Source organism: Ferrovibrio sp. (assembly GCF_025869515.1).
Lineage (GTDB): Bacteria > Pseudomonadota > Alphaproteobacteria > Ferrovibrionales > Ferrovibrionaceae > Ferrovibrio.
Map to the genome: position 1 here is coordinate 1 of NZ_JAOZVR010000086.1, position 52,302 is coordinate 52,302.

General features: G+C 63.3%; 45 protein-coding genes and 1 tRNA gene. 30 read left to right on the forward strand and 16 right to left on the reverse strand.

The features are described 5' to 3' along the window. The 3 genes from OJJ21_RS13850 to OJJ21_RS13860 all read right to left on the reverse strand — a co-directional run. A partial coding sequence (locus OJJ21_RS13850) for an RNA polymerase sigma factor region1.1 domain-containing protein (protein ID WP_297687168.1) occupies window positions 1-1,504 on the reverse strand: 1,504 nt, incomplete at its 3' end. A gap of 70 nt (window positions 1,505-1,574) precedes the next feature. Beyond that, the gene (dnaG, locus tag OJJ21_RS13855) at window positions 1,575-3,413 is read right to left on the reverse strand and encodes a DNA primase (RefSeq protein ID WP_297687169.1); all 1,839 of its coding nucleotides are present in this window, start codon (window positions 3,411-3,413) and stop codon (window positions 1,575-1,577) included. Window positions 3,414-3,473: 60 nt separating this feature from the next. Further along, window positions 3,474-3,932, reverse strand: a complete 459-nt coding sequence (locus OJJ21_RS13860) for a GatB/YqeY domain-containing protein (RefSeq protein ID WP_297687170.1) — start codon at window positions 3,930-3,932, stop codon at window positions 3,474-3,476. 290 nt (window positions 3,933-4,222) lie between these two features. On the opposite strand from OJJ21_RS13860, the gene carA reads away from it, so the two are divergent. Genes carA through OJJ21_RS13885 form a run of 5 tightly spaced genes read left to right on the forward strand, consistent with a single transcriptional unit; the run spans window position 4,223 to window position 10,731 of the window. Further along, window positions 4,223-5,398 (forward strand): glutamine-hydrolyzing carbamoyl-phosphate synthase small subunit, encoded by a 1,176-nt coding sequence (gene carA, locus OJJ21_RS13865; RefSeq protein WP_297687171.1) that lies wholly within the window; start codon window positions 4,223-4,225, stop codon window positions 5,396-5,398. 27 nt (window positions 5,399-5,425) lie between these two features. Further along, a complete protein-coding gene (carB, locus tag OJJ21_RS13870; RefSeq protein WP_297687172.1) occupies window positions 5,426-8,659 on the forward strand; it encodes a carbamoyl-phosphate synthase large subunit in 3,234 nt (1,077 codons plus the stop codon). Between the two features lie 21 nt (window positions 8,660-8,680). Then, window positions 8,681-9,154, forward strand: a complete 474-nt coding sequence (gene greA, locus OJJ21_RS13875; protein ID WP_297687211.1) for a transcription elongation factor GreA — start codon at window positions 8,681-8,683, stop codon at window positions 9,152-9,154. Window positions 9,155-9,176: 22 nt separating this feature from the next. Further along, a complete protein-coding gene (locus OJJ21_RS13880; RefSeq protein ID WP_297687173.1) occupies window positions 9,177-10,028 on the forward strand; it encodes an alpha/beta hydrolase in 852 nt (283 codons plus the stop codon). Window positions 10,029-10,038: 10 nt separating this feature from the next. Continuing rightward, a complete protein-coding gene (locus OJJ21_RS13885; RefSeq protein WP_297687212.1) occupies window positions 10,039-10,731 on the forward strand; it encodes a response regulator transcription factor in 693 nt (230 codons plus the stop codon). A gap of 32 nt (window positions 10,732-10,763) precedes the next feature. Here OJJ21_RS13885 and OJJ21_RS13890 read toward each other — a convergent pair whose 3' ends face one another. Beyond that, window positions 10,764-11,609: an enoyl-CoA hydratase-related protein gene (locus OJJ21_RS13890; protein WP_366092990.1), complete on the reverse strand. Its 846-nt coding sequence runs from the start codon at window positions 11,607-11,609 to the stop codon at window positions 10,764-10,766. A gap of 32 nt (window positions 11,610-11,641) precedes the next feature. Here OJJ21_RS13890 and OJJ21_RS13895 point away from each other — a divergent pair, with 32 nt between their 5' ends. Beyond that, complete coding sequence (locus tag OJJ21_RS13895; protein WP_297687175.1) at window positions 11,642-12,475, forward strand: MBL fold metallo-hydrolase; 834 nt, start codon at window positions 11,642-11,644, stop codon at window positions 12,473-12,475. Further along, window positions 12,475-13,323: a class I SAM-dependent methyltransferase gene (locus OJJ21_RS13900; RefSeq protein ID WP_297687176.1), complete on the forward strand. Its 849-nt coding sequence runs from the start codon at window positions 12,475-12,477 to the stop codon at window positions 13,321-13,323. The genes OJJ21_RS13895 and OJJ21_RS13900 overlap by 1 nt, the downstream gene beginning before the upstream one ends. A gap of 9 nt (window positions 13,324-13,332) precedes the next feature. Here the strand turns inward: OJJ21_RS13900 and OJJ21_RS13905 are convergent, their stop codons facing one another. Genes OJJ21_RS13905 through OJJ21_RS13955 form a run of 11 tightly spaced genes read right to left on the reverse strand, consistent with a single transcriptional unit; the run spans window position 13,333 to window position 26,048 of the window. Then, entirely contained in the window at window positions 13,333-14,508 is a 1,176-nt protein-coding gene (locus OJJ21_RS13905; RefSeq protein ID WP_297687177.1) for an ABC transporter permease, read from the reverse strand. 1 nt (window position 14,509) lies between these two features. Continuing rightward, on the reverse strand, window positions 14,510-15,535 hold the full coding sequence (locus tag OJJ21_RS13910) for an ABC transporter permease (RefSeq protein ID WP_297687178.1): 1,026 nt from the start codon (window positions 15,533-15,535) through the stop codon (window positions 14,510-14,512). Window positions 15,536-15,546: 11 nt separating this feature from the next. Beyond that, window positions 15,547-17,463: an ABC transporter substrate-binding protein gene (locus tag OJJ21_RS13915; RefSeq protein ID WP_297687179.1), complete on the reverse strand. Its 1,917-nt coding sequence runs from the start codon at window positions 17,461-17,463 to the stop codon at window positions 15,547-15,549. Next, entirely contained in the window at window positions 17,460-19,352 is a 1,893-nt protein-coding gene (locus OJJ21_RS13920) for an ABC transporter ATP-binding protein (protein WP_297687180.1), read from the reverse strand. The genes OJJ21_RS13915 and OJJ21_RS13920 overlap by 4 nt, the downstream gene beginning before the upstream one ends. After that, window positions 19,349-19,876, reverse strand: a complete 528-nt coding sequence (locus OJJ21_RS13925) for a hypothetical protein (RefSeq protein ID WP_297687181.1) — start codon at window positions 19,874-19,876, stop codon at window positions 19,349-19,351. Before OJJ21_RS13925 ends, OJJ21_RS13920 begins: the two co-directional genes overlap by 4 nt. Then, a complete protein-coding gene (locus OJJ21_RS13930; RefSeq protein ID WP_297687182.1) occupies window positions 19,873-20,685 on the reverse strand; it encodes a polysaccharide deacetylase family protein in 813 nt (270 codons plus the stop codon). The genes OJJ21_RS13925 and OJJ21_RS13930 overlap by 4 nt, the downstream gene beginning before the upstream one ends. Further along, window positions 20,682-21,839: a glycosyltransferase gene (locus OJJ21_RS13935; RefSeq protein WP_297687183.1), complete on the reverse strand. Its 1,158-nt coding sequence runs from the start codon at window positions 21,837-21,839 to the stop codon at window positions 20,682-20,684. The genes OJJ21_RS13930 and OJJ21_RS13935 overlap by 4 nt, the downstream gene beginning before the upstream one ends. A gap of 2 nt (window positions 21,840-21,841) precedes the next feature. Continuing rightward, complete coding sequence (locus OJJ21_RS13940; RefSeq protein ID WP_297687184.1) at window positions 21,842-22,417, reverse strand: histidine phosphatase family protein; 576 nt, start codon at window positions 22,415-22,417, stop codon at window positions 21,842-21,844. Then, window positions 22,414-23,553, reverse strand: coding sequence for a glycosyltransferase family 4 protein (locus OJJ21_RS13945; RefSeq protein WP_297687185.1), 1,140 nt, complete (start codon window positions 23,551-23,553; stop codon window positions 22,414-22,416). The genes OJJ21_RS13940 and OJJ21_RS13945 overlap by 4 nt, the downstream gene beginning before the upstream one ends. 12 nt (window positions 23,554-23,565) lie before the next feature. Next, complete coding sequence (locus OJJ21_RS13950; protein WP_297687186.1) at window positions 23,566-24,804, reverse strand: glycosyltransferase; 1,239 nt, start codon at window positions 24,802-24,804, stop codon at window positions 23,566-23,568. A gap of 20 nt (window positions 24,805-24,824) precedes the next feature. Further along, window positions 24,825-26,048, reverse strand: a complete 1,224-nt coding sequence (locus OJJ21_RS13955; protein ID WP_297687187.1) for a glycosyltransferase — start codon at window positions 26,046-26,048, stop codon at window positions 24,825-24,827. Window positions 26,049-26,250: 202 nt separating this feature from the next. Here OJJ21_RS13955 and OJJ21_RS13960 point away from each other — a divergent pair, with 202 nt between their 5' ends. From OJJ21_RS13960 to OJJ21_RS13985, 6 genes are all read left to right on the forward strand, one after another. After that, window positions 26,251-28,905, forward strand: coding sequence for an ABC transporter ATP-binding protein (locus OJJ21_RS13960; RefSeq protein ID WP_297687188.1), 2,655 nt, complete (start codon window positions 26,251-26,253; stop codon window positions 28,903-28,905). A gap of 26 nt (window positions 28,906-28,931) precedes the next feature. After that, window positions 28,932-29,387 (forward strand): Crp/Fnr family transcriptional regulator, encoded by a 456-nt coding sequence (locus tag OJJ21_RS13965; RefSeq protein ID WP_297687189.1) that lies wholly within the window; start codon window positions 28,932-28,934, stop codon window positions 29,385-29,387. Between the two features lie 22 nt (window positions 29,388-29,409). Further along, window positions 29,410-29,898 carry a class I SAM-dependent methyltransferase gene (locus OJJ21_RS13970; protein ID WP_297687190.1) on the forward strand — a complete coding sequence of 163 codons (489 nt, stop codon included), beginning with the start codon at window positions 29,410-29,412 and terminating at the stop codon, window positions 29,896-29,898. 82 nt (window positions 29,899-29,980) lie between these two features. Then, a complete protein-coding gene (locus OJJ21_RS13975; RefSeq protein ID WP_297687191.1) occupies window positions 29,981-32,107 on the forward strand; it encodes an NAD(P)-binding protein in 2,127 nt (708 codons plus the stop codon). A gap of 4 nt (window positions 32,108-32,111) precedes the next feature. After that, window positions 32,112-33,143, forward strand: a complete 1,032-nt coding sequence (locus tag OJJ21_RS13980) for a P1 family peptidase (RefSeq protein ID WP_297687192.1) — start codon at window positions 32,112-32,114, stop codon at window positions 33,141-33,143. An 11-nt stretch (window positions 33,144-33,154) separates the two neighbouring features. Further along, a complete protein-coding gene (locus tag OJJ21_RS13985) occupies window positions 33,155-34,645 on the forward strand; it encodes an ABC transporter substrate-binding protein (RefSeq protein WP_297687193.1) in 1,491 nt (496 codons plus the stop codon). Window positions 34,646-34,717: 72 nt separating this feature from the next. Here the strand turns inward: OJJ21_RS13985 and OJJ21_RS13990 are convergent, their stop codons facing one another. Next, window positions 34,718-35,836: a hypothetical protein gene (locus OJJ21_RS13990; protein WP_297687194.1), complete on the reverse strand. Its 1,119-nt coding sequence runs from the start codon at window positions 35,834-35,836 to the stop codon at window positions 34,718-34,720. Window positions 35,837-36,168: 332 nt separating this feature from the next. Between OJJ21_RS13990 and OJJ21_RS13995 the strand changes: the two genes are divergently transcribed. From OJJ21_RS13995 to OJJ21_RS14075, 17 genes are all read left to right on the forward strand, one after another. After that, window positions 36,169-36,245 (forward strand) — tRNA-Arg (locus OJJ21_RS13995). A 627-nt stretch (window positions 36,246-36,872) separates the two neighbouring features. Further along, window positions 36,873-37,619, forward strand: a complete 747-nt coding sequence (locus tag OJJ21_RS14000) for an IclR family transcriptional regulator (protein WP_297687195.1) — start codon at window positions 36,873-36,875, stop codon at window positions 37,617-37,619. Window positions 37,620-37,696: 77 nt separating this feature from the next. Continuing rightward, the gene (gene dctP, locus OJJ21_RS14005; protein ID WP_297687196.1) at window positions 37,697-38,722 is read left to right on the forward strand and encodes a TRAP transporter substrate-binding protein DctP; all 1,026 of its coding nucleotides are present in this window, start codon (window positions 37,697-37,699) and stop codon (window positions 38,720-38,722) included. Next, the gene (gene dctP / locus OJJ21_RS14010; protein WP_297687197.1) at window positions 38,719-39,744 is read left to right on the forward strand and encodes a TRAP transporter substrate-binding protein DctP; all 1,026 of its coding nucleotides are present in this window, start codon (window positions 38,719-38,721) and stop codon (window positions 39,742-39,744) included. The genes dctP (OJJ21_RS14005) and dctP (OJJ21_RS14010) overlap by 4 nt, the downstream gene beginning before the upstream one ends. After that, window positions 39,745-40,956: a CoA transferase gene (locus tag OJJ21_RS14015; protein ID WP_297687198.1), complete on the forward strand. Its 1,212-nt coding sequence runs from the start codon at window positions 39,745-39,747 to the stop codon at window positions 40,954-40,956. It abuts the gene before it with no gap. A gap of 17 nt (window positions 40,957-40,973) precedes the next feature. Further along, window positions 40,974-42,140, forward strand: a complete 1,167-nt coding sequence (locus OJJ21_RS14020) for an acyl-CoA dehydrogenase family protein (protein WP_297687199.1) — start codon at window positions 40,974-40,976, stop codon at window positions 42,138-42,140. Between the two features lie 6 nt (window positions 42,141-42,146). Then, on the forward strand, window positions 42,147-43,415 hold the full coding sequence (locus OJJ21_RS14025; RefSeq protein WP_297687200.1) for an acetyl-CoA hydrolase/transferase C-terminal domain-containing protein: 1,269 nt from the start codon (window positions 42,147-42,149) through the stop codon (window positions 43,413-43,415). 13 nt (window positions 43,416-43,428) lie between these two features. Next, window positions 43,429-43,881, forward strand: coding sequence for an acyl dehydratase (locus OJJ21_RS14030; RefSeq protein ID WP_297687201.1), 453 nt, complete (start codon window positions 43,429-43,431; stop codon window positions 43,879-43,881). A gap of 7 nt (window positions 43,882-43,888) precedes the next feature. Next, on the forward strand, window positions 43,889-44,998 hold the full coding sequence (locus tag OJJ21_RS14035; protein WP_297687202.1) for a CaiB/BaiF CoA-transferase family protein: 1,110 nt from the start codon (window positions 43,889-43,891) through the stop codon (window positions 44,996-44,998). A gap of 19 nt (window positions 44,999-45,017) precedes the next feature. After that, entirely contained in the window at window positions 45,018-45,470 is a 453-nt protein-coding gene (locus OJJ21_RS14040) for a MaoC family dehydratase (protein WP_297687203.1), read from the forward strand. A 3-nt stretch (window positions 45,471-45,473) separates the two neighbouring features. Then, entirely contained in the window at window positions 45,474-46,334 is an 861-nt protein-coding gene (locus OJJ21_RS14045) for a CoA ester lyase (protein WP_297687204.1), read from the forward strand. Between the two features lie 24 nt (window positions 46,335-46,358). After that, the gene (locus OJJ21_RS14050) at window positions 46,359-46,922 is read left to right on the forward strand and encodes a TRAP transporter small permease (protein ID WP_297687205.1); all 564 of its coding nucleotides are present in this window, start codon (window positions 46,359-46,361) and stop codon (window positions 46,920-46,922) included. Continuing rightward, window positions 46,919-48,202 (forward strand): TRAP transporter large permease subunit, encoded by a 1,284-nt coding sequence (locus tag OJJ21_RS14055; protein WP_297687206.1) that lies wholly within the window; start codon window positions 46,919-46,921, stop codon window positions 48,200-48,202. Before OJJ21_RS14050 ends, OJJ21_RS14055 begins: the two co-directional genes overlap by 4 nt. A 98-nt stretch (window positions 48,203-48,300) precedes the next feature. Beyond that, the gene (recQ, locus tag OJJ21_RS14060) at window positions 48,301-50,148 is read left to right on the forward strand and encodes a DNA helicase RecQ (RefSeq protein ID WP_297687207.1); all 1,848 of its coding nucleotides are present in this window, start codon (window positions 48,301-48,303) and stop codon (window positions 50,146-50,148) included. 65 nt (window positions 50,149-50,213) lie between these two features. Continuing rightward, entirely contained in the window at window positions 50,214-51,221 is a 1,008-nt protein-coding gene (locus OJJ21_RS14065; protein ID WP_297687208.1) for a 2-oxoglutarate and iron-dependent oxygenase domain-containing protein, read from the forward strand. 5 nt (window positions 51,222-51,226) lie between these two features. Further along, window positions 51,227-51,688 (forward strand): VOC family protein, encoded by a 462-nt coding sequence (locus tag OJJ21_RS14070; protein WP_297687209.1) that lies wholly within the window; start codon window positions 51,227-51,229, stop codon window positions 51,686-51,688. 128 nt (window positions 51,689-51,816) lie between these two features. Beyond that, the coding region (locus OJJ21_RS14075; protein ID WP_297687210.1) for a PRC-barrel domain-containing protein at window positions 51,817-52,302 on the forward strand (486 nt) is incomplete at its 3' end.

The window sequence follows — 52,302 nt, forward strand, 5'->3', positions numbered from 1 at the left end:
CGACCGCCTTCATCAGGCCGATATTGCCTTCCTGGATCAGATCGAGGAACTGCAGGCCGCGGTTGGTGTATTTCTTGGCGATCGAGATGACGAGGCGCAGGTTAGCCTCCACCATTTCCTTCTTCGCCACGCTGGCTTCGCGCTCGCCTTCGCGCACCTGCTTGTAGATGCGCTTGAATTCCGAGATCGGCAGGCCGAATTCGGTGGCGATCGCGGCAACCTGGTCGCGGATCGGGGTGACGTCCTTGATGGCCATCTCGCCGAACTTGAGCCAGCCCTTGTGCGACTTCAGCTTGCCGACTTTGGCGAGCCATTTCGGATCGAGTTCCTGGCCTTCATACTGCTTGAGGAATTCGTCGCGCGGAATCTTGTAGCTCTCGGCGGTGCGCAGCAGACGACCTTCCAGCATCATCAGACGCTTGTTCAGGCCGTACATATTCTCCACCAGCATCTCGATGCGGGTGTTGTTCAGATGCACCGATTCCATCAGGCGCACCATCTCATGCTTCAGCTTGGCATAAGACTTGTCCTTCTTGGCATCCATGTCGGCATGCACAAGAGCGGCCTGCAGACGCTCTTCCTGAGTCTTCTGCAGCTTCTTGTAATGCTTGGCGATGGCGTCAAAGGCTTCCAGCACCATCGGCTTGAGCTGGGCTTCCATCGCCGCCAGCGACAGATTGGCCTCGTCTTCCTCGTCCAGTTCTTCCGGCGCGACGACGACTTCGGCTTCACCTTCGGCGAGCGGAGCCTTTTTCTTTTCCGGCTTCGGGATCGCGCCGGTCGCCTCGGCCAGCACCTTGGCCGACTTGGCATCCAGCTTCAGATCCACCTTCACCGGCAGTTTCGGCTCGACCATCTTGGGTTCGGCGCCGTCTTCCTCTTCGCCTTCCACCATGCCGGCTGCGGCTTCCTCGGCGCCGCCGCCCAGCGTGGCTTCGAGGTCAACGACGTCGCGCAGCAGAATCTTGCCGTCGACCAGGTCGTCGCGCCATTTCACGATGGCCTGGATGGTCAGCGGGCTTTCGCAGATCGCGCCGATCATCTTCTCGCGGCCGGCCTCGATGCGCTTGGCGATGGCGATTTCGCCCTCGCGCGACAGCAGCTCGACCGAACCCATTTCGCGCAGATACATGCGCACCGGATCGTCGGTGCGGTCGACCTCGGCCTTGGCCGGGGCGGTGGCCGCAACTTCGCCATCAGCCTCGACTTCCTGTTCCGCCTCGTCCTTTTCGCCGGTTGCGGCGGCGTCGTCCTGCTCTTCGGACTCGACGATGGTGATGCCCATTTCGGACAGCATCGCCATCGTGTCTTCGATCTGCTCCGACGAGACATGCTCGGGCGGCAGCACGGCATTGATCTCGTCATAGGTGACGTAGCCGCGCTCCTTGGCTTTCGCCAACATGCGCTTGATCGCTGCCATCGATGCGTCGATCAACGGAGTATCGACGGTCTCTTCCTTTTCAGGAGCTTCCGCGGTGTCAGGGGCCGCTGCTTGTTTCGCCATGCCGGTTCCTAACCAATCCTATCTCTAAAAAACACAAAGCCGTCCGCCCATAACTGCCGGGAGGACGGCCTCAATCTGTATCCGATACCGAGACCAGGCTGCGCGTCGAGCCGACCTCTGCCTTGAGGGCGACAAAACGCTGCCATGCCTCGGGGTTGGTATTGCTGGCCAACTCGGCCTCAGCCGCTGCCAGCTCCTGTTCCAGTTCCGCCAACCGGTAGCGCTGCACGGCCTGCCACCACCCTCGCTCGACCTTATCCGGCTCGGTATCGGGGCGCGCAAACGGCTCCAAGATCTTGCCGGCCTCGCCAGTCACGAGGTCGAGCGCGGGCCCGAGTCCTCGCTGCCTGAGATGGGCTGCAAAGGCCTCGCCGTCAAGACCCGGATGGCGGGATGCTTCTTCTAGAATCCGGCTCTTAAGGCTGTCAAGCGGCCCCGGCGGAAAGGCGAGGCCGGCAAAGGCCTCGCCGTGCTCCTCCAGCAGCCAGGGATGGATCACCACGGCAGCCAGAAGGGCCTTTTCTGTTCTTTCTAGATTGCTGGCCATCGGGCCCTTGTCGCCCTCGGGCGGGCGGGTCCAGGGTCCGGGGGGACGGTTGCCCCCGCCAAACCCTGGCCGGTTCGGTGTCCAGGTCCGGGTCGGGGCGAACAGGGTGCGCAGACGGCTGCGGAAATGGTCGCGGTAATGGCCCTGAACCGCCGGATTCCTGATCTGGCCGGCAACCCCGAACAGGGCGGCCTCCAGGGCGGCCCGGCGCTCCGGGGTATCCAGCGGCCGTCCCTCGGTCTCCTTGCGCCACAGGATATCGACCATGGGCAGGGCGGCGGCCAGCACCTCGTCCATGCCCTTGCGACCCTGGGCGCGCACCAGATCGTCCGGATCCTGCCCGCCGGGCAGGATGGCAAAACGGAAGGAATGGCCTGGCTCCAGCAGGGGCAGGGCGCGGTCGGCGGCCCGCATCGCCGCCCGGATGCCGGCATTGTCGCCATCGAAACACAGGATCGGCTCGGCCGAGAGGCGCCAGAGCAGCGCGATCTGCTCCTCGGTGAGGGCTGTGCCCAGCGGAGCCACGGCATGGTCGATGCCGGCCTGGGCCAGCGCGATCACATCCATATAGCCTTCCACCACCACAACCGTGCCGCTTTCGCGGGCGGCTTCCCGCGCAATCGCGTGGTTGTAGAGATTGCGGCCCTTATGGAAGAGCGGGGTTTCCGGCGAATTGAGATATTTCGCCGGCGCATCCGGATCGAGCGCGCGACCGCCGAAGGCGATGACCCGGCCGCGACGGTCGCCGATGGGGAACATCACGCGATGGCGGAAGCGGTCATAGCTCGGCCCGCCGTCTTCCGGCTTGATCAACAGGCCGGATTCGACCAGCAGCGGTTCGGGGATGCCGCGTGCCAGCAGCGCTTCCTTCAGCGCCGTGCGGCTTTGTGGCGCATAGCCCATGCGGAAGCGCTCGATGGTCTCCGGCTTCAGGCCGCGTTTCTGGATATAGGCACGCGCCTCGCTGCCGACATTGCCCTGCAACTGGGCCTGGAACCACCTGGTGGCTTCTTCCATCGCCTTACCGAGCGTGGCGACCTGGTCGGCCTTCTCACGATCCTCTGGCCGCACACGCGGCACTTCGAGGCCGGCCTCCATGGCGAGCTGTTCGACGGCCTCGGGGAAGGCGAGGCCGCCATTGCGCATGACGTAGCCGATCACATCGCCATGGGCGCCGCAGCCGAAGCAGTGGAAGAAGCCCTTGTCGTCGTTGACCGTGAAGGACGGCGATTTCTCGTTATGGAACGGGCAGAGTCCGGTGAATTCGCGGCCGCGCTTGATCAGCCGCACCGAACGGCCGACCACACCGGAGAGCGGCACCCGGTTGCGGATTTCCTCTAGAAAGGAATCGGGAAACGCCATCGTACTCCCAAGTGGGTTTACCGGCCCTGAAAACGAGCGACTCGGCCGACTCGGCGCCGCTCAGCTCAGCTGGCTTTTCAGGATAGCCGCTGCCTTGGCGGTGTCCATCTGGCCGGTGTATTTCGTCTTCAGCACGGCCATCGCCTTGCCCATATCCTTGATGCCCTGGGCGCCGACCTCGGCAATGGCGGCTTTGACCGCGGCCTCGATCTCGGCCTCGGTCAGCTGCTTGGGCAGGAAACCCTCGATGACGGCGATTTCTTCCTTTTCCTGGGTCGCCAGGTCCTGCCGGTTGCCCTGCTCGTACAGGGTGATCGACTCGCGGCGCTGCTTCACCATGGTCTGCAGCAGGGCGAGGATCGCGTCATCCGGGATGCCGGTGCGGTCGTCGCCGGAGGTACGGGCGGCAATGTCGCGGTCCTTCAGGGCAGCCAGGATCAGCCGCAGCGTCGCCAGGCGGCGGGCATCCTTGGCCTTCATGGCGTCCTTGAGCGCCTGGTTGAGCGTCTCGCGCAGCATCAGTGGTCCCCCAGCGGTAACGGAATCGGAGCGGTTTTTGAAAGGCGCGCAGCATAGCCCAGACGCCTCGCGGGTGCAAAAGGAATAAATATTTGATTTTGCTCAGCTTTTAACCTTTATGCCGGGGTTGACTGGGGCGGGGGGTTTGATATGTTCCGGCCTCGGTTGAAGCGGCGCCCGCCGCCGCCGCAATCATCGTGAATAGCTGTGCCGTACCGCCGGATGCGCCCGCCTCCGGTGGTTTTTTGCGGCCTGAAGCCTGCCTGCCAGACCGAGTAATGGAGTTTCCCATGGCCGAGACCCCGAAATACGCCGCACCGCCCGGACCGGGCTATACCGGCGTCGTGGTGCTGGCCGATGGCAGCGTGTTCTGGGGCCACGGGCTGGGTGCCGAAGGCGATACCGTGGGCGAGGTCTGTTTCAACACCTCGATGACCGGCTACCAGGAAATCCTCACCGATCCCTCCTATGCCGGCCAGATTATCAGCTTCACTTTCCCCCATATCGGCAATGTCGGCACCAATCCCGAGGATATCGAAACCCAGGGCATCGCCGCCCGCGGCCTGATCCTGCGCGCACCGATCACCAGCCCGTCGAATTTCCGCAGCGCCACGCATCTGAGCGAGTGGCTCAAGCTGCGCGCGTTGGTCGGCATTTCTGGCATCGATACCCGCGCGATGACGCGGCGTATCCGCGATCTCGGCGCGCCGAACGGCGTGCTCGCCCATAACAGGGCCGGCAAATTCGATCTCGCGGCCCTGCATGCCAAGGCCAAAGCCTGGCCGGGCCTGGAAGGCATGGATCTCGCCGCCGAGGTAAGCTGCCGCCAGACCTATGGCTGGGACGAGACGCGCTGGCAGCTCGGCAAGGGCTACGGCAGGCAGGAAAATCCGAAATTCCACGTCGTTGCCATCGACTACGGCATCAAGCGCAACATCCTGCGCTGCCTGGCCGATGCCGGCTGCAAGGTCACCGTGGTGCCCGGCAATGCCACGGCCGAGGATGTGCTGCGGTATAAGCCGGATGGCGTGTTCCTCTCCAACGGCCCCGGCGATCCGGCGGCCACGGGCGTCTATGCTGTGCCGACCATCAAGGCGCTGGTCGACAGCGGCAAGCCGGTGTTCGGCATCTGCCTCGGTCACCAGATGCTGGCGCTCGCGCTCGGCGGCAAAACCGGCAAGATGGAGCGCGGCCACCGCGGCGCCAATCATCCGGTGAAGGACCTGGAAACCGGCAAGGTGGAGATCACCAGCCAGAATCACGGCTTCTGCGTGATCGAGGACAGTCTGCCCAAGAATGTGGTGCGCACCCATGTATCGCTGTTCGACGGCTCGAACGAGGGCATCAAGCTGACCGACAAGCCGGTCTTCTCTGTGCAGTATCATCCCGAGGCCTCGCCGGGCCCGCAGGACAGCCACTATCTGTTTGAACGCTTCGCGAAATTGATGGAGCAGAAGCGCGGTTGATCTTAACCGCCCGCTCCCTGGTGAATCATGCCCAAACGTACTGACATCAAAAGCATCCTGATCATCGGCGCCGGTCCTATCGTGATCGGCCAGGCCTGCGAGTTCGATTACTCCGGCACGCAGGCCTGCAAGGCGCTGCGCGAGGAAGGCTATCGCGTCATCCTGATCAACTCCAATCCGGCCACGATCATGACCGATCCGGGTCTGGCGGATGCGACTTACATCGAGCCGATCACGCCCGAGATCGTCGCCAAGGTGATCGAGAAGGAGCGGCCCGACGCGCTGCTGCCGACCATGGGCGGCCAGACCGCGCTGAATACGGCGATGAAGCTGGACGAGCAGGGCGTGCTGAAGAAATTCGGCGTCAGGCTGATCGGCGCCAGCCGCGAAGCCATCGTGATGGCCGAGGATCGCGAACAGTTCCGCCAGGCGATGAACCGCCTGAAACTCGACATGCCGCGCTCGGGCACCGCCCATACGCTGGACGAAGCCCGCGCGCTGCTGCCCACCGTGGGTCTGCCGGCGGTCATCCGGCCGTCGTTCACGCTGGCCGGCACCGGCGGCGGCATTGCCTACACGCGCGAGGAATTCGACGAAATCGTCACTCGCGGCCTCGATGCCTCGCCGACCACCGAAGTGCTGATCGATGAATCGGTACTCGGCTGGAAGGAATACGAGATGGAGGTTGTCCGCGACAAAAAGGACAACTGCATCATCATCTGTTCGATCGAGAATATCGATCCGATGGGCGTGCATACCGGCGACAGCGTCACCGTGGCGCCGGCGCTGACGCTCACCGACAAAGAATACCAGATCATGCGTGACGCCTCGATGGCGGTGCTGCGCGAGATCGGTGTCGAGACCGGGGGCTCGAACGTGCAGTTCGCGGTCAATCCGGCCGATGGCCGCATGGTGGTGATCGAGATGAATCCGCGCGTGTCGCGGTCGTCGGCGCTGGCATCAAAGGCGACCGGCTTCCCGATTGCAAAGGTCGCCGCCAAGCTGGCGATCGGCTACACGCTGGACGAGCTGATGAACGACATTACCGGCGTGACGCCGGCGTCGTTCGAGCCGACCATCGACTACATCGTCACCAAGATGCCGCGCTTCACCTTCGAGAAGTTCCCCGGCACCGACCGGTTGCTGAATACGTCGATGAAATCGGTCGGCGAGGCGATGTCGATGGGTCGCAGCTTCCAGGAGAGCATCCAGAAGGTGCTGCGCTCGATGGAAACCGGCCTCAACGGTTTCAACGAGGTGGCGATCCCCAATGCCGACGAGCCCGATGGCAAGGAAGCCATTGTGGCGGCGCTGGCCAAGCCGACGCCGGATCGCCTGCTGGTGATCGCGCAGGCTTTCCGCCATGGCCTGAGCATTGCCGAGGTCCACGCCGCCTGCAAATACGATCCGTGGTTCCTCGAGCAGATCGAGGAATTGATCCAGACTGAAGAAACCATCCGCAAGGGCGGCCTGCCGAAGGATGCCGATGGCCTGCAGGCGCTGAAGCGCATGGGCTTCTCGGACGCGCGCCTGGCCGAGCTGACCAGGGGCACGGAAGCCGAAGTTTCGGCTGCCCGCCGCAAGCTCGGTGTGGTGCCGGTGTTCAAGCGGGTGGATACCTGCGCCGCTGAATTCGACAGCCGCACGCCCTATCTTTATTCGACCTACGAATTCGGTCCCAATGCCGAATGCGAGGCGCAGCCGCAGGATCGCACCAAGGTGATGATCCTGGGCGGCGGTCCGAACCGCATCGGCCAGGGCATCGAATTCGATTACTGCTGCGTGCATGCGGCCTATGCGCTGAAGGAAGCCGGCTTCGAGACCATCATGGTCAACTGCAATCCGGAAACCGTGTCGACCGATTACGACACCTCGGATCGCCTGTATTTCGAGCCGCTGACTGTCGAGGACGTGCTGGAAATCGTCCGCGTCGAGATGTCGAAGGGTACGCTGCTCGGCGTGATCGTGCAGTTCGGCGGCCAGACGCCGCTGAAGCTCGCCGCCGGCCTGGAAGCCGCGAAAGTGCCGATCCTCGGCACCTCGCCGGATGCCATCGACCTGGCCGAGGACCGCGAACGCTTCCAGCAGCTGCTGCAGCAGCTCGGCCTCAAGCAGCCGGTCAACGGCATCGCGCGTTCGGAAGACGAGGCGCGCGCCGTGGTGGCCAAAATCGGCTATCCGGTGGTGATCCGGCCGTCCTATGTGCTGGGCGGCCGCGCCATGGAAATCGTGCGCAACAATACGCAGCTTGAACGCTACATGACCGAGGCCGTGAAGGTTTCGGGCAACTCGCCAGTGCTGATCGACAGCTACCTGTCCGATGCCATCGAGGTGGATGTCGACTGCCTGGCCGATGCCGAGACGCAGTTCGTCGCCGGCGTGATGGAGCATATCGAAGAAGCCGGCATTCACTCGGGCGACAGCGCCTGCACCCTGCCGCCCTACAGCCTGGCGCCCGAGATCATCGAGGATATCAAGCGCCAGACCGAGGCGCTGGCGCGGGCGCTCAAGGTCGTCGGTCTGATGAATGTGCAGTATGCGGTCAAGGATGGCGTGGTTTATATCCTAGAGGTCAATCCGCGCGCTTCGCGCACAGTGCCCTTTGTGGCCAAGGCCATCGGTGTGCCGCTGGCCAAGATCGCCTCGCGCGTGATGGCCGGCGAGAAGCTCGCGAGCTTCAACCTGCATGAAAACAAGGTCGACCATATCGCCGTCAAGGAAGCGGTTTTCCCGTTTGCGCGCTTCCCCGGTGTCGACATCATCCTCGGCCCCGAGATGAAATCGACCGGCGAAGTGATGGGCATCGACCACGATTTCGGCACCGCCTTCGCCAAGGCGCAGCTGGCCGCCGGCACGGTCCTGCCGCTGGCCGGCAGCGTGTTCATCTCGGTGCGCGATGGCGACAAGCCGGCCCTGGTCGATGCCGCCCGACGGCTGGTCGCCATGGGTTTCGAACTGGTGGCCACCTCCGGCACGGCGCGTTTCTTCGAGGAACACGGCATCACGGTCAAGCGCATCAACAAGGTGATGGAAGGCCGGCCGCATGTGGTCGATGCGATGAAGAACGGCGCCATCAATCTGGTGTTCAATACTTCCGAGGGTGCCGCCTCGATCCGCGACAGTTTCGACCTTCGTCGCACCGCCCTGATGAATAAAATCCCGTACTTCACCACCATGGCCGGCGCCAGGGCGGCCGTACGGGCGATCGAGGCTTTGCGCTCAGGGAGCCTTGCGGTCACCCCCCTCCAGGCTTACTTTTGACGGTCTGACAGGAAGGCAATGATGCAGAAGATTCCGATGACCGCCGGCGGCTACCAGCGTCTGGAGGCCGAGCTCAAGAATTTAAAGTCGGTCGAAAGACCGTCGGTGATCCGTGCGATCTCGGAAGCGCGCGAGCACGGCGACCTGTCCGAGAATGCCGAATACCATGCCGCCAAGGAGCGCCAAGGCTGGATCGAGACGCGCATCCTCGAAGTTGAGGATAAACTCAGCCGCGCCGAAGTGATCGATGTATCGAAGCTGTCGGGCGACAAGGTGAAATTCGGCGCCACTGTCGTGCTGGCCGACGAGGATACCGACGAGGAAAGCACCTATCAGATCGTCGGCGCCGACGAAGCCGATATCAAGGCCGGGCTGCTGTCGATCACTGCGCCGCTGGCGCGCGCCCTGGTCGGTAAATCGGCCGGCGAGAATATCGAAGTTACCACTCCGGGCGGCGCCAAGGCCTACGAGATCGTATCCGTCGTCTTTAAATAGGCGGCCGAAGGGGGGAGTCCGGATGGATCGCGCGACCCTCGACAAGCTGTATAATAACCGCGAAGCTGTCCCGACGCATCCGCAGGATATCGCGCGCTGGGCGACCGAGAGCGCACGGGCGCGCGCCGAACTGCCGCATCATGCCGACCTCGCCTACGGGCCGCATCCGCGCGAAATTCTCGACCTGTTTACCCTGGCCACGCCCGGCCGGCCGCTGCTGGTCTTCATCCATGGCGGCTACTGGCAGGCGATGAGCAAGGGGGAAGCCTCGCAGATCGCCAATGGCTTTGTTCGCGACGGCCTGGCCAATGTGGCATTGCTCAACTACCCGATCGGGCCCGAAGCGGGCATGGACCAGATCGTGGCCTCGATCCGCCGCGCCATTCTGTGGCTGTGGCACCGCGCCGGCGACTATGGCTTCGACCGCCGCCGCATCCATGTCAGCGGCCATTCCGCCGGTGGCCATCTGGCCGTGATGGCCCTGCTGACCGACTGGCCGGCCCTGGATGCCGCCGCCCCGGCCGATCTGATCAAGGGGGCTTTTTCGATCTCGGGCCTGTATGACCTGCGTCCGATCCGGCAATGCTATCTGAATGACAAGCTGGGCATGGACGATGCCGTGGCCGAGCGCAATTCGCCTTTGCTGTTGCTGCCGGCCAGCACAGCAGCCATGGCGCCGCTGGTCTGTGCCGTCGGCGGCGCGGAAACGCCGGCTTTCCCGCAGCAGCAACACGATTTCGTTACCGCATGGAAAGCACGTGGCGGGCGGGTGACCGCCATCACGGCGCCGGACCGGCATCACTTCGATATTGTCGACCAGATGGCGCAGCCTGGTGCGGTCCTGCAAACCGCGATGGCCGCAATGCTGCGCTGAGGGGGATATGATGAGCGGACCGAAACGGGTTCTTCTGGTTGACGACGACAAGACCCTGCAGGGCCTGCTGGCCGAGCAGCTGGAAACCACGCGGGAATTCTCCACGCTCTGCGTCAATGATGCGGCTGCGGCCCTGAAGGCCGCGCCGGGCGAGCATTTCGACCTGGTGCTGCTGGATGTCGGTCTGCCCGATATGGATGGCCGCGACCTGTGCCGCGAATTGCGGAACCTGGGCCTGCGCGCGCCGGTCATCATGCTGACCGCCGCCGACGGCGAGGCCGACACCATCATGGGGCTGGAGGCCGGCGCCAACGATTACGTCACCAAGCCGTTCAAGCTCGGCGTGCTGATGGCGCGCATCCGCGCCCAACTGCGCCAGTTCGAGCAGAGCGAGGATGCCGTCTTCACCATCGGGCCCTACAGTTTCCGGCCGGCCAACAAGCTGCTGCTGGATAACGAGAAAGCCGGCAAGAAGGTACGGCTGACCGAAAAGGAAACCGCGATCCTGAAATACCTGCTGCGCGCCGGAACCAGGCCGGTGCCGCGCGAAACCCTGCTGGCCGAGGTCTGGGGCTACAACGCCGGCGTTTCCACCCATACGCTGGAGACGCATATCTATCGCCTGCGCCAGAAGATCGAACGCGATCCCGGCGCCGCCAGGCTGCTGATCACCGATCCGGGCGGCTACCGCCTGCAGCCCTAATTACAGGGATAGACCAGCTTTCCCTCTGGTGACTATTGGCCGCTGAAGTTTGGCGGGCGCTTTTCCGCCATGGCCGCGCGGCCTTCCTGGAAGTCGGCGGTGCGGAAGCTGCTGGCGGCGCGGTCGCGGGCGGCGCGCTCGTCGAACAGGCCGCCGGCGATTTCATTCAGGCTCTGCTTCATGCCGCGCACCGCCTGCGGCGCCAGCCCGGTCAGGGTGGCGGCCAATGCCTGCGCTCTTTCCGTTAGGGCATCGGGTTCCACCAGCCAGTCCAGGAAACCGCAGCGCAGCATTTCGGCATCGTCCAGCGTCTCGGTGGCGAGGAACAGCCGCTTGGCCGAGCCAAGTCCCAGCCGGGTCACGGCCCGTTTCAGGCCATGCGGATGGTACTGAATGCCAAGTTTCGCTGGTGGAATGAAACAGCGGATGCCGCGGGCCCCGAGGCGGAAATCGCAGGCCAGCGCCAGATCGGTGCCACCGCCATAAACACCGCCCTGCAGCACGCAGAGCGTGGGGAAGGGCATGTTTTCCAGCCGGTCGGCGACGCGTTCCAGAGGATTGTCGCGCCAGTCATGGCCGCCAACCGCGCCGAAATCGACCCCGGCGCAAAAGCTCCTGCCCTGACCGCAGAGCAGCAATGTGCGGATATCAGACTGCCCGGCGAGGCCGATCAGGGCTGAATCGAGGGCCTCCAGGTCGCCAATTTCCAAGGCATTATGCTTATCGGGCCGGCAAAATGTGATGGTCGCTAAAGAACCTTGGATTTCGGCAAGAAATGCTTGAGACATCCGTTGGTCCGCCCTTAATCTTCTCCATGACAGATTTCCGCACAGACCTAGCCAGCCGGCAAGGCTCAGTCGGCACAGAAGGCACTCCATCCCTCGACGCTGACGGGAAAAAGGAGGCCACGGTGGGGGTTGAAGATTTTTACGTCCGCTTCTGGGGCGTGCGCGGCAGTATTGCCGTCGGCTCGCCGGAAGTGATGCGGTATGGCGGCAACACTTCGGCTATCGAGGTGCGGTGCGGCTCGCATCTGCTGATCTTCGATACCGGCACCGGCGTGCGGGCGCTCGGTATCGCTTTGAGCGACCAGAAGCAGCCGATCGATGCCGATGTCTTCTTTACCCACACCCATTACGACCATGTCTGTGGCCTGCCGCATTTCTGTCCGGCTTTCGATCCGCGCAACACATTCCGCATCCATGCCGGTCATGTTACCGATAACGGTGGCATCAAGGGCGTGCTGAAGCAGATGATGTGTTCGCCGCTTTTCCCGGTGCCGCTGGAAATCTTCCAGGCCAACCTGAGTTTCCACGACTTCCCGCAGGGCGCCGTCCTGCATCCCCAGCCGGGCGTCACCGTGCGCACCGGACCTCTGAGCCATCCTGATCTGGCCACCGGATATCGCGTCGAATTTCAGGGCAAGTCGATCTGCTACCTGACCGATACCGAGCATCCGGCGGAAGGCTATGACGAGAATATTCTCAAGCTGATCGAAGGCGCCGATATCGTCATCTACGACTCGATGTATACCGACGAGGAATATGCCTGCCGCAAGGGCTGGGGCCATTCCACCTGGCAGGCCGGTGCGAAGCTGTGCGATGCCGCCGGCGTGAAGACCTTCGTGGTGTTCCATCACGACCCCGAGCATGACGATGCGTTCATGGACAAGGTTGCCGCCGAGGTCCAGAAGGCGCGTCCGGGCTCCATCGTGGCCCGCGAGGGCCTGGTGCTGCGGCCCTGATGTCAAAGGTGAAGCGCTGGCGGCGGCTCCGCATGGGGCTGCAGACATTGTTCGGCCTGCGCAGGCAGGGCTTCTTCATCCCGTATCGCTATGCCGACAGCGTGGCGCCGATCCAGCCGGTCTATGCCGCGCTGGCTGAACGATTTGCTGCCGCCGAGCCGGTCTTCCTCGATCTGCTGCGGGGCGCCGAGGATTATGGCGATGCGCTGCTGGCGATCGCAAAAGAGGGCGGCGCCGCCCCGTCACCCAAATTCGATCAGGGCTGGTTCCCGACCCTCGATGCCGTGGCAGCCTATACGCTGGTGCGGCAATACGGGCCGCGCCGCATTGTCGAGGTCGGTTCGGGCCATTCCACCCGTTTCCTGGCGCGGGCAGTAAAAGATGCCGGTCTGCCGACCGAGATCACGGCCATCGATCCGCAGCCGCGGGCCGCGATCCAGGGGCTGCCGGTGCGCTTTCACCAGGCGATCATGCAGACTGCAGATGCCAGTCTCTTTGCTGAGCTGCAGCCGGGCGATATCCTGTTCATCGATTCCAGCCATATCCTGATGCCAGGCACCGATGTGGACTGGCTGTTCAACCGCGTGCTGCCGCAGCTGCCCCATGGCGTGCTGATACATATCCACGACATCTTCCTGCCCGACGACTATCCGCAGGACTGGGCCTGGCGCGGCTATAACGAACAGCAGGCCATCGGCCCGCTGCTGACCGGCGGTTTCCAGCCGGTGTTTTCAAGCCATTATGCCCTGACGCGACTGGTCCGCGCGGTCAGCGACAGCATTGTCGGCCGCCTGCCCCATGTGGCCGAGGCCAGGCCGGCCAGCCTGTGGCTGGTCAAACCGAACTGACTTCAGGGTTCAGCGATAGGGATCGGCCGCATCGCGCAGGCCATCGCCGAAGAAGTTGAATGCCAGCACCACCACGATCACCGGGATGGCCGGAGCCATCAGCCAGGGATACAGCGCCACGACATTGATATTCTGCGCTTCGTTGAGCAGAACGCCCCAGGACGTGATCGGCGGTCGCAGGCCGAGGCCGAGGAAGGACAGCGCGGTCTCGCCCAGGATCATCGACGGGATCGACAGCGTGGCCGAGGCGATCAGATGGCTCATGAAACTGGGCAGCAGGTGGCGCCCGATGATGCGGCTTGGCGAGGCGCCCATCAGCTGGGCCGCCGTGGCGAAATCCTCTTCGCGCAGCGCCAGAAGCTTGGAGCGCACCGCGCGCGCAAGTCCCGGCCAGTCGAGCAGGCCGAGGATGATGGTAATGCCGAAATAGACCAGGATCGGCGACCAGGTGACGGGCAGAGCGGCCGACAGCGCCATCCATAATGGCAATTCCGGCAGGCTGCGGATCAACTCGATCATGCGTTGGATCAGGCTGTCGATCCAGCCGCCGTAATAGCCCGAGATGCCGCCCAGCACGATGCCGATCAGGAAGCTGATGGCAATGCCGATCAGGCCAACGGTGAGCGAGATGCGCGTGCCGTAGACGACGCGCGAGAAGATGTCGCGGCCGAGCCGGTCGGTGCCGAGCAGATAGAAGTCGCCGCCTTCGGCCGGGCAGACAAAGTGAAAGCGCATCGGAACGAGATTGAAATACTCGTAGGCGTCGCCCTGGCAGAAGAACCGCAGTTTATGCACCTTGGTCAGATCGGGTGCGTATTCGCGCTTCAGGGTCTCGGTATTCATGCGGAAGCGCATCCCGTAGACGAAGGGACCGACGAATTCCCCCTCATGGAACAGGTGTATGGCATGCGGTGGGGCATAGATGCCGCGCGGATTGCGGGTCTGCAGGTTGTAGGGCGCGATAAATTCCGAAAACAGCGTGGAGGCATAGATCAGCAGCAGGATGATGCCGCTCCACAGACCAAGCTTATGCCGGCGGAATTTCCACCACATCATCCGCCACTGTGAAGCGCGATAATATTGCTCCTGATCCGCCGTCATCTTTTCGATCGAATAGGGATCGAAAGGCGTGGGGTTGACCCAGTGCTCGGGGCTGGCCGGCTTCATGGTTTTATCGTCTTGCATGCTATTTGGCCTGCCCGCCGGTCAGGCGTATACGCGGATCGAGCAGGGCCAGCAGCACGTCGGAGATCAGCATGCCGACCACGGTCAGCAGGGCCAGGAACATCAGGAAGGAGCCGGCCAGATACTGGTCGAGCGATTGCAGGGCGCCCAGCAGCATCGGTCCGGCCGTCGGCAGGCTCATCACCACCGAGACGATCACCGAACCGGAGACCACCGAAGGCAGCAGGTTGCCGATATCGGCAATGAAAGGGTTGAGTGCCATGCGGATCGGATACTTGATCAGCAGCCGCAGGGGCGGCAGGCCCTTGGCACGGGCCGTGGTGACATACTGCTTCTGCAATTCATCCAGCAGGTTGGCGCGCAGGCGACGGATCATCGATGCAGTGCCCGATGTGCCGATCACGATCACCGGCACGATCATGTGGATCATCATGGACTGGATTTTCTCCCAGCCCCAGGGCGCGTCGATCAACTCGGGGTCGACAAGGCCGCCGATACTGACGCCGAACCAGATATTGGCATAATACAGCATCACCAGCGCCAGCAGGAAATTCGGCGTGGCCAGGCCGATATAGCCGAACAGGGTGAAGCCGTAATCGCCCCAGGAATATTGCCGTGTCGCCGAATAGACGCCAATCGGGAAGGCGACGATATAGATGAACAGGATGGTGAAGAAATTGATCACCGCCGTCATCAGCAGGCGGTCGCCGATAAGTTCGCCCACCGGGCGGTTGTATTCAAACGACCAGCCCCAGTCGCCCTGCAGCAGGCCGGAAAAACCGTTCGGGCCGGGAATGAAGCCCATCCAGATTGCATACTGCTCCAGGATCGAGCGATCCAGCGCATACTGGGTGCGCAGGAATTCCGCACGCTCCATGGCATTGGTTTCGCCCTGAGCGCGCAGTTCAGCTATCTGATTGGTCAGATAGTCGCCGGGCGGCAGTTTGATGATCAGGAAAATCAACAGGCTGATGATCAGCAGCGTCGGGATCATCAACAACGTACGGCGCGCGAGATACATCAGCATGTTGGGTGCACTTATTGGCCGAACCAGAAGGTTTCGGGGCGGTAGAGGCCGATGAAGGCGCCCGGATCCCAGTTGAACACGCCTTCCTTCGGGATGTTATGCAGCTTCTTGCTGGCTACGATCGGCTGGAACACGCCGGTCACGATGCCAATTGTGAAGGTCTGCTCGGCGTGGATGGTCAGCATGCGATGCCAGATCCGGGCGCGTTCGGCCTTGTCGCCGGTCTCGAGCCAGGCGTGATACAGATCGAACAATTCCTGCACCACCGGCATATCGATCGGCTCGCCGGACTGATGCGCGGTCTCGAACCACTGGCCCCATTTCGGCCATTGCAGGCCGTATTGCGAGGTCGGCGCCAGTTCATTGGGTTTCATATCCGCGGTCGGCAGGCCGTTTTCCAGCCCGGACCAGACAGACATCACAGCTTCGCCGGAGAAGATGCGGTTGCGCACCACATCGCGCTGGCTTGGCTTGGAGAACAGTTTGATGCCGATCTTTGCCCAGTTCTCACCGATCAGCTCCAGCACGTCGGTCTGCTCGGTATCCTCGCCAGCGGTCTCCACGATGATTTCCGCCGGACGGCCATCCGGCAGCAGGCGGATACCGTTGCCGTCGCGCTTGGTGAGGCCCATCTGGTCGAGCAGGCGATTGGCCGTGGCGACATCCAGCTGCGCATTGGTGGTCTGGTATTCCTGTTTGAACAGCGGGCTGTCGGGCATCACCGTGTTGTTTGATTCAATCGCCAGCCCAAAGAACAGCGATTCATTGATGGCCTGGCGGTCGATGCCGAGCGAGAGCGCGTGGCGGAAACGCGAGTCCCGCATCAGTTTGCGCCAGGTCTGGTCGTTGCAGTTCAGATTCGGATACAGCGCCAGATGCGAGCCCTTGGCGGTGCGCCACAGCAGCGTCTTGTAGCCGGCGCGCTTCTCGTTTTCCTTCAGGAAGGTGAAGTTGCTGAAATTGATGCTGCGGAACTGCATGTCGGCTTCGCCGGCACCGGCCTTTGCCGGAATCAATTTGCCATCCGCCTGGGTGAAGATGATGCGGTCGAGATAGGGCAGCTGGCGGCCATTGGTGTCGATGCGATGGAAATACGGATTGCGCACGGCGACGAAACGCACGGCCGGCGGCTTGGTTGTGATGATCCAGGGGTCGAGCAGCGGCAGGTCGGGGTTGTCACCCTCTACCATGTTGTCGACCCGGCTGTGCAGCGCGGCCCAGTTCACCCGTTTCTCCGCAGCGGCCATCGCCGCGAGTTTCTGTGGGTCGGTATAGCGGGCGTGGAACTGCTTCAGGTAATGCGCCGGTCGATACAGGTTGAAGGCCGAGGTGCCGGCAATGCGTGGCAGGAAAGCCGGATTACGCTTGGACCAGCTGTAGCGCACGGTGGTTTCGTTGAGGATTTCCACCTTCGGCTTCTCGCCGTCAACCAGCAGGTCCTGCATCGGTCCGGCCGGGCTGAGTTCCTTGTTGTTGGCGACGTCTTCCCAGTAGTAACGGAAATCTTCCGCGGTAAAGGGATGGCCGTCTGACCAGCGGTGTCCCTTGCGCAGGTGGAAGGTGTAGACCCGTTCGTCTTCAACCTCGAATTTCTCGAGCAGATCGGGGACGTATTCATATTGCTCGTTATAGACGATCAGCCGGGTATAGCTGATGACGTTGAGCAGGCGGGTTTCACGGGCACGGCTGATCATGCTGCGTAGGTCGCCGCCATGCCGGCCCGGCTCGCGCGGCGATTTCAGAGTCATGATGAGCGGCTGTTCTGGCAGGCGCTGCGCGAGCGGCGGCAGTTTGCCGGCGCTCACCTCGGCTTCCAGCATCGGGGTTTCCTGCAGGTCGGGCAATTGCGCCTGTGCGCTGGTGCAGGCCACGGCGATGCCGAACAAGGCGGCAACGAGGGCGGGCGTGAAAGTGAGCGGCGTCTTCATGCTACGAGATCCCGGAAATCGGCGCTGGCATCAGCGCGAACAAGATGGCCATTGCCGACATCGATCATGCGTGGCCGTGCCGTGCCATCGATGGTAAAGGGATGCGGCCAGGCCGCGGGTTTCGACGCTTTGCCTTCCATCAGCAAATGCAGGTCGAGGCGGCTGTTCGGATCCGGTTTGGGCACAGCAGACAGCAATGCCTTGGTATAGGGGTGCACCGGGTTGCTGAACAGCTGCTCGCGCGGTGCGAGTTCCACCAGCCGGCCGGCGCACATCACGGCGATACGGTCGGCGATATAGTCGACCACAGCCAGATTGTGCGAAATGAACAGGTAGGTGAGGCCCAACTCGGCCTTCAGGTCCTTCAGCAGGTTCAGGATCTGCGCCTGGATCGATACGTCCAGTGCCGATACCGGCTCGTCGCAGATCAGCAAATCTGGCTGCAGCGCCAGGGCGCGGGCGATGCCGATACGCTGACGCTGGCCGCCAGAGAATGAATGCGGATAGCGGCGCAGGAAGCGCGGATCAAGACCGACCAGCGTCATCAGCTCCTTGACCCGCTCGAAGCGTTCATCCTCGTCGCCAATGCCATGAATCACCAGCGGTTCGGAGACGATATCGAACACGGTCATACGTGGATTGAGCGACGAGAAGGGATCCTGGAAGATGAACTGCACCTGACGCCGGTAGCGGAACAGATCGTCGTCTTCCAGCTTGAGCACATCGACGCCATTGAAGCGGATATTGCCGCTGTCGGGCTTGAGTGCGCGCAGGATCAGCTTGCTGGCAGTGGTTTTGCCGCAGCCGGATTCGCCGACTAGGCCGAGGCATTCGCCACGCTGGACCGTGAAGCTGATATCGTCGACCGCGATGACCGATGTGGCTTTGGCGGTATTGAACAAGCCGCCTTTGCGCAGGTTAAAGCTTTTGCTGACATGTTCGACTTCGAGCAGCGTCTCGCCGCATTTGCTCATGTCATTGGTCTTGCTGCTGCGCAGCAGCGCACCGATCTCGCCCTTGATCTCGCGCAGGGGCACCAGCCGCTCGCCCGGCTTCATGTTGAAGCGCGGCACGGCATGCAGCAGGGCTTTCAGATAGGGATGCTGCGGATTGCCGAAGATATCCTGCAGGCCACCACGTTCCATCGCCTGGCCGTGATACATCACAACGATCTCGTCAGCCATATTGGCCACCACGCCGAGGTCGTGAGTGATCATCAGGATGGCCATGCCGAGCTCGGCCTGCAGGTCTTTCAGCAGCTTCAGAATTTGCGCCTGGATGGTGACGTCGAGCGCCGTTGTCGGTTCATCGGCCACCAGCAGGGCGGGCCGGCAGACCAGCGCCATCGCGATCATGGCACGTTGCCGCAGGCCGCCTGAGAGTTCGAAGGCATAGGTGCGGAGCGCCCGTTGCGGATCGGGGAAGCCAACCAGGCGGAGCATCTCCAGGGTCAGCGCACGGGCCTCGTCTTCATCGGCGTTGCGATGCAGCCGCAGGGCTTCGGTGATCTGGTCGCCGATGGTGTGGAGCGGACTGAGCGAAGTCATCGGCTCCTGGAAGATGATCGAGATGCGACCGCCTTGAAGCTGCCGCATGGCACTGCCGCCGCGCGGCAGGGCTGCGATATTGGTGGTCTGGCCCGGCTGTTGCGGATCGTGGAACAGGACTTCGCCGCCGGCGATGCGCGCCGGGCGCGGCAGGATGCCCATGATCGCCTGACTGACGACGGACTTGCCGGAGCCTGACTCACCCACCAGCGCCACGGTACCGCCCTGTGGGATGTTGAAGCTGATGCCGTTCACCGCACGGATCAGGCCCTCCGGCAGGTCGAAATGAACCTGCAGGTCTTTGACCTCGAGCACGTTGCGATTCAGCTCCGGAGCATTCACGGCTGGTTTCCCTGGATGGCACGCACACGACCGGCATTCAGGCGGGAGGTTTCGCCGATGGCAACGCCATTTCGCTCGGCCGCGGCAAAGGCCATTTCGACCAGAGACGGAAAACCAATCAAATTGCTGTCCACCCGCAAAGTTCCCCCCTCGGCCTCAATCGTCAGCTGCAGCCATCCCTCGCTACGGTCGCGACGAGTTGAATAATAGCGCAGATCAACCGCCCTGACCTTGAGCCATCGCAACGCCACAGCCCTTCCCAATCCCCACCGGCCCAATCCCAGGCGCTCGCACCAGAGATTGCGCCGGACCACTCCGGACGCGTCGAGTTCGATCCCGACCTGCTGGCGCCATAAGGTCATGGCGCCGAGCCAAGCAAATAACAGGCTTAGACCCACCAGCAGGGCAAAAATGACAGATTGAAGGGCGGTGAACAACACTAGTCCCAGGCAGATAACAAGGCCGGCCACCGCCCGCAGGTAGTCCGGCCAGAGACGGGAGAGGGGGTAATACAGCCGGGTCATGACGCCGGCATGACAGCCGGTGGCGCCGGACCGGTGGCGCCGGCTGCACCCACGTGAAGGGCTGCCCGGGCATCGAGCCAGCGCACGGCGGGATGATGCAGGGTCGTTGTCAGGAACTCGGCCGTGAAGGCCCAGATCGTCTCGTCATGGCGCAGGTGATGGGTCAGCAGGCCCAGAGGCTCCAGCGCCTGTTTTTTCTCGCGCATGGCGCTTAAATGCGCGCAGACAGCGGCCAGGCTGCGTCTTGCGGCCGCATGATTGTCCGCGCCATGCCAGTCAATGGGATCGATATGGGTGTTGAGCCAGGCCAGGCCCGGTGCAGCCCAGTATCCGCTGCGGGCCTGGAAGGCGGAGACCGCACCATAGCCGAGGGCCGTCATTTCAGGCAGACAATCCGGCGCCAGGCGGTTCCATGGTGGCACGAAGACCGGCAGCAATCGATCACCGAAATGCTGGTGCATCAGGACCTGACCGGCCCGCATATCCGCCAGCCTGTGAGCCAGCGGGCGACCCGCCGGGAATTCGGATTTTTTCTCTGCCGGGGTGGCGTGGTTGTGATGAGCATAGCCATGCTGCAGTGCAGCAATATTGGGCTGCCGGTGCAGGCTGGCGATGAGGCTGTCCTCAATCCGGGCGGGGATGATTGCCAGGGCCAACGGCACGCCGCTGCGGCGGTGCAAAGCCAGCAGGCGGTCGAGGGCAGGCGTGGTTGCCACAGCATCGTCATCGCGCCACCAGAAACAGGCGGTGCGGCCCGCCGAGGCCCAGAGATCGAGCTCTCCGACCAGGTCCCGCCACGCTGTCGTCACCGTCGTCTGGCCTCGATCTGTGCCCGCACATAGCGGGCTGTCTCCTCGGCGCCATCCAGCCGGATGGCATGCGGATCCGGCCTGGGGGCGGCCAGCGCGCGATCAATGACGTCGGCGAGGCTTTGGGGCGTCATTTCCGGCTCGGGCAGCATATGGAGCAGCCCGCGCCTGGCCAGAAGGGCAGCCCGCAGGGCCTGTTCGGTTTCGTTGCCACCGACAAAGGGCACCACGACGGCACGGGCGCCGCTGCCCAGGGTTTCCATCATCGTGTTATAGCCGGCCTTGCTGATCGACAGCAGGCAGTGCCGCAGCATGCCCGGGAAATCGGGTCGCACTGGTTCGATGATCACGCCGGACGCAGCCCGCTCGCGCAACGCTGCAATGGCGGCAGGGTCTTCCTGGGGGCTGACCAGCAGGCGCCATGGCGCGGAATGTGCGGTCGACAGCGGGCGGGCGGCAAGGGCGGCGTCGAACAGGGCCATGCCAACGGCGCCACCGCCGGCTGATACCAGCACTTCACCGGCGCCGGCTGCGGTTTCGGGGATGGCGTGCTGTTCAGCGATGTAGCCCGTATAGAACAGCTTGTCGCGAATGCGTTCGGCAAGCGGGAATGTGTGCTCGAATGTCACGACCGTCGGATCGCCATGGACCAGTGCGCCATCGAAATAAGTCTGCAGCCATCCGATGGAGTCGATGTCGTGCTGCGGTTTGCCGCGATCGACCAGGATGTCGCGCACCGAGCAGAATATCAGTGGGCGCCGCTCGGATTTATGCAGCATGTCGAGCAGCGGCAACAGCTCGAAGCGCATCTGCCGCCGGCCAAACGGAAAGAGCTCGGTCAGAACGGCTTCCGGTGCAAAATCGGTGACCACCTTTTGCAGGATGGCGCTCCGCGCCGCCTTCCATCCCTCCGTTGCCACCTCACCATTTGCATCAAGCAGGATCTTGAAGGTGGCATCCCGGGCCCGGGCCGGCGGCAATTGCACGAAAGGGATGCCTTCGATGCCGTGGAGGGTGGGATCGTGCAGTCCACCGGACACCAGCATGGGAATGCAGCCCTCGCGCAGCAGTGCCCGTGCGATGGAGGCTGCGCGATGCAGATGTCCAACGCCAAGCAGATGCTGCACATAGATCAGGACGCGCGGGGCGGCCATTGTCACTCCAGCGGGATATTGGCAGCCACCAGACTGGGATGGCCATCTACGGTTATGCTAAATTCCTGCAGGCAGCGCCAGTCGAGCTTCACCGGTGCACGGCCGAGCATCGGCCAATCTAAGGCCAGTGCCAGAATCGCACGGATAACGCCCTTATGGGTAACGGCACCGGAATCGGCCGGCAGACTGCGCAGCCAGGGCAGCAGACGCTGCTGGACCTGGCGCGGGCTTTCGCCCCCGGGCGGCTGCAGATCGAGGCCGCGATCCTCATTGGTCGTAAAGGCGGCACCATACCGATCGCGCAGTTCAGCCAGTGTGTGACCTTCATACTGGCCCCAATCCATCTCGATCAGGGCTGGCTCGGCAACAGGCTGCAAGCCCAGCAGGGTTGCGGTTTCCCTGGCCCGCTGCAGCGGGCTGACATACCAGTCCCTGCGGCGGTAGGCGGCGGGAACCGCCTGCCCTGCGAGTGCCGTTCGGCCAGCCTGGGAAAGTGCGATATCCGCGCGGCCCTGCAGGCGGCCCTCGGCATTCCAGTCTGTCGGCCCGTGACGCAGCAGAACCAGATGGCGGGTCATGCCGGCAGGCCCAGATCGGCAAAGATCGCCTGCAGGCGCGTCTGCGCGGCGTTCATCGACAGGGTCTGCGCCACATGCGGCGGGGCAGCAGCTGCCATGCGGTGTCGCAGGTCTGTCTCTGCCAGCAGGCTGCGCAGGGCTGCGGCCAACTTTGCCGGGCTGTCATCGGGTGTCAGCCAGCCGGTCTCGCCATGGGCCACGATATCGGGGACGCCACGGGTATGCACCGAGAGGACCGGAAGGCCGGCGGCCTGCGCCTCCAGCAACGCCATGCCATAGGCTTCGTTGACAGCCGGCCAGATATACAGGTCGCTGGCGGCATACAGCATGGCGAGGGTTTCCGTATCCAGCTGCCCGGTCAGAGTGATGCGGCCCTGTAGTGCCGCAAAGGCGATCTCCACCGCATGACGCTCCGGACCATCACCCGCCACAATACAATGCCAGTTGGCATCGCTGGCCAGCGGCAGGGTTTCGGCGAGACGCTGAAACGAGGCCAGCTTGTCACCGCTGCGCATCATGCCCACGGCGAGCAGCCAGGGCCGATCTGCAGGCAGGCCGAAGCGGTCGCGCAGTGCGGCGCGATACCGGTCGCGCTGTGCGACGGCCGCCGTGAAGGGTGTGGGATCGATGAAGGGGGCGAAATACTGTGCCCTGATCGCGTCGGCACAGGCCACCAGCGCGGGCAGGTCGTGCCTGGTGATGGCGAGCAGCCTGTCGGCCGCGGCCAGGGCGCGGGCGGCCTGTGCATAGCCGGCAGCCCAGGCGCCTTCGCGCCGGCGCGGTGAATCCGAGGCTTCTGCGATCACATAGGGAAGGCCGAAACGCTGTTTGAGCGCCGGGCCGATATAGTCGGCGGCCTTATGATAGACGTGATAGGTGAACAGCAGGTCTGGTTTCATGTCCGGATCGCGCCGCCAGGCCGCGGCTAGCATGTCGACCTCTGCTGCCGCAGCATCGGCTGTTGCTGCTTCCCGGGCTGCATCGCCGTCGCGGTTATAGCTGCGCAGATCAGACAGCAGCACAATCTCATGGCCAAGGCCGCGTAGCGCGTCGATAAACAGCCGCGCGACACGACGATCGCCGGATGGTGCCGGATGGTCAGGCGGTTTGAGCGGTGCATAGAAGCCGATCCGCATAACCGCGCCCCTTCAGGCTGCCAGGCCGAAACGCCGCGCCAGTTCGGCGATACCGCCGGCCATGCCGAAATCCTGGCGGACGCGGATTGCCGCCGCCATGCCCAGACGGCTGCGCAAGGCGGGATCGACAATCAGATGATTGAGCGCGACGGTCAGCCCTCTGGTATCCTCGCTCGGTACGAGCAGGCCGGTTTCACCATCCAAGATCAGTTCGGGAATGGCCGAGATGGTGGTGGCGACGCAGGGAAGGGCCTGGCTCTGCGCTTCCATCAGCACATTGGGCAGGCCATCCATATCGCCATCGCGGTCGCGCCGGCTGGCCAGCGCAAAAATATCGGCGGTGCGATAAGCCTCGATCACGGCATCCTGCGCCGCCGAACCCAGCCAGGTGATGCGGTCGGCAATGCGCAGTTCAGCGGCTTGCGTCTTGAGGTTTTCCAACAGCGGGCCGCCGCCGATATGGGTGAAATGCCAGTAAAGATCGGCAGGCAGACGGGCGAGGGCCTGCAGCAGAATATCGTAACCCTTCTTCTCCACGGCGCGGCCGACCGAGAGCAGCCGTACCGGATCCTGGGCGTCGCGGCCATCGCGGCGCGGGCGCCAGGTCGGCGGTTCGGGAAAACGGGTGAAGTCGAGTCCGTGATAAACCAGCGTAACCCGCTCCGGATTGCTGAGCGCCGAGAGATGTGTGCGGTTATGTGCCGTGCAGGTGACGGCCCATCGGCAGTCGGCCAGCTTTTCGCGCTTTTCCCAGTCCGGTGTGATCCAGATGTCGCGCGCATGGGCCGAGGCCGTCCAGGGGCATTGCAGAATCTGCGCCGTGTAGCGTGCCACCGAGCCGGGCGTGTGGATGAAATGGGCATGCAGGTGGCGGTAGCGCTCAGGCAATTCAGCGGCAAGTACCATCGCCTGGCCGAAACGGCGAATGCGGTTGCTCGAACGGTCGCGCTTGAAATCTCGCCACCAGAGTTGCAGCGCGCGACGATATCCCGGCAGCCGGCGGGCCTGCCACCAGCCACGCAGCACGCGCAGCGGCTCCTGATGCAGGTATTCTGGCAGATACAGGAGCGGCGCCCGGATCTGGTCGTGCAGGGCATGGCGCTTTTTGTCGGTGGGATGGCGCAGCGACACGATCAGGATATCCAGTCCGCGCGCTTCAAGCGCGGCGATCTCCTGCGCGATAAAGGTCTCCGACAGGCGTGGATAGCCTTTCAGGACAAAAGCAACGGGAGACGGGGGTGACTCTGGCATACGCGGGAGATAGCGGCGGGTCAGCCCCGCAATTCGACCACATTGCCCGCAGGTTCCGCGCGTGGGCGAAGCCAGGGCTGGACCAGGCGGTCGACGTTATCGAGGCCTTCGAGCAGCCCCGGAATTACGATCTGCGAGGGCAGCGGCTGGCGCGGCAGATTGCGCAGGGCGTTGGCCATGACCGTGGGATCGTACTGGCCGTCATCTTCCAGCATGCGGATCAGGCCAAGTTCCTGGGCGCGGCTGGCGCGGATGAACTGCTCCATCCGCGGGCGCTTGCGCGGCACGATGATGGCGCGCTTGTCGAGCGACAGTATCTCGCAGAAGGTATTGTAGCCGCCCATGGCCAGCACGCCGACGGCATTCTGCACCAGATGCTCCATATGGGCATCGAACGTGATGGCTTCCACGCGCGGCAGGCGGGCAACGCGGGCGAGGAATTCGCCGCGGCGTTCTTTCTGCATGAAGGGGCCAAGCACGATCAGCGCCGGATAGGGCAGCATCTCCGTGCTTTCATAGGCGCGCAGAACCCAGTCGATCAGGCCTTCACCGTCGCCGCCGCCGCCCGGTGTCACCAACAGGAACGGCCGCTGGGTGATCTCAGGCAGCTGATGTTCCGGCGATGGCTCGCCCGAGGTGCGCGGCAGGTATCCGGTATAGACGACCTTCCGGCGGACCCGATCCGGCAGGGTGATGCCTTCGAGCGGGTCGCAGAATTGCGGCAGGCCATAGACCCAGATCTGGTCATACAGGTTCTTAAGCGCCGGCATGACATTCTTGCGTTCCCATTCGGGTGCCAGGGCGCTGGGTTCGTCCATCACGTCGCGCAGACCGAGCACGATCCGGGTGCCGCGTTCCTTCAGCATCTTCATTGTCGGCAGAACCTCGCCGCGCAGGCCGAGCGGTTCCTTGTCGACGATTAAGATATCGGGGTCGAAAACCCGGGCAGTATGCTGGATGATCTCAGCCCTGATCTTCAGGGTCTCCTCGATATCCATCGGCAGGTTCAGTGACGTGTACTGACCGTCGCGCAGCTTGATGACGCCGGGCACGCGGACGAAATCGACCCGGCTGCGGAAATCGAAACTGCCGATGATCGGCGAACCTGACATGATCAGGACCGACATGTCCTGATGCCGCTCGACCAGGGCATGCGCAATGGTGCGGCAACGGCGCAGATGGCCGAGTCCAAATGTGTCGTGGCTGTATATCAGCACACGCGTGCCGTCACTGCGCGATACCATGCTGGTTCCCTCACCGGGAGCAATCGGGAGCGTACTGGGATTCAAACTGGCCGGGACTATGGCATAGCCCCCCGGCCCAGGCCAAGCCCTGGTTCTGACAAGCCCCTGACATAAATAGTGATCCCGGGCACAGCCGGGTCCGGCTGGCAATTGGCTGGGCGGCCTCCATCGGTTAAGGTTATACGGGGACTGGGGGCGTATCGTGGAAAAGAATCTCTATAGCTTCATCCTAAAATACAGTCTGAAGCAGCAGGTTATCATCACCCTGCTATCGATCGTTTCATTTGTTCCCTACTATTATTATCTCAGTATTCCGAAATCGATCGTCAACCAGGGCATCGAAGGTAAAGATATTGCCTTCCCGGTCGATCTGTTCGGTCTGGGCCTGTGGCAGATGGATCGCACCACCTACCTGTTCTGGCTGTGTGGCGTCTTTCTGTTCCTGGTGCTGATCCAGCAGGGTTTCAAATACGCCATTAATTACTTTCAGGGCGTCGCCGGCGAACGCATGCTGCGCCGCCTGCGCTACGAGCTTTACGCCCATATCCTGCGCTTCCCGCTGCCGACCTTCCGGCGCACCAGCCAGGGCGAAATCATCCCGATGGTGATCGCCGAGGTCGAACCGGTCGGCGGGTTCATCGGCGAAAGCTTTGCGCTGCCGATCTTCCAGGGTGGCATGCTGCTGGTGATCTTCGGCTTCCTGCTGCTGCAGAACCCGCTGATGGCGCTGGCGGCTGTCGCGCTCTATCCGATTCAGTTCTATTTCGTGCCGAGGATGCAGGCCAAGGTGCGTGCGCTTGGCCGCGAGCGGATCAAGAACCAGCGTCGGCTGTCCGACCGTATCGGCGAAAGCATCAGCGGTGTCACCGAGCTGCACACGCATGACGTGTCAAATCGCATGCTGGCCGAATTCACTAACCGCCTGAGCATCAGTTACTGGATTCGCGTAGAGATTTACCAGCGCAAATTCATGGTGAAATTTCTCAACAACTTTATCCAGCAGCTGGGACCGTTCTTCTTCTACGCCATCGGGGGCTACCTGACGATCCGCGGCCAGATGGATGTCGGTACCGTCGTTGCGGCGGTGAACGCGCATAAGGAAATGGCCTCCCCCTGGAAGGAGCTGCTGAATCATTACCAGCAGCGTGAGGATGTAAAGCAGAAGTACGAGCAGGTGGTAAGCCAGTTCGTGATCGACGGCATGCGCGACCCGACCGACCAGAATTCCGAACCCGAGCAGCCGGTTTCGCTGACCGGGCCGATCTCGGTCTCGGGATTGGTCATGCATGATGATCAGGACCAGCCGATCCTCGAAAACCTCAGTTTGTCGCTGCCCTGGCCGGCCCGGGTCGCTGTCGTGGGCGATAATGGACGCGACGAGTTGCTGCAGCTGTTGGCGCGACTGCATGACCCCACGCGCGGCCGCATCACGATCAACGAGCGCAATCTTTCCGAACTGCCTGAAACCGTGACCGGCCGTCGCCTCGCCTATGTCGGCTCGGCCAGCTATATCTTCAATACAACGTTGGGTGACAACCTGTTCATGGGGTTGCGGCATCGTCCGATGACGAAGCGGGAGATGGAAGAATCGCTGCAAACACGCTACGAGCGTGAAATTGTCGAAGCGCAGGCATCGGGCAATTCGCCGTATGACACCGATGCCGACTGGACCGACTACGCGGCGGCGGGCGCGACCGGGCCGGATGATCTTGTGACGGTTGCCATCTTGTCCTTGAAGGCCGCGGGTTTCGATGAGGATGTCTATCAGATCGGCATGCGCGGCTCGCTTGACCCGAGGGCCAAACCCGATGTGGCAGAACGTGTGCTGGCTGCGCGCCGGGCATTTCGTGAAAAGCTGACCAGTGGCGCCCTTGCCGATCTGGTCGAAAGCTGGAATCCGGCGCTCTACAACAGTAATGCCACGGTTGCCGAAAACCTGATGTTCGGCACGGCGCGCAACGGCGTTTATCAGGAAGATAATCTGGCCCGCGATCCGCATATGTTACGCGTGCTGGATGAAGTCGGCCTGCGCCGGCGCTTTCTGGAGATCGGCTATGAAGTTGCGGACACCATGGTCGAACTGTTCGCCGATCTGCCGCCGGAGCATGAGTTCTTCCAGCAGTTCAGTTTCATCTCGTCTGATGACCTGCCGGATTACAAGGACCTGCTGATGCGGGCCAAGCCGGAAACGCTGGAGCAGTTGCCGGAAGCGGATCGCGTTCGCCTGATGTCGTTGCCATTCAAACTGGTGCTGGCGCGCCATCGTCTTGGCCATTTCAACGATGCCGAGCGGGAGGCTATTCTCAAGGCCCGCAAGATATTCGCCGAGACGCTGCCGGAAGATCGCAAGGGCACCATTGCCTTTTTCGATCCGGAGCATTTCACCGTTTCCTCCAGCATCGTCGACAATATCCTGTTTGGTCGTGTCGCCTACGGGCAGGCGCAGGCGCAGGAAAAGATCGGCCGCGTGATGGCCGATGTCGTCGAACAGTTGCAGCTGCGCGAGCCGATCATCGCGGTTGGCCTGCAGTTCGAGGTCGGTATTGCGGGGGCGCGCCTGAATGCGGCGCAACGCCAGAAGCTTGCCATCGCCCGCGCTCTGGTGAAACGGCCGGACTGGGTGATGCTTTCGGAAGCAACGGCGGCGCTCGATCCGCGCAGCCATGCCGCGGCGATCAAGGCGATTTCTGAATTGCGCAAGGATGCCGGCCTGATCTGGTCGCTGCAGCGCGCATCGGACTGTGAGAGTTTTGATATCGTTGTGGTGGTCGAGAATGGACGTGTCACGCACACCGGTCCCTATGCCGAATTGTGCGAGAAAAGCGCCCGTTTCAAGCAGATGCTGGCACCGGCCTGAGCCGTGCTGTCGATGGAGAACTGGTCATGAGTCTGATTGAAGAAGTCGAACTGCTGCGCCGGATCCCGCTCTTTGCCAAGATCGAACCGTCAAAGCTGAAACTACTGGCCTTCACCAGTCAGCGCCTGACCTACAAGCCCGGCGACGTGCTGTTTCACCAGGGCGATCCCGGTGACGCGGCTTTCGTGATCATCGGCGGCGAAGCCGATGTGGTGGTCAATACGCCAACCGGTCCGCTCAAGGTGGCGCATCTGCGGCAGAATGATTTCGTCGGCGAAATTGCCATCCTGTGCGACGTGCCCCGCACGGCGACGGTGACGGCAACCCTGGAAACGACCGTACTGCGGATCGAAAAAGACCTGTTTTTCCGCCTGATCGCCGATTTCCCGCAGATCGCCATCGAGATCATGCGCGTTCTGGCGCAACGCCTGGATCGCACCACTGCTGATCTGCGCGAACTGTCCGCCAAAGTGAAGGCCTGACCGCAGGCATGGAATTTCAGGTATGAGCCGGCTGGACAGTTTCATCGCCCGCCTGTCGGCACAGCGCGAATTGCTGAACTGGGCGATCGGCTGGGTCGCCGGGCGCGAAGGCCTGATCCTGGAGGTTGGACTCGGCAACGGCCGCACCTACGACCATTTGCGGGCTGGGCTCGGGGCCGACCGGATTTATGCTTTCGATCGCGCCAACAATGCCAATCCGCTCTCGATTCCGCCGGCCGGTCGTCTGGTGCTGGGGGAGTTCGGGGACAGCCTGCAGGCTTTCGCCGCGCGGCATCCCGGTGCCGCGGTACTGGTGCATAGCGATGTAGGCTTGGGTGATCCGGAAGCGAACGCCCGTCAGGTGACCCAGATGAGCGGCTGGCTGCCGCCTCTGCTGGGACGCGGCGCGCTGCTGCTCAGCGACCAGAAGCTGACACATCCCGACCTGCTGTTGCAGCCGGTGCCGGTGCCAATTCCGTCTGACCGCTATTTTGTGTACCTGAAGGCTTGAGCAATACCGCAGGTGGGCATCAAATAGACACACAACTGCCGCAGGATGCAGGCGGCCTATAATAAAATGGGGGTGGCGGGCGATGTCTGAACCGGTGAAGAAGAAGATTGCCATTCTGGGCGGCGGTGTCTCTGCCTTGACCAGCGCGTTCTGCCTGGCGTCGCAGCCCGGGGCTGCCGAGCGCTACGAGATCACCGTCTATTCGATCGGCTGGCGCCTGGGCGGCAAATGCGCCACCGGTCGCAACCCCGACTTTGGCAACCGCATCGAGGAACACGGCATCCACGGTTTCCTGGGTTCATATTACAATACGCTATCCATGATGACGGAGGTGTACCGGCTGCTCGACCGGCCGAAAGACATGCCGCTGGCTACTTTCGAGCAGGCATTTTATCCGGTTGACTCCATCCTGTGCTGGGAGTTCCGCGACTATCGCTGGATCAACTGGCCGCTTTCGATGCCGCGTAACGATCTGAAGCCCTGGGAGCCGGAATCGCTGCCGACGCTGCAGCACTGGATCAAGGCATTGGTGGAATTCCTCGGCAAGCGGCTGGATCATGCCGCCGGTACGGTGCCATCCACTTTCCTGGAATTCACGTTGGCGCGCGGGCTGTTCAACAAACTTGCCGCCGAAGCCGACAAGATCGCGGCTGGCGAGGGCGGGCCGTTGCTCAAGGCGATCGATGATTTCTGGCTGTGGTTCAAGAAGCATGTCGAGGCGCTGGTCGAGAAAAACGACGCTCTGCGCCATCTCTACATCACGCTGGATTACTTCCTCACCATGATCCGCGGCATCATCAAGGATGATGTGATCAACAAGGGATTCGATCAGCTCGACGACGAGAATTTTTCCGACTGGTTCGCCCGCCATGGCGGCTCGATGCTGACGATTTCCTCGCCGCTCAGCCTGAACACGCCGAACCTGTCCTACCAGTATCCCGATGGCGACACGACGCGGCCGCCGGCCATGGCGGCCGGCGCCTATCTGCACTGGACGCTGCGCGAATTCGCCTATCTCGGTTCGTTCGGCTGGCTGTTTGCCGCCGGCACCGGCGATACCGTGGTGGCGCCGCTCTATTTGCTGCTCAAGCGGCTGGGCGTGAAATTCGAGCTGTTCCACAAGGTGCGTGAAATTACCACTGGCACGCAGGGCGTGGGCGAGATCGTCTTCGATGTCCAGGCCACGGTGAAGGATGGTGCCCGGGGTTACGACCCTCTGGTCGACCTGCCGCTGGCGAAATTCGGCGGCAAGACGCTGCCGGTCTGGCCGGATCGCCCGCATTACGACCAGCTGGTCGAAGGCGAGGCGATGCAGGCGGCCGGAGTCGATCTTGAATCCTACTGGACACCGTGGAAGCCGGTGGCGGAAAAGCGCCTCAGGGCCGGTGAAGGCTTTGATACGGTCATCTGCGCCATCTCGATCGGCGCGCTGCCGATCCTGGCGCCGCAGCTGATGCAGGCCAATCCCAAATGGCCGCCGATGGTTGAAGCGATCAAGACAGTGCAGACCCAGACCCTGCAGATCTGGATGAACCGCACGCTCAAGGATATGGGCCTGCCGTTCGAGTACAAGAATTACGACCGCCTGATTGGCGCCACCTTCGTCAATCCGATCGACGGCGTGGCGGATTTCACCGATCTGATCCCGATGGAAACCTGGCCAGCCCAGCAGACACCGCAGTCGCTGCTGTATTTCTCTGGCGCGACACCGCAATACGGTTTGCAGCCGCCCTTCAGCGATCATGACTATCCCAAGCGCGAATATGCCCGTGTGAAGTATCAGGCCCAGCAGTATCTGCAGGCCTGCATGGGTGCGCTGCTGCCCAAATCGGTGACCAACGCCGTCAATCCGCCAGGCGACATGATCGGCTTCGATTTCTCGCAGCTGGTCTGCCTGCAGAACGATGCCGCCACCGTGGGGGTGGCGCGTTTGGAGCAGCAGTTCTGGAAGCCGAATATCGATCCGACCGAACGCTATGTCACTTCGCCGCCTGGCAGCACCAAGCATCGCCTGAAAGCCTGGGAGTCCGGCTTTGCCAACCTGGTGATCGCCGGCGACTGGATTTATACCGGTCTCAATGTCGGCAGTTTCGAGGGCGCCTGCATGGGCGGCAAGCTGGCGGCCCATGCCGTCGATCCGGCAGCCGTACCGCTCGACAAGGTCTATGGTTATCCGCTCAGCCAGGGACCCAAGATGGAGAATCTCTGATCCGATGGGAGCACCCGGTCTGCTCAACCTGTTGACCGATGTGCCGGGGCTTGCGGTCGGCCATGCGGCCGATGAGCGTTTGCGTTCGGGCGTCAGCATCGTCCTGCCGGCCAGTCGGGCGGCCTGTGCTGTCGATGTACGCGGTGGCGGCTCCGGCACGCGGGAAACCGACCTGCTGCGGCCGGAGGCCAGTGTCCAGGCCGTGGATGCGGTTTGCCTGTCCGGCGGATCTGCTTTCGGGCTGGACGCGGCCTCGGGCGCCATGCACTGGCTGGCCGAGCGCCGGCGCGGCGTGGAGGTGCGCGGGCATGTGGTGCCGATCGTGCCGGCAGCCATCCTGTTCGATCTGCACAATGGCGGCGACAAGGACTGGGGCGCCGAGCCGCCGTATCGCCTGCTGGGCCGCCGGGCCTGCGATACCGCGACGACTGGCGCTTTTCCGCTCGGCAATGCCGGCGCCGGCTTTGGCGCCATGGCGGGCCAGATCAAGGGCGGCCTGGGCAGCGCATCCTGGGTTGAAGATGACGGGCTGGTGATCGCCGCGATGGTGGCGGTCAATGCCGTCGGCAGCGTGCTGACCCCGGGCAACCGCAGCTTCTGGGCCGCGCCCTGGGAGCAGAACGGCGAATTCGGTGGCCTGCCTTTTGCCGCCGCCGCCGTCGACCTGGGCATCGCTGCCGAAGCCCGTATCGCCCGCCCGGTGGCCGGCAGCCATACCTGCATCGGCATCGTCGCCACCAATGCCCCGCTCGACAAGGCCGCCTTGCGACAGGTTTCCATCATGGCGCATGACGGCCTGGCGCGGGCTGTCCGTCCGGTTCACACGCCCTTCGACGGTGATACGCTCTTTGCCCTGGCCACGGCGACATGGCAGGATACGGAAGGAGCCGCTGACCGGTCCTGGCTGATCGCCCGGGTCGGCAGCATAGCCGCCGATTGCGTCGCCCGTGCGGTGGCGCGCGGTGTCTGGGCCGCCGAACCGTTGGGGCAGCTCGAGTCTGCCTGCAACGTCATGGCGGCGGCGGGGAAATTCTGATGGAGGGAATCATGCAGGGCTGGAAAGTATTTGCTGTCGCAATGGGGATGACCGCGGCTTCGCTCGCGGCCGGTCCTGCATCGGCGCAGGCCAAGAAGGATTCGCTGGTTCTGGCGATGACCCTGGAACCGCCCGGCCTTGATCCTACCATTGCGCCGGCCGCCGCCATCGGCGAAGTGACGCATTACAATATCTTCGAGGGGCTGACCAAGATCGTCGAGAATGGCCAGGTACAGCCGCTGCTGGCTGACAGCTGGACGATCTCGCCAGACATGAAGAGCTTCACCTTCAAGCTGAAGCCGGGCGTGAAGTTCAATGACGGCACGACCTTCGATTCAGCCGACGTGAAATTCGCCTTCGAGAAATATGCCGGCGAGAAGAGCACCAACAAGCGCAAGGCGGTGTTCACCAATATCGCCGCCATCGCCACGCCGGATCCGCTCACGGTGGCGATTACGCTGAAAAACACCGACCCAACTTTCCTGTTCAGCCTCGGCGAGAACACGGCGGTGATCACGGCACCGGAATCGAGCGACGGCAACGCCACCAAGCCGGTCGGCACCGGTCCCTACAAGCTGGAGAACTGGGTGAAGGGCGATTCCGTCACCCTGGCCGCTGCGGATACCTACCGCAATCCGGGTGCCGTGAAGATCAAGACGGTTAAGATTCGTTTCATCAGTGACCAGGGTGCCATGGTGGCGGCCATGCGGGCCGGCGATGTCGATGCCATCCCGGTCGGCATTACGGGTGAGAATTTCCGCGAGTTCGAGAAGGACAAGCGTTTCAAGACCACCGTCGGCTCGACCGAAGGCGAAACCATGGTGATCATCAACAACAAGCGCAAGCCGTTCGACGATGTACGCGTGCGGCGCGCCCTGACCTACGCCATTGATCGCGAGGCGGTGATCGAAGCCGCCGCTGCAGGCTATGGCAAGCCGATTGGCAGCCATTTTCCGCCGCACGACCCGGCCTATGTCGATCTGACCAAGCAGTATCCCTATGACCCCGCCAAGGCCAAGGCACTGCTGAAGGAAGCGGGTGTCAGCAATCTCGAAGTGACGCTGCGTCTGCCGCCGCCGCCTTATGCACGTCAGATTGGCGAGGTGGTGCAGGCGATGTTGAGCCAGGTCGGCATCAACGCCAAGATCGAGAATGTCGAATGGGCGCAGTGGCTGGACGGCACCTTCAAGAACAAGAATTTCGATCTGACGGTGATCAGCCATGTCGAGCCGAACGACTTCGTGAAATATGCCGAGTCGGAATATTACTTCCAGTATGACAGCCAGAAGGCCCGTGATCTGATTGCCAGGGCCAATTCGACGCTCGACAAGGCCGAGCGCACCAAGGCCCTGCAGGATCTGCAGCGCCTGCTGGCCGACGATGCGGTCAATGTCTACCTGTACAACCTGCCGCGACTGGGTGTGTACAAGCCGGGCCTGACCGGTTTCTGGGCCAATGCCCCGATCTTCGTCAATGACCTGACAGCGGTTTCCTGGCAGTAGGGCAATATTGCCGACAAAGAAAAAGCCCGGCTCTAAGCCGGGCTTTTTTTATTCTCTGAAGGATTGTTCGCCTCAGCGAACGAAGACCTGAACTTCGTTGGTCGCCGTCTGGCCGGTGCTGGCGGCCGAGACATTCACACGGCTGGCCGGCAGGCCCATATCGGCCAGCGAGCGCAGCACGCGATCGGCATTGCGGCGCGCCTGGTTCTGGTTGCTGGCGGTCTGCGCCTGGGTGCCGCCGGCGGCAACAGCCACAACATCGAACACGGCGTTGGGCTTGCGGGCCAGTGCCTGCGACACGGCATTGTACAGCGCCTGCTGGTAGGGCACATCGGCGCGGTCGAAACGGATAACCACCAGCGGCACGCGGCCATCGGCAGCGAACGGCGCCGCAGCGGCATCGGCGGCCGCGAACTGCTGCGCGCCGGCATAGAAGTTGGCGCGGTTGCCCAGGCCCGGACCGAGCAGTTCGCCCTGCTTGATGGCAGCCGAGAGCGTGGTCAGGTTGGTGCGTTCGGCACCGATGTAATTGGTCTGGCGGGCGACATCGGAGCTCAGCTCGCCCAGCAGGCGGTCGATCAGTACCACTGTCTTCGAGGTTTCATCCTCAAGCACGGAAAGCTGGCGATGGTCCTCGTCGATGGCGCCCGACAAGCTGTAGGTCGACTTGATCGACTGCAGCAGATAGGTCGACATCGCGGAATCGGCGGCCACCTGGTTGGCCAGGTTGCTCAGGTTGCCCACATCGGCCGCCATGCGGTCGAGATCGGTCTGGGCCTGGGTCCACTGGCTGACCAGGATCGGGTTACCCGGCGTGGTGCCCATCTGCAGGCGGGTCGATACCGCGGCAACCGTGCCGTGATAGCGCTGGGAATTCTGGGTGGCGCCGGCGCGAATCGCCTGCAGCTGCTGGTTCCGCTGGGTGACCTGCTGCTGCAGCTGCGACAGCTCGCCGCGCATCTGCTGCACCTTCTGACCGACAAAAGTACCGGTCGACTGGGCCTGGGTCACGCCCGGAACGACGAAATTGGTGCTGCCCAAGGCCGGCTGGCTCAGGGTCGGCTGCGGATTGGCTTCAGCCGCCGATGGCGGAATCTGCTGTCGCAGCACCGGCTCGGTGCCGACCGGGTCGGCCGCGGTCAGGGATGGCCAAAGTTCATCGCTGACGTAGGAACAGCCGGACAGCAGCAAAGCGAGAGAAATCGTGCTTGCTGAAGCCAGAATTCGGCGCCGATACGCCGGATTACGAACTGGATGTGCCATGCCGCGCGGTCTCGCGTTAATTGTTATGAACTCTGATCTGCTGGCCTGGAGGCCCCCCGTCGCAGCGGCTGGCCAAGCGGACAACCGCTTCGGCAGGCCTTCTGCAGACCCAGTTATTCTAGGGGTCGCCATACCCGCCCGCAAGCATCATCTGCTAGTAGAATCCGAGGCTTGCACGGCAGGGCAGTATTCCGGTCATGGCCCTTGCGCGGTCCCGGTGAATTGAGTAGGTTCCGCCCCCGTCGCGGTACCGCGAGTGTGCGCTCGTAGCTCAGCTGGATAGAGCACCAGACTACGAATCTGGGGGTCAGGAGTTCGAATCTCTTCGAGCGCACCATTTTCTCAATGACTTAGTCGAAAATCCGGCCTCTCGGTTTTAGCCGTGTGGGACTTTTCGATATTCACGCAAATCCCATCGCAATTAAATTCCAGGCTGAGCGCTCGCCTCCGGGCAGGCTGTTAAGAGTTTCCGCCAGGGCGTCCATGGCGGCTCTGGTTTCCGTTGCATGCGACGGTTAAGCCGGCTCAGTGCGTATACCGGTGGGTCCGGTCTGACCTCGGGCAGCGCAATGACTCCAGACGGCCGGCTTGCACATGCGTCTTGGCAATGCGGTCGAGCCCTGAAAAATCCATGAGCCATTGATCGTGGCATTGATCAGGCATGAAGCCTGATGTCGCAAAGGTTTCGCCTGGCCACGACGCTGACCGTGACGGGCATGGTTATCCGGTATCGAAAAAAAGATGGCGCGTCTGCGCCGCTATGTCATGGCATCGTTGCGCAGCCGGTGGCGGACGCTGAATACAGCATGCACCGCACAGCATTCTTCTCTGCGAAGACAACTTCAATTCTGTTGCATTGCAGCAGTCGGCTTGCTGCATCTGCAGCGTCGGCGCATCTCTTATGCCCATTCGGCAGAGCTGCCGAGGGCTTGACTCATTTTTCATACTCTAGTAATGTGTTTTCATGGATGTGAAAACTGCCGGCCGCGTCATTGATCTCTTCGAAGTCTTCGCCACGCTCAAGCGGCCGGCGACGCTGTCGGAACTCTCGCGTGAAATGGATATCCCGGTCTCCAGCTGTTTCAATCTGCTGCGCACCATCGAGAACCGCGGCTATCTCTATTCGGTGAAGCCGCGTGGGGGCCTGTATCCCACCAAGCGCATTCTCGAACTGGCGCGTGTCATCGCCGCGAACGATCCGATTGCGGCCCGCGTCTCGCCGCTGCTTCAGGCGCTGCGCGATGATTCGGGCGAGACGATTGTTTTCGCCAAGCGCCGCGGCACGCATGTGGTTTATCTCGACGTGCTGGAATCGCCGCATCGTATCCGCTACAGCGCCCAGATCGGCGAAGTGCGCGAGATGTATTCCAATTCGATCGGCAAGGCGATCATGGCGCAGCTGCCGCTGGCCGAGCGCCATGCGCTCTACGGCGAAATGAGCATGACCAGGCATACGCCGGCCACGCTCACCACCAAACGCGAGCTGGATGCCGATATCGAGAAATCGCTGAAACGCGGCTGGTTCTCCAATGTCGGCGAAACCGTCTCCGACGTTATGTCGGTGGCGGTGTCGGTCGCGGTTGGCGGCGAAACCTGCGGCATCAGCCTGGTCGGCCCGATTCACCGCATGAAGCCGGCGCTTCAGCGCAACATCGAACTGGTTCAGCGCGCTGCCCGCGCCATCGAAGCGGCGGCAGGGGAGGCCGGCTGATCGTCTGAAATCCACGTCAACCCCAGCCGGCACAAGACCGGCGGGCAATTTGCAAAACAAACCGGAGGAAACGAAACATGAGGACGCTTACCAGGCACTCCGCCCTTTGCGGAGCCGTTGTTGTTGCGTTGCTGGCAGGGCAAGCCCGGGCGGCCGATCCGATCAAGCTGCGCGTCGCGGATTCTTTCCCCAGCGGCCATTACATCGGCGAAAAGATCACCAAGGTCTGGCTCGCCGAGCTGACCAAGCGCTCCAACGGCGCCGTGACTTTCGAATACTATCCGGGCGAGCAGCTCGGTAAGGTCAAGGACATGCTGACGCTGACCCAGAGCGGCGTTACCGATATCGGCTATGTGCCGCCCTCCTTCGTCACCGACAAGATGCCGCTCTCGGCGGTGGCCGAACTGCCGGCCAGCTTCACGGAATCCTGCCAGGGCACGATGGCCTACTTCAAGCTGGCGCGGGATGGCGGCATCCTCGATCAGCGCGAATTCAAGCCGACCGGTATCCGGCTGCTCTACACCATCGTGTTGCCGCCTTATCAGGTCTTCCTCGGCAAGAAGAAGATCGAGAACCTGAAGTCGATCGAAGGCCTGAAGATCCGCAGCAGCGGCGGCGCCAAGGAACTGGCGGTACGCAAGCTGGGCGCCGTGCCGATCTCGATGTCGACGCCTGAAGTCTACGAAGCACTGTCGCGCGGTACCATCGACGGCATGCTGTTCCCGTTCTCGTCGATCTACTCCTACGATCTGCAGGGTCTGCTCAAGAGCACCACGGTGGGCGAGAATTTCGGCAGCTTCGTGGTCAACTACGTGATCAGCGAGCGGAAGTGGAAGACCCTGCCGGCCGATGTGCGCAAGCTGTTCGACAGCATGGCCGAGGAAACCAGCCGGCGCGCCTGCGGAATCTCCCAGGCCGGCGAAAAGGCCGACCAGGAGCGGCTCGGCAAATCCGGTGTTGAACTGGTGACGCTCAGCGCGGCCGACAAGGCCGCCGTGCGCCAGCATATGGCGGGCGTGAATGTCGAATGGGCCCAGGGGCTCGACAAGCGCGGCAAGCCCGGCACCGAAGTCCTCAAGGCCTTCGAGGAGGCGTTGAAATGATTGCCCGTATTACCACGATTGCCGCTCTGTTCGGCGTCATGGCGGCGACGCCGGCCATGGCTCAGCAGCAGAAGATGCGTGTGGCCGACAGCCTGCCGGTCGGACACTTCTTTGCCGAATACGGCACCAAGTTCTGGATGGCCGAAGTCGAGCGCATGACCAACGGCAAGGTCGGCTTCGAATACTATCCGTCCGAACAGCTCGGCAAGGCCAAGGATCTGCTCAGCCTGACCCAGACCGGCGTGGCCGATATTGGCTATGTCGTGCCGTCCTACGTGTCCGAGAAGATGCCGCTGTCGGCGGTGGCCGAACTGCCCGGCAGTTTTGCCACCGGCTGTGCCGGCACTCTGGCCTATTACAGGCTGGCGACCGGCGACGGCATCCTGGCCAAGCGTGAATTCGCTGCCAACAACGTGCGCATGATCTTCACGCTGGTGCTGCCGCCATATCAGGTCTTCACCGGCAAGGCGAAGCTGGACGGCCACAAGAGCCTGAACGGCCTGAAGCTGCGTACCGCCGGCGGTGCGATGGACGCCACGGTGCGTGCCTATGGCGGCGTGCCGGTGCGCATGGCGGCGCCGGAAATCTACGAATCGCTGTCGCGCGGCACCATCGACGGCATGCTGCTGCCCTATGCCAGCGTGGTGTCCTACGACCTCGCCGGCCTGACCAAATTCTCGACCACCGACGAGAATTTCGGCTCCGCCGTGCTGACCTACCTGATCGGCGAGGCGAAGTGGAAGAAGCTGGCACCGGATGTGCAGGCGGCCATCGCGAAGGCGGGCGAGGCGGCCACGCGTCGGGCTTGCGAGATGACGGACAGGGAAGTGCAGTCCGACATCGCCAAGATCCGTGCCAAGGGCACCATCATGGGTCCGTTCCCGGCCGCCGAGAAACAGGCGGTCGCCGGCATTTCCTCAGGGATTGCCAAGGAATGGGCCGACAGCCTCGACAAGCGCGGCAAGCCCGGTTCGGACGTACTCGCGGCCTATCGCAAGGCGCTGGCGGAGGTGCAGAAGTAAATGCCTGGTCCGCTTGAGGGTGTTCGCATCATCGACCTCACCACCGTGCTGATGGGGCCCTATGCCACCGTGATGTTCGGTGACATGGGCGCCGATGTCATCAAGGTGGAGCCGCCGCAGGGCGATCTGGTCCGCGGTCTCGGGCCGGCGCGCCATGCGGATATGGGGCCGATCTTCCTGCATGCCAACCGCAGCAAGCGCAGTATCGTGCTTGACCTCAAGCAGCCGGCCGGGCGCGAAGCGCTGCTGCGGCTGGCCGGCACGGCCGATGTGCTGTTCTACAATGTGCGGCCGCAGGCGATGGCCCGCCTCGGCCTGTCGTATGAGGATGTCGCTGCAGTCAATCCCGGCATCATCTATGCCGGCGTGTTCGGTTACGGCCAGGACGGACCCTATGCGGCCCGTCCGGCCTATGACGACCTGATTCAGGGAGCGGCCTGCCTGCCGACGCTCTATCAGCTCGCCGGTGGCCACGAGCCGCGCTATGTGCCGCTCACCATGGCCGACCGCGTCGTCGGCCTCACGGCCTTCGGCAATATTCTCGGCGCGCTGTATCACCGTCAGCGCACCGGACAGGGCCAGCGCATCGACATTCCGATGTTCGAGACCATGGCGAGCTTTGTGCTGGGCGATCACATGGGCGGTCGCAGCTTCGAGCCGCCACTCGGCAAGCCGGGTTATGCGCGCCTGCTGGCGGCTGCGCGCAAGCCTTTCCGCACCAGCGACGGCTATGTCTGCGTATTGATCTATAACGACAAGCAGTGGCGCAGCTTCTTCAATGCCATCGGCCAGCCCGACAAGCTGGACAAGGACCCGCGCTTCGCCGATCTGGCCAGCCGGACCCGGCATATCGATGAGTTGTATGCCGAAATCGCCGAGACCATCGCCGGGCGCAGCACCGAGGCCTGGCTGCAGCTGCTGCACGAGGCCGACATTCCGGCCATGCCGTTGCACGATCTCGACAGCATTTTCGACGATCCGCATCTCAACGCCACGGGGTTCTTCCAGACCACCGAGCACCCGAGCGAAGGCACGCTGCGCACCATGCGCTACCCCAGCACCTGGTCGCAGAGCCAGCCCGGTCCGACGCGGCCGACGCCACGCTGCGGCGAGCATAGCAGCGAAGTGCTGCGCGAGGCCGGCTACAGCGAGGCCGAGATCGCCCGGCTGCGCGCCGACAAGGTCACGCGCGACGCCGGCGAAGCCGCTTAAGTCAACGGAGGAATATCATGGATTTCGCGCTCACCCCGGAGCAGGACGCTATCCGCGAATCGATTTCCGGAATCTGCAGCCGTTTCGGCGACGATTACTGGTTGAAGAAGGATAAGGACGGCGGCTATCCCGCCGAGCTGCACCAGGCACTCGCCAGGGATGGCTGGCTCGGCATCTGCATCCCCGAGGAATACGGCGGTGCCGGGCTCGGCATCACCGAAGCCGCCATCATGATGGAGACGATTGCGGCTTCCGGCGCCGGCATGTCGGGCGCCTCGGCCGTGCATATGAATATCTTTGGCCTCAATCCGGTCGTGGTGTTCGGCAACGACGAGCAGAAGCAGCGCATGCTGCCGCCGCTGGTGCAGGGCAGGCACCGGGCCTGTTTCGCCGTCACCGAGCCGAATACCGGCCTGAACACCACGCAACTGAAGCTGAAGGCCGAGCTCCGCAACGACCATTACCTGATGCATGGCGCCAAGGTCTGGATTTCGACCGCCCAGGTGGCTGAGAAGATGCTGATCCTGGCGCGCACCACGCCGCTGGAAGAAGTGAAGAAGCCGACCGAAGGCCTCAGCCTGTTCTACACCGATTTCGACCGCAAGTTCATCGAGGTGCGCGAGATCGAGAAGATGGGCCGCAAGGCGGTCGACTCCAATCAGGTTTTCATCGACGGCCTGCGCGTGCCGATGGAGGATCGCATCGGCGAGGAAGGCCGCGGCTTCGAATACATCCTGCACGGCATGAACCCCGAGCGCATCCTGATCGGTGCCGAAGCCGTCGGCCTCGGCCGGGTCGCGCTCAGGAAGGCGACGCAATATGCCAATGAACGCGTGGTGTTCAACCGGCCGATCGGCAAGAACCAGGCGATCCAGCATCCGCTGGCCGAATCCTGGATGGAACTGGAAGCCGCCTGGCTGATGGTGATGTCGGCCGCCTGGCAGTACGACAGCGGCAAGGTGAGCGGCGCCGCTGCCAATGCGGCCAAGTATCTCGCCGCCGAAGCCGGCTTCAAGGCCTGCCAGACCGCGGTGATGACCCATGGCGGCTATGGCTATGCCAAGGAATATCATGTCGAGCGTTATCTCCGGGAATCGCTGATCCCGCGGATCGCGCCGATCAGCCCGCAGCTCATCCTCTGCTTCATCGCGGAGCGTGTGCTCGGCCTGCCGAAATCCTACTGACGCGCCATGCTGCTGCAGCCCGACAGCCTCGACTTTGCCCGCTGGGTCAAACCCGGCGATACGGTCGTCTGTGGGCAGGGCACAGCCGAGCCGTGCAGCCTGACCCGGCGGCTGGTGGCGCAGGCGGATGCGCTCGGCCCGCTGCGGCTGTTTCTGGGACCGGTCTTCTCCGACAGCTTTCCGGCGGAGGCTTCGGCGAAACTCACCTTCACCGGCTATTGCGGCATCGGCAGGGCGGCGCAACTGTCGCGGGCCGGCCGCCTGGATATTCTGACCAGCCATTACAGTCAGCTGGCGCCGCAGTTTGCCAGCGGCCGGCTGCCGGCCGATGTGGTGCTGCTGCAACTCGCGCCGCCGCGCCATGGGCGACGCCACAGCCTGGGCCTGGCTTGCGATTACACGCTGGCAGCGGCGCGGCGGGCGCGTGTGGTGATCGCCGAGGTGAACGGGGACGTGCCCTGGACCCATGGCGGCGAGATTCCCGCCGATCTGCGCATTGATGCCTTTGTGGCGGCCGACCAGCCACCGCTGGAACTGCCTTCGGCGACGATCGGCGAGACGGAACGGCAGATCGCTGCTCATGTCAGCCGCTTCATTCCCGATGGCGCCACGCTGCAACTGGGCATCGGCAGCATCCCCGATGCCATCATGGCCAGCCTGCAGGACCGCCGCGATCTCGGTCTCCACTCCGGCATGGCGGGTGACAGTGTCTGTGCCCTGATCGAGACCGGTGTCATCACCAATGCGCGCAAGGCCATCGATCCCGGTGTCAGCATCACCGGGGTGCTGTTCGGCGGGCGACGGCTTTACGATTACGCCGACGACAACCCCGCGATCCGCCTGGCACCGTCGGACTATACCCATGCGCCGGCCGTGATCGGCCGGCTGCGCGATTTCATGGCGATCAATTCCGCCATCGAGGTCGATCTGACCGGCCAGGTCAATGCGGAAGTGGTGGATGGCACCTATCTCGGCGCCGTCGGCGGCCAGCTCGATTTCACCCGTGCCGCCAATGCCGTGTCCGGCGGTCGCGCCATCATCGCACTGCCGGCCACCGCCCGGGGCGGCAGCATCAGCCGCATCGTGGCGCAGCTCGGCGCCGGAGTCGTCACCACGCCGCGCAGCGACGCCGATCTGGTCGTCACCGAATGCGGCGTTGCCGAACTGCGCGGCTGCACGCTGGCCGAACGGGCGCGGCGCATGATCGCGATTGCGGCGCCGGACTGGCGCGACAGGCTGCAGCAGGCGGCGATGCCGTTGCTGCGCGCAGGATAACAGGAGGACAGACATGCATATCATCGGACGCGGCTTCATCTGGGACGACCTGAAAGTCGGTTACCAGTTCCGCACGGCAGCCCGCACTATCGCCGAAGCTGACCTGGTGAATTTCGTCGGCGTCAGCTGGATGAACGAGGAGCTGTTCACCAACGATTCCGACCGCGACCGCCGGGCCATCAAGGGTCGTGTCGTCCCGGGCGTGATGGTCTATGCCATCGCCGAAGGACTGCTCACCCCCAGCATGCAGGAAACCGGCCTGGCATTCCTCAATGCCACCGTCGATATCAAGGGCCCGACCTGCGTCGGCGACACCGTGCATGTCGAATGCGAAGTGATCGAGATGCGGCCGACCTCCAAGCCTGATCGCGGCCTGGTGCGCACCATGAACAAGGTGGTCACCCATGCCGGCGCGGTCACGCTCGCCTACAATCCGCTGCGCATGATGCAGCGTCGCCAGGCCTGATCGTACCGTGGGCCCGCTCGCCGGCTATCGCATCGTGGAATTCGCAGGTATCGGCCCGGCGCCGATGGCGGCGATGCTGCTTGCCGATATGGGCGCCACGGTGCTGCGGCTCGACCGGCCCGAACAGGCCGCCGATCTCGGCATCGAGAAGCCGGCGCGCTTCAATCTGCTCAATCGTGGCCGTGAGACGCTCAAGCTCGACCTCAAATCACCCGCCGGACTGCAGACCGCGCTTAATCTTATTGGCCAGGCCGATGCCCTGATCGAAGGCTTCCGGCCCGGCACGATGGAGCGGATCGGCCTTGGCCCGGATATCTGCTTTGCGCGCAATCCGCGGCTGGTCTATGGCCGCATGACCGGCTGGGGCCAGGATGGCCCGCTGGCGCCGACGGCCGGGCATGATCTCAACTACATCGCGCTGACCGGCGCCCTTCATGCCATCGGCCGGCAGGGAGCGGCGCCGACGCCGCCGCTCAATCTGGTCGGCGATTTCGGCGGCGGGTCGCTGTACCTCGCCTTCGGCATGGTCTGCGCACTGCTCGAAGCGAGAAAGTCAGGGCAGGGGCAGGTGGTCGATGCGGCTATGGTGGATGGCGCGGCGTCACTGATGACATCCTTCTATGGCCTGCATGCCGCCGGCCTGCACAGCGATGCGCGCGGCGAGAATATCCTCGATTCCGGTGCGCCCTTCTATGACTGCTACGAATGCGCCGACGGCAAATTCCTGGCTGTCGCGCCAATCGAAAAGCGCTTCCGTGCCGTGATGCTGGAGCGGATCGGGCTCGATCCCGCCTGCCTGCCGTCGCTCGACGACCCGGCGCAGTGGGGCAAAGCCAGGACAATCCTCGCCGCGCATTTCCGCAGTCGCCCGCGCGATGCCTGGATGGCGCTGCTGGACGGCAGCGATGCCTGCGTATCGCCGGTGCTGTCGCTGGCCGAGGCGCCGGATCACCCACATCACCGTGCCCGCGGCAGCTTTATCGAGATTGACGGCGTGGTGCAGCCGGCGCCGGCGCCACGGTTCAGTCGCACCCGGCCGGACCGGCCGACGCCGCCGCAGACGGCTCCGCGCAGTCAGGATGCGATCCTGGCTGACTGGGGCTTGGGCAGGAATTGACAGAGGGAGACGCAGAGCAATGGCCGGTTTGTATTTCGACGAGCTGATGGTGGGCCGGGTGTTCGACCATGAATGGACCCGCACGGTCACGGAAATGGACAACACGCTGTTCAGCACGCTGACCATGAACGTGCAGCCCCTGCATCTCGACGAGCATTTCTCGGCGACCACGGAATTTGGCCAGCGCATCGTCAACAGTCTCTTCACGCTCGGCCTGATGATCGGCATGACCGTGAACGACACCACCCTGCGCACCACCATCGCCAACCTGGGCATGACCGATGTGCGCTTCCCCAAGCCGGTTTTCCACGGCGACACCCTGCGGGTACGCACCGAGGTGATCTCGCGCCGCGAGAGCAAGTCGCGCCCCGATGCGGGTCTGGTCGAGTTCGAGCACACCGCATTCAACCAGCGCGACGAGATGGTGGCCGTCTGCCGCCGCACGGCCCTGATGCGACGGAAAAAGGCGTAAGCCATGCGTTCGATGCTGTTCGTTCCGGGCGACAGTCGCCGGAAATTCGACAAGGCCGTTACCACCGCGGCCGATATGCTGATCCTCGACTTGGAGGATTCGGTGGCGGCCGGCCGCAAGGTCGAAGCGCGGGCCATTACCGCCGACATGCTGGCGGTGCCGTCCCGCCGCGCGGCCCTGTTCGTGCGGGTCAATGCCTTCGACACCGGCGAAACCCTGGCCGACCTGGCAGCCGTGATGCCGGGCCGGCCCGATGGCGTTGTGTTGCCGAAATGCGGCGGCGGCACCGATGTTGCGAAGCTCGCCCTGTATCTAGATGCCTTCGAGGCGGCGCATGGTATCGCTGCCGGCCAGACGAAAATATTGGCCATTGTCACCGAAACCGCCGAGGCACTGTTCGGCCTCGACAGCTATAAAAATTCCAGCTCGCGGCTCTGCGGCATGATGTGGGGCGGGGAGGATCTGGCAGCCTCGCTGGGCGCCACCGAAAACCGCAGCAATGGCGTCTGGCACAGCCCCTATGTCATGGCGCGCAATCTCTGCCTGGCCGGTGCGGCGGCCGCGAATGTCGCCGCCATCGACACGGTCAGCACCGAGATCGGCAATCTCGAACGCATCGCCCAGGAAGCCCGCGAGGCCCGCCGCGACGGGTTCGCCGGCAAGGCGGTGATCCATCCCAATCACGTCGATACCGTGAATGCGGCCTTCACGCCCACGGCCGATGAACTGGCCTGGGCCCGGCGCATCATCGCGGCTTTCGCCGCCGACCCCGCCGCCGGCGTGGTGAAGATCGACGACAGGATGATCGACAAGCCGCATCTGCGCGCCGCCGAGCGGATCGTCGCCGCGGCGAAACAGCCATAAAACAAGAAGAACGGGGAGGCAGGGATGATACGAGCCATAAACAGGGCACTGCAGGGGATTGAGGAGGTCACGGGCCTGCTTGCGGCCCTGGTGATGTTCCTGATCATGATCATTGCCGCAGCCGATGTCGGCATGCGTTATCTCTTCAACAGTCCGTTCAGCTGGGCCTATGACCTGATTGCGCTCTATCTGATGACGGGACTGTTCTACTTTGCCCTGTCGGGTACGTTCGCGCATCACGCCCATGTCAGTGTCGATATCCTGCAGCATTACATGACGCCGCTGCAGCGCCGGCTCAGCGAAATCGTCGTCTGCGCCCTGTCGCTGCTGCTGTTCGCTGGCATCGCCTATGCCGGAGCGGGGCGGGCGCTGGACAGCTATATCGAAGACGACGTGCTTGCCGGCCTGATCCCGTGGCCGACCTGGCCGTCGATCGCGCTGGTGCCCTTCGGTGCAGGCCTGCTGACCCTGCGGCTCGGCCTGCATCTGGTGGCGCATCTGGGCACCCTGATCACTGGAACGGAAACCATCGAACTCACTCCGGTCAGCGGCTCGCCGGAAGCGATGGAACGGGAGATGGTAGAATGATTGTGCTGCTGGTCCTTGCGACCCTTTTCGTCCTGCTCGCCCTTGGTGCGCCGGTCGGCTTTGCCATGGGCATTGCCGGCGGCCTCGGCCTGTGGATCACCGGCGGCCCCGACATGCTGCTCGGTATCCTGCAGACCACGCCGCTCACCTCAGTCAGCTCCTACGAACTGATCACCATCCCGATGTTCCTGCTGATGGCGGAACTGGTGCTGATTAGCGGCGTCGCCGACGGTCTGTTCCGTGCGGCGGCGGCCTGGATCGGCCGCGTGCCGGGCGGTCTCGGCATGGCCACGGCGCTGGCCGGCGCCGGTTTTGGCGCGATCTGCGGCACCAGCACGGCCTCGGCGGCGACGCTGTCGTCCACCAGCCTGCCGGCCATGCTGAAACAGGGCTACGAACCCAAACTGGCCGCTGGCGTGGTGGCGATTTCGGGCACGCTCGCGATGCTGATCCCGCCCAGCGTGGCGTTGGTGATCTACGGCCTGCTGGCCGAGGTGAATATCGGAAAACTGCTGATCGGTGGCGTGATTCCCGGCCTGTTCGTCACTGCGGCGATCATGCTGACGGTCTATATCCTGGTCTGGCAGGAACCTTCGCGGGCACCGCGCGGGCCCGTTGTGGCCTTCCGCGAAAAGGTGCGGCTGCTGCGCGAAGTGGGTCCGATGCTGGTGCTGTTCGGTCTGGTGACCGGCATCATCTATACCGGCATCGCCACGCCGACCGAGGCATCGGCCATCGGTGCGCTGGGCGCTTTCCTGATGGCGCTGTATCGCGGCCGGGTCGACCGCTCCACCATGCTGCACGCTTTCAAGCGGGCGGCGCATAGCAGCTGCATGATCGCCATGATCCTGCTTGGCGCCCATATCTTCGGGTATTTCTTTACGCTTACCCAGGTAACACAATCGCTGGTGGCCTGGGTTGGCGGACTCGACGTTTCGCGCTGGGTCATTATTACCCTGATCCTGGCCGGCTATATCGTGCTCGGGTCCTTCATGGACCAGATCGCCATCCTGGTGCTGACCGTGCCGATCGTGCTGCCGCTGATCAAGTCGCTCGGCTTCGACCCGCTCTGGTTCGGCGTCATCAAGATCGTGACCGCCGAAGTCGGCATGATCACGCCGCCGATCGGGTTGAACTGCTTCATTGTGTCACGCTACGCGCAAAGGCCGGTGATAGAGGTGTTCCAGGGCACTTTCCCGCATTTCATCGCGCATCTGATCGTGATTGCCATCATGGTGATCTTCCCCGAGATCATTCTGTGGCTGCCGTCACGCATGTGATTCGGGACAACTGATCCCGGCCCGGCCCCTCGCGGCCGGGCCGCTTCTTTGCTATGCCGGTAGCGCGGGCGGCGAATCGGCGCCCCGAAGCGGTCGGCATGACATCTATATCTCTGGACGCGGCGCAAGCCACGCTGCACACGGTTTTCGGGTTCGAGCGCTTTCGCGCCGGGCAGGCGGAAATCGTGCAGGCCCTGCTGTCCGGCGAGGATGTACTGGCGGTGATGCCGACCGGCAGCGGCAAGTCGCTGTGCTACCAGTTGCCGGCCATCCTGCGTGGCGGGTTGACCGTGGTGGTCTCGCCGCTGATTGCGCTCATGCGCGACCAGGTGCGGCAGTTGCAGGGCTTTGGCATCAATGCCGCCAGCCTGAATTCCGCCAATGACGATGCCGAGAACCAGCGCGTCTACCGTGATCTGCGCGAAGGCAGCCTGCGGCTGCTCTATGTCGCTCCCGAACGGCTGGTGCGGCCCGATACGGTAACACTGCTCAAACGCTTCAATGCTGGCCTGCTGGCCATCGACGAAGCCCATTGCGTGTCGCAATGGGGGCACGACTTCCGCCCGGAATATCTGGCTCTGGGCAACATCCGCGCCGAGCTGGGCAATATCACCACGATTGCACTGACGGCCACGGCCGATGCGCCGACGCGGGCCGATATCGTGCAGAAGCTGTTCGCCAGCCATGAGGGTATGAGGGGGCCACGGGAATTCATCCGCAGCTTCGACCGGCCGAACCTGCATCTGATGATGCAGCCCAAGGCCAGCGCCCGGAAGCAGATCGGCGATTTCATTGCCGCGCGGCGCGGCCTGAACGGCATCGTCTACTGCTCCTCGCGCAAGCGTACCGAGGAACTGGCCGCCGGCCTGGTAGCCATGGGGCATAATGCCCTGCCGTATCATGCCGGCATGGAACAACGCCTGCGCGACACGAACCAGGACACCTTCCTGCGCGAGGATGGCGTGGTGATGGTGGCGACCGTCGCCTTCGGCATGGGTATCGACAAGCCCGATGTGCGCTATGTCTGCCATGCCGACCTGCCGCGCAACGTGGAGGCCTATTACCAGGAAATCGGCCGCGCCGGCCGCGACGGGCTGCCGGCCGAGACGCTGACGCTCTATGGCCTTGATGACATGCGCCTGCGCCGCCTGCAGATCGAGGAAGGCGAGACCTCTGACGATCGCAAGCGGATTGAGCGCCAGCGCTTCAATGCCCTCGTCGCACTCTGTGAGTCGCCGCGCTGCCGGCGCCAGACCCTGCTGGCCTATTTCGGCGAGACCTCCGGGCCCTGCGGCAACTGCGACCTGTGCCAGGACGGCGTGGCACGATTCGACGGCACGGTGGAAGCACAGAAGGCGATGTCGGCGATAGCCCGTACCGGCCAGCGTTACGGCACTGAGCATCTGGTGCAGGTTTTGCTTGGCAACGCGACGGATGCGATCCTGCGCAGCGAACATGACCGCCTGCCCACATTCGGCGTCGGCAAGGATCGCGATGCCAATGCCTGGCGCTCGATTTTCCGCCAGCTCTATGGCGCCGGCCTGATCGATCTCGATATCGCCGGCCATGGCGGCTGGTTCATCACCGATGCTGGCCGCGCCGTGCTGCGCGGGCAGGGCAGGGTGGAGATGCGTGTCGAATCGCTCGCGGCGCGGCGGGACCGCGGTCGTCGCGGCAGCCCCGGCATGGCCGAAGCAGCTCTGGAGCCGGCCGATCAGCGTTTGCTGGCGGCCCTCAAGGATCTGCGGCGCCGTCTCGCCACCGAACTGCAGCAACCGGCCTATGTCATCTTTTCCGACCGCACCCTGCTGGAACTGGCGGCGAAACGGCCGAGCAGTTTGTATCGACTCACGGATATTCACGGCATCGGCCAGGCCAAGCTGGAGCGGTTTGGCCAGGCGTTTCTCGATGTGGTGCTGGCGCATCAGGACGACCGCGCCGCCTGATCCCTGATCTGGCATCAATGCTGCATGGTGCTCGGGGCTGATGTCACCCGTCCGGATGCCCGATCATGGTCCTCTACACACCGCCGCAGCCCGCGCGCGAACTTCCCGTCATCGATATCGCCGCCACCGCCGGCGGCGACGAGGCTGCCTGCAGCGTTGCTGCCCGGGAGATTCATAAGGCCTGCCGCGATACCGGATTTTTCTATGTCAGCGGCCATGGCGTGCCGGAGGCACTGATTGCTGCGCAGTTCGACTGGGCGCGACGTTTCTTCGCGCTGCCGGCGCAGGCAAAGCTCGCCTTGCATATGCAGCGCTCGCGCAGCTTCGCCGGTTACGAACCGCTGGCCGGCCAGGTTCTGGATGCGGCATCGCCCCCCGATCTGAAGGAGGGCTATTATTACACGGCCGACCTGCCGGTCGACGATCCCTATCTTTTGGCCGGCATCCGCGGATATGGCTGTAACCAGTGGCCCGGCGAGGGCCTGGCGGATTTTGACGCGGCCGGTTTCCGTACGCAGATGCAGGTCTATCATGCCGCCATGCGGCATCTGGGCGACCGGCTGCTCAGCCTGCTGGCCCGCTCGCTCGACCTGGAACCCGATTACTTCGCGCCGATGTATCGCAAGCCGAATGCGGTCGTGCGCCTGCTGCATTATCCGCCGCAGCCGGAAGCCGCGCAGTTCAACCAGCTTGGCGCCGGTGCCCATACCGACTGGGGCGGCATCACTCTGCTGGCCCAGGACGATGCCGGCGGGCTGGAGGTGCAGAACACGGCCGGTGACTGGATCATGGCACCGCCGCTGGCCGGCAGCTTCGTGGTCAATCTCGGCGATCTGGTGCAGCGCTGGACCAACGACCTCTACCGTTCGAACATGCATCGGGTGTTGAACCATGCCGTGATACCGCGCGATCGTTATTCGGTGCCGTTTTTCTATACACCGGATCATTTTTCGCGCATCGAATGTCTGCCCGGATGCAGCAGCCCGGACCGGCCGCCGCTTTATGCGCCCTGTCTGGCCGGCGAGCATATGATGGAGATGTTCAACCGGTCATACGGCCGCAAGGGGGAGTGATCGGCATGACTGCGGCACGTCTGGCATATGTCAATCTGTTTGCCCGCGATATCGTTGCGCTGGCCGGTTTCTATGCCGATCTGTTCGGCTTTGCCGAAATCGTTGCGCACCGCTCGCCGATCTATCGTTGCCTCGATGCCTGTGGCGCTGAACTGGGATTCAATGCAGCCGAGGCTTACGCGCTGCTCAATCTCGACTCGCGGCGGCCGGCGGATGCGGCAGTGCCGCCTCCGCTGGGCGCGTATTTCACCATTGAACTCGATACTGCCGAGGCAGTTGATCGCGTCGCAGCGGACTGCAGTCGCCTGGGCGGCCGCGTGCTGAAGCCGCCATATCTGACGTATTACAATGCCCGTCAGGCCGTGCTGGCCGATCCCGAGGGGAATATCTTCCGCGCCAACCATCGGATCGGCCTGCGCACGCCCTACGAAGCTTTGCCGCCGGAACGCAAACCGCTTCGGGATTAGCGGGTCACAGCAATATTGCAGTTTTATCGAAGCCTCTGCGCGGCCGGCGCAGCGATGCCGACCTACATGATAGAAGCCGCAGGAATGCGCGGCATCAGTCCGGAATTCGCCGGAAAGAGAGGTTCGTCATGAAACGCAGCTTTGCTATTCCCGCCGTCGCATTGATGCTGTCGCTGCCAGGCGTGGCAGTGGCGCAGAATACGACGGCCCCCGCCGCCGGCGACAAGCCGACATCGGATACGCTGGTGCCGATATCGGGAACCGGAACGGCCGAGGTGAAAGGCAATCGTCTGATCGGCGCGGATGTCACCAGCGCGACAGACGAAAAACTTGGCGACGTGGCTGAGGTTCTGGTGACCACCGATGGCCGCGTCAGCGCGATCATCGTGGCCACTGGCGGTGTCTTGGGGGTTGGCCGGCGCAAGGTGGTACTGCCCTGGGAGCGCCTGCGCTTCAGCAGCCGCGGCAACGATCTGGTTGTGGTGGCCGATGCGAGCAGGGAAACGTTGCGCGCGATGCCGGAATACAGCGACCCGAGCCGGGCGTCGAGCGAGCAGCGCATGCCGGCTCCGGCTGAACCGCCGCGTGCCCAGGCCGGGCGGAGTTCCAAAGAC

Excerpts from the sequence above, each read along its gene's own strand:
- dctP (WP_297687197.1), top strand. The coding sequence starts at position 38,719 with ATGATTGCCCGTATTACCACGATTGCCGCTCTGTTCGGCGTCATGGCG.
- dctP (WP_297687196.1), top strand. The coding sequence starts at position 37,697 with ATGAGGACGCTTACCAGGCACTCCGCCCTTTGCGGAGCCGTTGTTGTT.
- OJJ21_RS13910 (WP_297687178.1), bottom strand. The coding sequence starts at position 15,535 with ATGCTGATGTATCTCGCGCGCCGTACGTTGTTGATGATCCCGACGCTG.
- OJJ21_RS13915 (WP_297687179.1), bottom strand. The coding sequence starts at position 17,463 with ATGAAGACGCCGCTCACTTTCACGCCCGCCCTCGTTGCCGCCTTGTTC.
- OJJ21_RS13900 (WP_297687176.1), top strand. The coding sequence starts at position 12,475 with ATGTCAAAGGTGAAGCGCTGGCGGCGGCTCCGCATGGGGCTGCAGACA.
- OJJ21_RS13885 (WP_297687212.1), top strand. The coding sequence starts at position 10,039 with ATGAGCGGACCGAAACGGGTTCTTCTGGTTGACGACGACAAGACCCTG.
- recQ (WP_297687207.1), top strand. The coding sequence starts at position 48,301 with ATGACATCTATATCTCTGGACGCGGCGCAAGCCACGCTGCACACGGTT.
- OJJ21_RS13890 (WP_366092990.1), bottom strand. The coding sequence starts at position 11,609 with ATGGAGTGCCTTCTGTGCCGACTGAGCCTTGCCGGCTGGCTAGGTCTG.
- OJJ21_RS13955 (WP_297687187.1), bottom strand. The coding sequence starts at position 26,048 with ATGGTATCGCGCAGTGACGGCACGCGTGTGCTGATATACAGCCACGAC.
- OJJ21_RS14045 (WP_297687204.1), top strand. The coding sequence starts at position 45,474 with ATGCGTTCGATGCTGTTCGTTCCGGGCGACAGTCGCCGGAAATTCGAC.
- OJJ21_RS14070 (WP_297687209.1), top strand. The coding sequence starts at position 51,227 with ATGACTGCGGCACGTCTGGCATATGTCAATCTGTTTGCCCGCGATATC.
- OJJ21_RS13970 (WP_297687190.1), top strand. The coding sequence starts at position 29,410 with ATGAGCCGGCTGGACAGTTTCATCGCCCGCCTGTCGGCACAGCGCGAA.
- OJJ21_RS13940 (WP_297687184.1), bottom strand. The coding sequence starts at position 22,417 with ATGACCCGCCATCTGGTTCTGCTGCGTCACGGGCCGACAGACTGGAAT.
- carB (WP_297687172.1), top strand. The coding sequence starts at position 5,426 with ATGCCCAAACGTACTGACATCAAAAGCATCCTGATCATCGGCGCCGGT.
- OJJ21_RS13880 (WP_297687173.1), top strand. The coding sequence starts at position 9,177 with ATGGATCGCGCGACCCTCGACAAGCTGTATAATAACCGCGAAGCTGTC.
- greA (WP_297687211.1), top strand. The coding sequence starts at position 8,681 with ATGCAGAAGATTCCGATGACCGCCGGCGGCTACCAGCGTCTGGAGGCC.
- OJJ21_RS13980 (WP_297687192.1), top strand. The coding sequence starts at position 32,112 with ATGGGAGCACCCGGTCTGCTCAACCTGTTGACCGATGTGCCGGGGCTT.
- OJJ21_RS13965 (WP_297687189.1), top strand. The coding sequence starts at position 28,932 with ATGAGTCTGATTGAAGAAGTCGAACTGCTGCGCCGGATCCCGCTCTTT.
- OJJ21_RS14050 (WP_297687205.1), top strand. The coding sequence starts at position 46,359 with ATGATACGAGCCATAAACAGGGCACTGCAGGGGATTGAGGAGGTCACG.
- OJJ21_RS13950 (WP_297687186.1), bottom strand. The coding sequence starts at position 24,804 with ATGCCAGAGTCACCCCCGTCTCCCGTTGCTTTTGTCCTGAAAGGCTAT.
- OJJ21_RS14000 (WP_297687195.1), top strand. The coding sequence starts at position 36,873 with ATGGATGTGAAAACTGCCGGCCGCGTCATTGATCTCTTCGAAGTCTTC.
- OJJ21_RS13985 (WP_297687193.1), top strand. The coding sequence starts at position 33,155 with ATGCAGGGCTGGAAAGTATTTGCTGTCGCAATGGGGATGACCGCGGCT.
- carA (WP_297687171.1), top strand. The coding sequence starts at position 4,223 with ATGGCCGAGACCCCGAAATACGCCGCACCGCCCGGACCGGGCTATACC.
- OJJ21_RS14015 (WP_297687198.1), top strand. The coding sequence starts at position 39,745 with ATGCCTGGTCCGCTTGAGGGTGTTCGCATCATCGACCTCACCACCGTG.
- dnaG (WP_297687169.1), bottom strand. The coding sequence starts at position 3,413 with ATGGCGTTTCCCGATTCCTTTCTAGAGGAAATCCGCAACCGGGTGCCG.
- OJJ21_RS14065 (WP_297687208.1), top strand. The coding sequence starts at position 50,214 with ATGGTCCTCTACACACCGCCGCAGCCCGCGCGCGAACTTCCCGTCATC.
- OJJ21_RS14040 (WP_297687203.1), top strand. The coding sequence starts at position 45,018 with ATGGCCGGTTTGTATTTCGACGAGCTGATGGTGGGCCGGGTGTTCGAC.
- OJJ21_RS13935 (WP_297687183.1), bottom strand. The coding sequence starts at position 21,839 with ATGGCCGCCCCGCGCGTCCTGATCTATGTGCAGCATCTGCTTGGCGTT.
- OJJ21_RS14030 (WP_297687201.1), top strand. The coding sequence starts at position 43,429 with ATGCATATCATCGGACGCGGCTTCATCTGGGACGACCTGAAAGTCGGT.
- OJJ21_RS14020 (WP_297687199.1), top strand. The coding sequence starts at position 40,974 with ATGGATTTCGCGCTCACCCCGGAGCAGGACGCTATCCGCGAATCGATT.
- OJJ21_RS13860 (WP_297687170.1), bottom strand. The coding sequence starts at position 3,932 with ATGCTGCGCGAGACGCTCAACCAGGCGCTCAAGGACGCCATGAAGGCC.
- OJJ21_RS13925 (WP_297687181.1), bottom strand. The coding sequence starts at position 19,876 with ATGACCCGGCTGTATTACCCCCTCTCCCGTCTCTGGCCGGACTACCTG.
- OJJ21_RS14025 (WP_297687200.1), top strand. The coding sequence starts at position 42,147 with ATGCTGCTGCAGCCCGACAGCCTCGACTTTGCCCGCTGGGTCAAACCC.
- OJJ21_RS13945 (WP_297687185.1), bottom strand. The coding sequence starts at position 23,553 with ATGCGGATCGGCTTCTATGCACCGCTCAAACCGCCTGACCATCCGGCA.
- OJJ21_RS13905 (WP_297687177.1), bottom strand. The coding sequence starts at position 14,508 with ATGCAAGACGATAAAACCATGAAGCCGGCCAGCCCCGAGCACTGGGTC.
- OJJ21_RS13975 (WP_297687191.1), top strand. The coding sequence starts at position 29,981 with ATGTCTGAACCGGTGAAGAAGAAGATTGCCATTCTGGGCGGCGGTGTC.
- OJJ21_RS14055 (WP_297687206.1), top strand. The coding sequence starts at position 46,919 with ATGATTGTGCTGCTGGTCCTTGCGACCCTTTTCGTCCTGCTCGCCCTT.